The sequence below is a fragment of the Olivibacter sp. CPCC 100613 genome, from assembly GCF_036959255.1.
In the GTDB taxonomy this organism is placed as follows: domain Bacteria; phylum Bacteroidota; class Bacteroidia; order Sphingobacteriales; family Sphingobacteriaceae; genus Olivibacter.
Map to the genome: position 1 here is coordinate 173,015 of NZ_JAWMTI010000010.1, position 48,334 is coordinate 221,348.

The 48,334-nt window shown below is 39.0% G+C and carries 41 protein-coding genes and 1 pseudogene (1 of these 42 only partly in view); 8 read left to right on the forward strand and 34 right to left on the reverse strand.

Going from position 1 to position 48,334, the window contains the following annotated elements; translation table 11 throughout:
- Together RYH73_RS23505 and RYH73_RS23510 are read right to left on the reverse strand one after the other, a co-directional pair.
- Window positions 1–146: the 5' portion of a hypothetical protein gene (locus RYH73_RS23505; protein ID WP_335315938.1), read on the reverse strand. 163 nt of this gene lie to the left of the window's left edge; 146 of the gene's 309 nt are visible here — the first part of the coding sequence; the start codon lies at window positions 144–146; its stop codon lies off the left edge, out of view.
- Between the two features lie 125 nt (window positions 147–271).
- The gene (locus RYH73_RS23510; protein WP_335315939.1) at window positions 272–511 is read right to left on the reverse strand and encodes a hypothetical protein; all 240 of its coding nucleotides are present in this window, start codon (window positions 509–511) and stop codon (window positions 272–274) included.
- A 216-nt stretch (window positions 512–727) separates the two neighbouring features.
- Here RYH73_RS23510 and RYH73_RS23515 point away from each other — a divergent pair, with 216 nt between their 5' ends.
- On the forward strand, window positions 728–1,243 hold the full coding sequence (locus RYH73_RS23515) for a CinA family protein (protein WP_335315940.1): 516 nt from the start codon (window positions 728–730) through the stop codon (window positions 1,241–1,243).
- Window positions 1,244–1,292: 49 nt separating this feature from the next.
- Here the strand turns inward: RYH73_RS23515 and moaCB are convergent, their stop codons facing one another.
- From moaCB to nirB, 18 genes and pseudogenes are all read right to left on the reverse strand, one after another.
- Window positions 1,293–2,207 (reverse strand): bifunctional molybdenum cofactor biosynthesis protein MoaC/MoaB, encoded by a 915-nt coding sequence (gene moaCB, locus RYH73_RS23520; protein ID WP_335315941.1) that lies wholly within the window; start codon window positions 2,205–2,207, stop codon window positions 1,293–1,295.
- A gap of 39 nt (window positions 2,208–2,246) precedes the next feature.
- Entirely contained in the window at window positions 2,247–3,344 is a 1,098-nt protein-coding gene (locus RYH73_RS23525; RefSeq protein ID WP_335315942.1) for a HesA/MoeB/ThiF family protein, read from the reverse strand.
- 11 nt (window positions 3,345–3,355) lie between these two features.
- Entirely contained in the window at window positions 3,356–3,589 is a 234-nt protein-coding gene (locus RYH73_RS23530) for a MoaD/ThiS family protein (RefSeq protein ID WP_335315943.1), read from the reverse strand.
- A 70-nt stretch (window positions 3,590–3,659) separates the two neighbouring features.
- Window positions 3,660–4,859 carry a molybdopterin molybdotransferase MoeA gene (locus tag RYH73_RS23535; RefSeq protein ID WP_335315944.1) on the reverse strand — a complete coding sequence of 400 codons (1,200 nt, stop codon included), beginning with the start codon at window positions 4,857–4,859 and terminating at the stop codon, window positions 3,660–3,662.
- Window positions 4,860–4,878: 19 nt separating this feature from the next.
- A complete protein-coding gene (moaA, locus tag RYH73_RS23540; RefSeq protein WP_335315945.1) occupies window positions 4,879–5,871 on the reverse strand; it encodes a GTP 3',8-cyclase MoaA in 993 nt (330 codons plus the stop codon).
- Window positions 5,872–5,873: 2 nt separating this feature from the next.
- Window positions 5,874–6,485: a nucleotidyltransferase family protein gene (locus tag RYH73_RS23545; RefSeq protein ID WP_335315946.1), complete on the reverse strand. Its 612-nt coding sequence runs from the start codon at window positions 6,483–6,485 to the stop codon at window positions 5,874–5,876.
- Window positions 6,486–6,489: 4 nt separating this feature from the next.
- Window positions 6,490–7,101 (reverse strand): XdhC family protein, encoded by a 612-nt coding sequence (locus RYH73_RS26715; protein ID WP_442946141.1) that lies wholly within the window; start codon window positions 7,099–7,101, stop codon window positions 6,490–6,492.
- A 324-nt stretch (window positions 7,102–7,425) separates the two neighbouring features.
- Window positions 7,426–7,656 (reverse strand): annotated as a pseudogene (locus tag RYH73_RS26720) (XdhC family protein); the annotation flags it as partial.
- Window positions 7,656–8,837 (reverse strand): cysteine desulfurase family protein, encoded by a 1,182-nt coding sequence (locus RYH73_RS23555; RefSeq protein WP_335315948.1) that lies wholly within the window; start codon window positions 8,835–8,837, stop codon window positions 7,656–7,658. The gene RYH73_RS23555 and the pseudogene RYH73_RS26720, both read right to left, overlap by 1 nt.
- Window positions 8,834–10,966, reverse strand: coding sequence for a xanthine dehydrogenase family protein molybdopterin-binding subunit (locus RYH73_RS23560; protein ID WP_335315949.1), 2,133 nt, complete (start codon window positions 10,964–10,966; stop codon window positions 8,834–8,836). The genes RYH73_RS23555 and RYH73_RS23560 overlap by 4 nt, the downstream gene beginning before the upstream one ends.
- A gap of 40 nt (window positions 10,967–11,006) precedes the next feature.
- Complete coding sequence (locus RYH73_RS23565) at window positions 11,007–11,462, reverse strand: (2Fe-2S)-binding protein (RefSeq protein WP_335315950.1); 456 nt, start codon at window positions 11,460–11,462, stop codon at window positions 11,007–11,009.
- Window positions 11,463–11,647: 185 nt separating this feature from the next.
- Entirely contained in the window at window positions 11,648–12,895 is a 1,248-nt protein-coding gene (locus RYH73_RS23570) for a hypothetical protein (protein WP_335315951.1), read from the reverse strand.
- A gap of 9 nt (window positions 12,896–12,904) precedes the next feature.
- On the reverse strand, window positions 12,905–14,161 hold the full coding sequence (locus RYH73_RS23575; protein WP_335315952.1) for an alginate export family protein: 1,257 nt from the start codon (window positions 14,159–14,161) through the stop codon (window positions 12,905–12,907).
- A 56-nt stretch (window positions 14,162–14,217) separates the two neighbouring features.
- On the reverse strand, window positions 14,218–14,898 hold the full coding sequence (locus tag RYH73_RS23580) for a response regulator transcription factor (RefSeq protein ID WP_335315953.1): 681 nt from the start codon (window positions 14,896–14,898) through the stop codon (window positions 14,218–14,220).
- A complete protein-coding gene (locus tag RYH73_RS23585) occupies window positions 14,895–16,727 on the reverse strand; it encodes a sensor histidine kinase (RefSeq protein WP_335315954.1) in 1,833 nt (610 codons plus the stop codon). The genes RYH73_RS23580 and RYH73_RS23585 overlap by 4 nt, the downstream gene beginning before the upstream one ends.
- A gap of 70 nt (window positions 16,728–16,797) precedes the next feature.
- A complete protein-coding gene (locus RYH73_RS23590) occupies window positions 16,798–17,667 on the reverse strand; it encodes a formate/nitrite transporter family protein (RefSeq protein ID WP_335315955.1) in 870 nt (289 codons plus the stop codon).
- 17 nt (window positions 17,668–17,684) lie between these two features.
- Window positions 17,685–18,101: a nitrite reductase small subunit NirD gene (gene nirD, locus RYH73_RS23595; protein WP_335315956.1), complete on the reverse strand. Its 417-nt coding sequence runs from the start codon at window positions 18,099–18,101 to the stop codon at window positions 17,685–17,687.
- 17 nt (window positions 18,102–18,118) lie between these two features.
- Entirely contained in the window at window positions 18,119–20,620 is a 2,502-nt protein-coding gene (gene nirB, locus RYH73_RS23600; protein WP_335315957.1) for a nitrite reductase large subunit NirB, read from the reverse strand.
- Window positions 20,621–20,736: 116 nt separating this feature from the next.
- On the opposite strand from nirB, the gene RYH73_RS23605 reads away from it, so the two are divergent.
- Window positions 20,737–21,459, forward strand: a complete 723-nt coding sequence (locus tag RYH73_RS23605; RefSeq protein WP_335315958.1) for a hypothetical protein — start codon at window positions 20,737–20,739, stop codon at window positions 21,457–21,459.
- A 4-nt stretch (window positions 21,460–21,463) separates the two neighbouring features.
- On the opposite strand, the gene cobA is transcribed toward RYH73_RS23605, so the two are convergent.
- Window positions 21,464–22,177, reverse strand: a complete 714-nt coding sequence (gene cobA, locus RYH73_RS23610; protein WP_335315959.1) for a uroporphyrinogen-III C-methyltransferase — start codon at window positions 22,175–22,177, stop codon at window positions 21,464–21,466.
- A gap of 233 nt (window positions 22,178–22,410) precedes the next feature.
- On the opposite strand from cobA, the gene RYH73_RS23615 reads away from it, so the two are divergent.
- The 3 genes from RYH73_RS23615 to RYH73_RS23625 are packed head-to-tail and all read left to right on the forward strand — an operon-like array spanning window position 22,411 to window position 28,678.
- Window positions 22,411–23,712 (forward strand): MFS transporter, encoded by a 1,302-nt coding sequence (locus RYH73_RS23615; protein ID WP_335315960.1) that lies wholly within the window; start codon window positions 22,411–22,413, stop codon window positions 23,710–23,712.
- Between the two features lie 11 nt (window positions 23,713–23,723).
- Entirely contained in the window at window positions 23,724–27,233 is a 3,510-nt protein-coding gene (locus tag RYH73_RS23620) for a molybdopterin-dependent oxidoreductase (RefSeq protein ID WP_335315961.1), read from the forward strand.
- Window positions 27,234–27,238: 5 nt separating this feature from the next.
- Window positions 27,239–28,678, forward strand: coding sequence for a rubredoxin (locus RYH73_RS23625; RefSeq protein ID WP_335315962.1), 1,440 nt, complete (start codon window positions 27,239–27,241; stop codon window positions 28,676–28,678).
- Window positions 28,679–28,763: 85 nt separating this feature from the next.
- On the opposite strand, the gene RYH73_RS23630 is transcribed toward RYH73_RS23625, so the two are convergent.
- The 3 genes from RYH73_RS23630 to RYH73_RS23640 form a co-directional block, all read right to left on the reverse strand.
- Window positions 28,764–28,943 (reverse strand): histone H1, encoded by a 180-nt coding sequence (locus RYH73_RS23630; RefSeq protein ID WP_335315963.1) that lies wholly within the window; start codon window positions 28,941–28,943, stop codon window positions 28,764–28,766.
- A 169-nt stretch (window positions 28,944–29,112) separates the two neighbouring features.
- Entirely contained in the window at window positions 29,113–29,766 is a 654-nt protein-coding gene (locus RYH73_RS23635; RefSeq protein ID WP_335315964.1) for a TetR/AcrR family transcriptional regulator, read from the reverse strand.
- 99 nt (window positions 29,767–29,865) lie between these two features.
- Window positions 29,866–30,753, reverse strand: a complete 888-nt coding sequence (locus RYH73_RS23640) for an AraC family transcriptional regulator (protein WP_335315965.1) — start codon at window positions 30,751–30,753, stop codon at window positions 29,866–29,868.
- A gap of 207 nt (window positions 30,754–30,960) precedes the next feature.
- Here RYH73_RS23640 and RYH73_RS23645 point away from each other — a divergent pair, with 207 nt between their 5' ends.
- Window positions 30,961–31,455 carry a hypothetical protein gene (locus tag RYH73_RS23645; protein ID WP_335315966.1) on the forward strand — a complete coding sequence of 165 codons (495 nt, stop codon included), beginning with the start codon at window positions 30,961–30,963 and terminating at the stop codon, window positions 31,453–31,455.
- A gap of 19 nt (window positions 31,456–31,474) precedes the next feature.
- Here the strand turns inward: RYH73_RS23645 and RYH73_RS23650 are convergent, their stop codons facing one another.
- The 9 genes from RYH73_RS23650 to RYH73_RS23690 form a co-directional block, all read right to left on the reverse strand.
- Window positions 31,475–33,235: an ABC transporter ATP-binding protein gene (locus RYH73_RS23650; RefSeq protein WP_335315967.1), complete on the reverse strand. Its 1,761-nt coding sequence runs from the start codon at window positions 33,233–33,235 to the stop codon at window positions 31,475–31,477.
- Window positions 33,225–34,943 (reverse strand): ABC transporter ATP-binding protein, encoded by a 1,719-nt coding sequence (locus RYH73_RS23655; protein ID WP_335315968.1) that lies wholly within the window; start codon window positions 34,941–34,943, stop codon window positions 33,225–33,227. Before RYH73_RS23655 ends, RYH73_RS23650 begins: the two co-directional genes overlap by 11 nt.
- 35 nt (window positions 34,944–34,978) lie before the next feature.
- The gene (locus RYH73_RS23660) at window positions 34,979–36,550 is read right to left on the reverse strand and encodes a M61 family metallopeptidase (RefSeq protein ID WP_335315969.1); all 1,572 of its coding nucleotides are present in this window, start codon (window positions 36,548–36,550) and stop codon (window positions 34,979–34,981) included.
- Between the two features lie 89 nt (window positions 36,551–36,639).
- A complete protein-coding gene (locus RYH73_RS23665; RefSeq protein WP_335315970.1) occupies window positions 36,640–37,866 on the reverse strand; it encodes an MFS transporter in 1,227 nt (408 codons plus the stop codon).
- Between the two features lie 171 nt (window positions 37,867–38,037).
- On the reverse strand, window positions 38,038–38,694 hold the full coding sequence (locus RYH73_RS23670; RefSeq protein WP_335315971.1) for a hypothetical protein: 657 nt from the start codon (window positions 38,692–38,694) through the stop codon (window positions 38,038–38,040).
- Entirely contained in the window at window positions 38,691–39,521 is an 831-nt protein-coding gene (locus RYH73_RS23675; RefSeq protein ID WP_335315972.1) for an ABC transporter permease, read from the reverse strand. The genes RYH73_RS23670 and RYH73_RS23675 overlap by 4 nt, the downstream gene beginning before the upstream one ends.
- Window positions 39,518–40,369: an ABC transporter ATP-binding protein gene (locus RYH73_RS23680; protein WP_335315973.1), complete on the reverse strand. Its 852-nt coding sequence runs from the start codon at window positions 40,367–40,369 to the stop codon at window positions 39,518–39,520. Before RYH73_RS23680 ends, RYH73_RS23675 begins: the two co-directional genes overlap by 4 nt.
- Window positions 40,344–40,925: a hypothetical protein gene (locus RYH73_RS23685; protein WP_335315974.1), complete on the reverse strand. Its 582-nt coding sequence runs from the start codon at window positions 40,923–40,925 to the stop codon at window positions 40,344–40,346. Before RYH73_RS23685 ends, RYH73_RS23680 begins: the two co-directional genes overlap by 26 nt.
- Window positions 40,926–41,154: 229 nt before the next feature.
- Complete coding sequence (locus RYH73_RS23690) at window positions 41,155–42,459, reverse strand: anhydro-N-acetylmuramic acid kinase (RefSeq protein WP_335315975.1); 1,305 nt, start codon at window positions 42,457–42,459, stop codon at window positions 41,155–41,157.
- A 179-nt stretch (window positions 42,460–42,638) separates the two neighbouring features.
- Between RYH73_RS23690 and RYH73_RS23695 the strand changes: the two genes are divergently transcribed.
- Window positions 42,639–44,912: a S41 family peptidase gene (locus RYH73_RS23695; protein WP_335315976.1), complete on the forward strand. Its 2,274-nt coding sequence runs from the start codon at window positions 42,639–42,641 to the stop codon at window positions 44,910–44,912.
- A gap of 117 nt (window positions 44,913–45,029) precedes the next feature.
- Window positions 45,030–47,555 (forward strand): family 20 glycosylhydrolase, encoded by a 2,526-nt coding sequence (locus tag RYH73_RS23700; protein ID WP_335315977.1) that lies wholly within the window; start codon window positions 45,030–45,032, stop codon window positions 47,553–47,555.
- 89 nt (window positions 47,556–47,644) lie between these two features.
- On the opposite strand, the gene RYH73_RS23705 is transcribed toward RYH73_RS23700, so the two are convergent.
- The coding region (locus RYH73_RS23705) for an amino acid permease (protein WP_335315978.1) at window positions 47,645–48,334 on the reverse strand (690 nt) is incomplete at its 5' end.

Here is a 48,334-nt window from a genome sequence, read left to right on the forward strand (position 1 = left end):
GGGTAATGTTCTTCAATACCAATCCATGGTTTATCCTTGTGTATATAATATCGTATAACAATATAGTCCAAACTATCGCTCAACACAGGACCTTCCGAATCTTCAAAACCTAGTTTTAAAAGATCATTACGATTTATCGTTGCCATTACTTCTTGTTTAAATCAACTGCCTATCTCCTATTTTTTCAGATTGAGGCAACTATTAAACAAACAATATATCGCAACTTTTGTTCATTCTCCGAAGCAACCTAATAGACCGCTCCTTTTACGTTTTAAAGCTTTGTTGAGCGAAAATGAGCGCTTATTGCTCTTCCAATATTATCGATACTTTGTTGATCAGCGACGCCATTAACCAAATGCCAGGCCCCTTCGCTATTATTGGTGATAGATAGCTGTTTGCCCGCACCCCTATTAACCACAAAAATATCTCCTTGTCTTAGTACATCCACTGTTTCAATTTTCCCGGTTCCATCGATATCGATATTCATTTTACTGTTCTTGTTAGGTACCATAATGATTTTTTTTTATTCCTTTAATCAGTTCAATCAATAAGATACAATATCCCTGCCACAGACAAGTAGGTTTATACAAGAAATTTGGCCATATTTTTATGGTGTACTAAAATCTGCAATAGCGTGTCTTTAATCTTGGATAGGTTCATCTACCTTCAAAACGGCAAACGAACAAAATAAAACAATAATGGTTATTACATTAATAATGAAGTGATCATGATAAAAGCAGATTCAGTTTCAATAGAGCAATGTGCCAAATTGCTCAAGGATCGTCGATTGACGATTGCTTTTGCAGAAAGTGCAACCGGAGGTGTTTTAACATCAACGTATGCAAAACTACCAAATGCAGGAACATTTTTAAAGGGGGGCATCGTCTGTTACGATGCAAAACTTAAAGAAGAACTTTTAGGGGTGCCCAAAGGTTTAATAGATCAATATTCTCCCGAATCAAAAGAAGTAACACAAGAAATGGCTGTTCTATTAAAGAACTTGATCGATGCCGACGTGCTCGTTGCAGTTACCGGGTTACTTAGTGCAGGCGGTAGTGAAAGCGCAGAAAAACCAGTTGGAACGATGTTTTACAGCATCGCCCTCGGTGATAAAGTAATGAATTGCCGTGAATTGTTTAAGGGAACACCGGATGCCATTGTCAGCCAAACGATCGAACAAATAGGGAAAACAATTACAAAAACACTGATAAATCACCAGCCCTCAAAAAATATAGTGAATTAATTCTATCAAATTCGGCCATCGCAAACAAGCGTAATAAATTGATTACTAACTAACCGTGATCGAAGCCTTTCTTTATTTTAAAAACATGTAAAATAGCTGGAAATAAAGCATCCATACTTTCCTCCACTCCTTTGGTTGAGCCTGGCAATGTGATAACTAACATTGCTCCGATAAAGCCTGCTACCCCTCTAGACAACATTGATAAAGGGGTGCGTTGCTGCCCGTAGGCACGAGCGGCTTCCATAACGCCCGGAATCTCCTGATCCAACAAGGGCTTTATAGCATCCGGGGTTGTATCGCGAGGCGAAAGGCCCGTGCCACCGGTGTAAAGTAGCAGCTGATAATCGTTTTCTTTAAAATAGTTTGCTTTTTCCTGAATGATCTCTTTCTCATCGGGTACGACAACGTACTCACTCACTTGAATGCCATGTTTCTTTAACTTGTTAACTATAATTTTACCGGAACGATCTTCTTTTAAGCCTCGTGCAATACTATCTGAGCAAACCACCACCGCACATTTAAATGGTTTTTGCACCATTTCCTGTAATAGGTCAGATTTACCTCCCTTTTTGCTTTCCAACCTTATTCCTGTTATCTCAATGGCTTTATCAATTGGTTTAAGCATGTCATAAATCGTGAGTGCAACATTCATTGCTCCGTGCATTGCTTCTACTTCTACCCCAGTTTTGTAAATTGTATGTACTTCCACGTGGACAATGATCGATAAATCCTGTAGGTCAAAACTGATATGAGCATATTCGATGGGAACAGGATGGCAATCAGGAACAAAATCAGCTGTTTTTTTAATTGCCAATAAACCTGAAGCTCTCGAAAATTCAAAAACATCTCCTTTCGGAACTTCTTTATTAATGATGGCCTTTATCGTGTCTTCCGAAGAAACCTTTATAATAGCCACAGCAATTGCTTGTCGTAAGGTGTTAAATTTATAGGTGATGTCAACCATATCAATTATTTTATTTTTCCGTAATACGCTACAAAATTCTTAAATCGGACGTTCTAGTGAATTTATTCCACCTTTTAAGCTATACACCATTTTCTTTTGAGGCTGGATCATTTCTGTGTAACGTCTGGCCGCCAGTAAGCTTCGTTTTCCGCTTTGACAAACGAACACAACGATTTCCTTTTGAATCCATCTAATTTCTTTATCTAAGGTAGATAACGGAATTTCTATAGGACTGTATTTTTTTAACTTAGGTGTTTCAAAAGCTTCACGGACGTCTACGATATCAATATTATTGTGCGTGTATAATGACCTTAACTCTTCAGCACTAATTTCTTCTAAACTTGCCTGTTGTACGGCACATAAATATGCGTAATCAACCTCTTGAAAAGCCTGCTTGCTTTTTGGTCTTAACTGCTTGCTTAACTCCGTACGATCAATTTCTACTGTATAGGTTTGATTATTTAATGCGTTATAAGTCAATAATTTTCCTATTAAAGGCTCACCTATACCTGTTACCAATTTGATGCACTCATTGGCTTGAAAATTACCAATAATACCGGGTAAGATATTTAAAACACCTGCTTCACTGCAGTTCATAATCTCGCCATCCTTTGGGGGGTGGGGGAAAATATCCCGGTAATTTATGCCGTTTGCAAAAATAGCGACTTGACCTTCGTATTTAGAAACCGCCCCATAAATTAATGGTCTTTCTAAAATAGCGCAGGCATCATTGATCAAATATCGACTTTCAAAATTATCGGTACCGTCAATTACAATATCATAACCTGCTATAATATCGATAGCATTCGATGAAGTGAGGTGTACGTCGAACGTGTCTATTTCAACGTCTGAATTTACTTTTTGAAGTGCATCTTTAGCGCAGGAGACCTTCTTCTTCCCAATATCTTGTGTTCCATACAATATTTGTCGGTGCAGATTACTTAATTCAATCAAACCGTTATCGATTATACCAATTCTGCCGAAACCTGCAGCTGTTAAATAAAGTAAGGCAGGACATCCCAAGCCACCTGCTCCAACTACAAGCACCGATGTTTGCAACAGCTTCCGTTGCCCAATGACACCAAATTCCCTCAGTATCCTTTGTCGATGATAGCGTTCGCTTAAACTTCTTTCCATACCTCTTTATCTTATCCTCCTGAAAACGGTGGAAGTAAAGCGACTTCCACTTCTTGTGGTAACATTACGTTGGTTCTAATAATTTTCTTATCGATTGCTATCACATATTTTGTATGAGCAAGTAAAGGATAACGTTCCACAAGAGAATCCTTCAATTGATCGGTATCCCGAACATGCGCTATTTTCAATTGTGAACAACCTGTCACATCAGTTAATTGACCGAAGAATAATATTGAAATAGCCATTCTGTATCAAATTAGGCAAAAATAAATAAAGAATATAAAAACAATAACGAAGGTCTACCGTCGCAATAAATCAACCATAAGCAGGAAGTAAATGTATTTCAACCAACTCGCCTTCCAAATAGCTCTTCATTTCCCCTTTCAATGCAACAAGACAATTAGCCCTCGCAAATGAGTGTAGTCTGTAAGATTCTTGCGCATGAAGTATCATGACCTTATCCTGGTGGTAATATCCTTTCAAGAAATGTGTCAGTTGATGTTTTTTTGTATAAGCAGCTGCTAATGGCACATTGAGCGTTTTTAATTGGTTCTCTTGACCACCAAGAGCCCGTATAACCGGCCATACGTATTCATAAAAGCAAGTCAACACAGCAGAAGGGTTTCCGGGAAGTCCGAATATAACTTGCTCCGATTTTCGTCCAAAAAACAAGGGCTTCCCTGGACGTTGCTTAATCTTATGAAAAAGCTTCTCAATGCCGCAGGCTTCTGAAGCACGTATTACAAAATCATAATCCCCAACACTCACCCCGCCCGTAAGCATCACCAAGTCTGCGAATACCAGTGCATCTTGCAGTTGCTTAACTGTATCGGCCAAGCTGTCCTTTGCGTAAAATACCTTAATCTCACTTATTCCCATCTGCAAAAGAGCTGCAGTTAACATACCAGAAGACGCCTCATACACTTCACCATAGGCTAGCGGAATGCCCGGTTGTTGGAGTTCATCACCGGTAATCACGATTGCAACGCTAGGCGGAGCGAATACATTAACATTGGCCAAACCAATTCCACGTAAAAAACCAATACTAGCAGGGCTTAGCGTTGTGCCTGCAGATAAGGCTAGTTCTCCTCTTTTTATTTCCGATCCTTTCAGCCTTACATGATCACCCAAAGAAATATCAGGATCCTGTATGAAAATGTGGTTATCTTTTACTTCAACTACCTCCTGTTTAATCACGGTATCTGTACCGAGAGGAAGTGGCGCACCTGTAAAGATGCGTACCGCTCTTGAACCACTCACTTCAATTCTCGCTTTACTCCCGGCCGGTACTTCATGGACGATAGGCAATGACTGTCCCGGATTCCAATTTTGAAACGAAAAGGCGTAACCATCCATCGACGATTGATCAAATGCAGGTATGTCAGCAGGTGCATGTAAATCCGTTGCTAACACCCTTCCGAAAGCACCTTGAACAGGTACATCGACCGCCTTTTTCTTAAATTGTTGCTTGTTAATAATATGCCTTGCTTCGTCAACACTAATCGGCTGATCCATATCTATTATTTTTTGTTTATCAACCTCCGATACTTATCATACTCCTGTTTTCGAGGTTTTCTTGTTTAAGTTCATTAAAATCAACATTGAACTGTCCGCCTAATTTTTCTGCCTTGGTTGAAATATTTTGTAAAATCAACGGTTCAAGTGGCAGGCCATTCCTTAATGCTCCTAATAAATCACTCTCATTTTTTGAGAATAGGCAATTTTTCATTTTCCCGTCAGCCGTTAACCGCAAACGATTACAACCGGCACAGAATGGAGCACTCATCGTACTAATAACTGAAAATTCACCTTGATGCCCAAGGATTTTGTAATGCTTAGCGGTATCGTGTAACGTTCCTTCCACTGCTTGAATTTCATATCTTGACTCAACGAGACTTATTATTTCCTTTAAACTAAAGACCTGATTGCTCGTCCATTTATTACCCTCAAAAGGCATAAACTCAATAAAGCGCACATCTAACTTTTCGTTCTTTGTCCATGCCGCAAAATCTATTATTTCATCTTCGTTGAAATCTCTCATTACCACCATGTTGATTTTCACCTGAAAACCTCGTTCAAGCGCATCAGTAATATTTTGCAGCGTTATATCAAACTTATCCCTTCGCGTTAGTTTTTTAAATTTTTCCGGTGATAAGGTATCCAGGCTAATATTCAATGTGTCAATACCTGCTTCTCTCAATGTGTCGAAATAACGATCTAACAAGATAGCGTTCGTGGTAATGTGCAAACTCACCGGTAGTTTAGCCAGTCGCAAAATAATATCTCCAAAATCACTTCGAACCATCGGTTCACCACCCGTAAGTCTTATTTTATTGACGCCTAAACGAATAAAATGATTTGCGATAATTTCTATCTCTTCCGATGACATTAAGTGCTTCATCGGCGTAAAATCATAACTCTCTTCCGGCATACAGTAAAAGCAACGAAGGTTACACTTGTCCGTTAAAGATATCCGCAAATAATCATGGACTCTACCGAATCTATCAACTATTTTATTATTCACCATTCTTATTGCTGTTTATCATTCGTTGCGATAATCAGATTCGAATAAACCTCTTCTGTATCCACATCTATTTCACCTAAAGGGAATGAAATAGCCATTGTTTCTTTCCAATACTTTTGAATGAGCCCCTTGGCGCCTGTATCTCCTTTTAAGCAACTCAGTTCTTTAAAGAGAACGTTATTAAATAAAGCAGGTACCCCCAACTGGCGAGCATAGGAACTGGCTACAATTTTCACCTTTGTTCTTTGCTGCTCATTTATGAGTTTTCTTATATGCGTTTCATTTACGTAAGGTTGGTCGCATACCATAATGATTATATTCTCTATTTCTTCATAGTTCGTCAAAATAAAATCAACACCACATCGGATGGACGACGCAATTCCTTCTTGAAAATGAGGATTAAATACAATATCAATCTTTTGCTCGCTAATTTCTTTCGTCACAAGTTCCGCGATAGCTCCCACAACAACGACCAATGCGGCAGGATTCGTTCGCTCAGCAACCTGAACACTTCGACGAATCAACGTATTGCCCTGATAGGACAGTAACTGTTTTGGTCTTCCCAAACGACGAGAAGAACCAGCTGCCAGTAATATGATTCCGTTCCGTGTCGGCATTTATCTATAATCGCGAGTTGATAATCTGATTGTTCCTACTATGAATCTTTCCAGGGTAATCCCGTAAAAACCCGCTTTCTCTTTTGGCAAAAATAGCTTTAATTTCCGCAATAATAGACAAGGCTATTTCCTCGGGCGTCTCCGCACCTATATTCAATCCAATTGGACTAAATAAGCGAATTAAAGCCTCGTCCTGCCAGAGGACGCCCGCTTCATCTAACTCTGCTAAAATTCTGTCTTTTTTCTTTTTGGGACCTAACATACCAATGTATGGTACGTAGTTTTCAGACAATAATACTTTTAATAAGCTTTTGTCATAATGATAATTATGGCTCATTAAAACGACAGCAGTTCGGTCATCCAATAGAACATTATCGAAGGCCTTATCCGCATCGGAAACAACTATTTGACAGGACGGGAAACGTGAGGTTGTTGCATAAGCAGGTCGCCCGTCAACTAGGGTAATTTGCCAACCCAATATTTCCGCCATATTTACCAACGGAAAGACATCATTCCCTGCCCCTGCAATTACCAACGAGACGTTCGGTTCTAAATATTCAAAAATTGCCGTGAGCGTCGTATTTTCAGCAGATATGCCTGATGTTTCATACTTCACAAAGCATGTATATTGCTGTTCGAAAGTTTTATGAATGTCCTTTAAAAAGATGTCGACCGGTAACGCAAATATGCCCGACTTAAAAACCGCGCTGTCATTTTTAATCAGTAAATGGGTTCCCTGTAACTGGCTCCATTTATCGCGTAAAGAAAAGAAAGTAACAATTACACTTGCCTTTCTAGTACGCATCGCTTCCCTTAACAGTTCAATTGGGTTCGCATTATCTTTGTGATTAATGGGTTCTATCAATACGCGGATAATACCATTACACCCCAACCCCATCCCGAAAATAGCATCGTCATCATCACTGGTATCATAGGTCGTAAGCAGTGTTTTGTTTTCGACAATGGCCATCAATGCTTTTCGTAAAGCATCTCCCTCAAGACAACCACCACTGATCGCACCGGTAAGCGTACCATCTTCGTTCACTAGCATTCTCGCTCCCGGCCCCCTGTAAGACGACCCTTCCACGTGTACGACTGTAGCCAATGCTACACGCTGCCCTTTCTGACGGGCTATTTCATAGGCCTTTAAGATTTGCTTTATTTCCTTCATCAACTCGATTTAACTATGTTTAATCTCTTTTCCGATAACATTTCCTTTATTGCATCACTTAATATAGTAATGGCATAGAGCATATCTTCCATCTTTGTAAATCTACCTAGACTGATTCGTACCGTCTGATGCGCTTCTTCTTTCGTTAGTCCCATGGCCGTTAACACATGCGATACCTGCTGCGTTAGTCCGGAACAGGCACTGCCACGGCTTAATGCTAAATATTTGGAAACCTTCAACAGCAATCCTTCTGCATCTATTCCTGACAATAGTATATTGCTAACATGTGGCAACCTATTTGTTCCTCCATTAACAACGAGTCCGGTCACATTTTTCAACAACGAGGCCTCAAAACGATTTCGAAGCGTTTGTAGACGAGCCCCCTCCATCTCCATTTCTTCGCTACATATGGTGGCTGCCCGGCCAAAACCTACAATACCGGCCGTGTTTAGCGTACCGCCTCTATATCCCCCTTCATGAGCCCCTCCATGTTGTTGTTTAAAAACAAGTGTCCTTCGTAATTTCTTGCTTATAAAAAGTGCTCCAACTCCCTTTGGACCATATATTTTGTGAGCCGAAAAACATAACAGATCGATTCCATCGATCTGAACATCAACGGGAATTTTCCCAACAGCCTGCGTTGCATCGCACATAAACAATACTTGATATTTCTTTGCAATTGCACCTATTTCTTTTACCGGATTAATAACACCTGTTTCATTATTTGCATACATAATAGCAATTGCAAGTGTATCAGGCCTAATAGCACGTTCTAAGGCTTCCAACGAAAAATCCCCTTCCTTATTGACTTCCAGATACGTAATGGTATTTCCTTGCTGCTCGAGGTATCGACAAGAATCCAATACAGCTTCATGTTCCACTTTTGTTGTAATAATATGATTGCCTTTTCGACCACTCCCTTCTACAAGTCCCTTCAATGCCAGATTAATAGATTCTGTCGCGCCTGAAGTGAAAATCACTTGCTGTGGTCTCGCACCGATCAATTCTGCCACTTGCTCTCTCGCAAATTCAATCGCTTCTTTCGCCATCCACCCATAATGGTGATCTTTACTGGCTGCATTGCCGAAATAGTTGCCAAAATAAGGTAACATCTGCTCCACAACGCGCGGATCACAGGGTGTAGTTGCACAATAATCCAAGTATAAAGGCAATTCGTTCATATAAAAAGACCGCTTTTAACAAATGGCTGTGTTTTGAGTCGAATTCCCGTTGCAGCAAAGACAGCATTGGCAAGAGCAGGTGCCGCTGGTGGTAAACCAGGTTCCCCCAAACCCGTTGGCCGTTCATTGCTTCTTATAAAATGAACCTCCACTTCGGGTGATTCAGCCATACGAATCATCCGATAATTATTGAAGTTGCTTTGATCAGGTTTGCCCTTTGTGAGACTTAGCTCTGCATACATTGCATGTCCGATACCATCTATAATGGCCCCCTCTAGTTGTGTCTCAGCTCCACTGAGATTAACAACCGTTCCACAATCTGCAACGCAATAAATCTTTTTAAGCTTGAGTTTTCCATCTGCTTGCTTCACTAATTCCGCTACCTCTGCGACATAGGTTTCAAATGAAAAATGAGCTGCAAAACCCTGAAATATATTATGATCTTTCGATTTTCCCCAACCGGAAACTTCCGCAGCTTTTTGAATAACAGCGGCGAACCGTAAAGGATCATACTTTATTTTACCGACAGCATTTGTTCTGACCTGTTCCAGTAATTCCAAACGGAACCTGACAGGATCCTTATTTGTCTGATGCGCAATCTCGTCAATAAATGATTGCTCACTGAAGGCAAGAAAGTTATGGGTTGGCCCGCGCCATGGAGCGGTTGGTACAGGTGAGGGATAAATATCCGAATCTACTTGATAATGCGGAATTGCTCCCGCGGGGAAACTGTCTGCACTTGCCGCTCCCGCCCCTACCCCAATGGAACGATGATGCCATGCAACCAATTTATTATTTGCATCGACACCAGCTGTGTATTTATAGCTATACATAGGCCTGTAAAAACCACCGGTCATGTCACTTTCCCTAGACCATATCACATTTACAGGTATTTCACCACCCAATTTAGATACCCAGGCAGCATCTTCAACAAAATCAGACATTAACCTTCTTCCAAAGCCCCCTCCCATTCTCGTCATCATCACAGATACATTTTCTTCGGGAAATTTCAATAATTCAGCAATTCGTGTACGCGTACGCTCTGGTGTTTGTATAGGGCCATGGAGTTCTACACCATTTTTCTTCACGTGCGCAAAGAAATTCATTGGTTCCATCGTATTATGGGCTAAAAACGGGGCTTCAAACGTCAGTTCGACAATTTTTGAGGCGGCAGATAATGCCGCAATGACATTTCCGTCTTTTCGCTTTGAATCTTCTTTCGGACTTTTTGATAAGGCCATTTTTAGCTTTTCCCGATAATCCATTGTACCTTCCAAAATCCCTTCATCTGCCCACTCGGCTTTTATCTTTTTCGCTCCTTGAAAAACCTCCCAAGTCGACAGGCCGATTATCGCGATTTTATTATCAAAACGAAGCACTTGTTCTATACCCTTTGACTTAAGGGCTTCTCCATCATCCAGGGATTTTAGTACTTGTCCGAAAGCGGGAGGTCTGATAACGGTTGCATAGCGCATCCCCTCTCTCTTCGTGTCAATACCATATCGATATCGGCCTGTAATAATTGCCTCATTGTCAACATTGGCTATACGTTTACCAATAAGTTTAAAAGATTCGGGGGATTTTATTACAACATTTTGAGGTACTTCCAAAGTAGCAGCTAGTTCTACCAACTTGCCATACGGAATTTTTTCGCCATTTTGTTTGTTAACAACCATCCCATCTTTGGTTGTCAGCATTTCTTCCTTTAATGCCCACTTCGTCGCCGCTGCACTAATTAACATGGCTCTTGCAGTAGCACCTATTTGTCGAAATGAATCCCAGCTCTCCCGTACTGAACCACTGCCTCCTGCTACTTGCCGTTTATATTTTTGGGTATCTAAACCTGCCTGTTCCACTTTTATTGTCGTCCAATCTACATCCAGTTCTTCTGCTACCAACATAGGCAAAGCGGTTTTCACCCCCTGTCCTATTTCCGGATTAGGATTTATAATAATAACCTGACCGCTTGTATCGATCTTGATGAACGCATTCAAGTCTACCAACTTACCGCTTTTGTCCTCATCTGAACAGGATAATAACGAATTAAAACCTAAAAATAATCCACCTCCCGCCAAAGCTCCTACACGGATAAAATCTCTTCTATTCAATTTCTTAATCCCTTCCTTCATAATTGAGTCAATTATTTGTTAATGGTTTTTTTAACACGAGCTAGGACTGCTGTGATGCTTGTTTTATAGCTTTTTTAATACGGTTATAGGTTCCGCAACGACATATATTCGTCATTGTTCGGTGAATCTCTTCCTCGGTCGGATTGGGGTTTTTCTTCAGCAAAGCTACCGCCGTCATAATCTGGCCGCTTTGACAATAGCCACATTGAGGTACATCTATCTCCTTCCAAGCCTTCTGAACCGGGTGATCGCCCTTCTCAGAGAGCCCTTCAATCGTTGTTATGGGGTCATCACCAACACTTTGTACTGGAAACATACAAGAACGTACTGCCAGATCCCCTATGTGTACTGTGCAAGCGCCGCATTGCGCAATGCCACAGCCATATTTTGTTCCGGTTAAACCGACTATATCCCGTATTACCCAAAGCAAGGGCATCTGCGGATCCGCATCTACTTGATGTTTTTTGCCGTTAATTATAATATTGAATGCTGCCATATTGTTTATTGTGGTTAAAAAAAGCGATAAACCAGCAGACTCTGTATTTAGAATACGCTTACTACAAAGATCTGCAAAGACCTCTACCAAAAATATCTTTTTTTAGCTTAAATTCCTATTGCCGGCCAAGAATGTTACATAAGTGGCAATTGAATACAATAAATAAGTCTCAAATACCCGATCCTTTATATTTTGAATCTTTTATAATAGAGCTTACTTAATTCAATCAGTAAAGCAGGCAGGATTTCTTTACCAACTTGCTTTGCGTAACTGTAATAAACGGTATTATTCGGATTAAATTCTTTGGCATACAACACATTGTACCCTGCCAGATGGTGACTACTTAAGATATTGTCTTTTTGTATGACAATGCTGGTAAACCACCGCTTATCTTCAGCCGTATCAATTGTGAACGTAAGACCATGCGTGCAAATATCTTGTTGATCCAATTCCTGAACCAGGTACCTTTTTAAAAGTAAGGCCTCGTCATCCAATACGGGAATATGCCAATTAAGCTCTAAACTGGAATGTCTCATATTAATTCCCATTTGGCCCATCAACTTTTCCCATTTTAATTGCTGTGTAGATTTTATCCCTTTAATCACAAAAGATTTCCAGGGACTGACGTAAATAAAGGGAATGTGGTTTTCAATGCATAAGGCACAGGATTTTTTTAAGAATTCAATATCAAACCTGTTATTGCGCCAATATAATCCCAGCCATAGATTATTTTCGTCAATATTATTAAGTCCCTCGTAATAAGGGAAAAAAGTATCCGGCAATTTTAATTCATCATTGCTTACAATGCTGTTCAGTTTTAGGTGCTCTGCCAGACCGACAATTAAATCTGCCAGCAATAATTTAGGATTCTTTTGCCATTTCCTTTCTATGAACTTACTAAGTTTCGGTAGGTCCAATGAATGAATTAGTGTTGGCCATTTCTCCAGCTCGTATTTGTTTTGTTCACTACGTAAATACAAATGCCAATAATCGCTATTTTCGGAAGCAACAAAATTCAAATGTCCGGTAAAGAGGGGAACCATCGCCTGTTTAGGGTCGGACAAGTTAATTTTTAATCGAGGTACAAAATTGAAACTCTGTAATACAGCACGGTATTTTTCGAGATCCAGCCAAGTTGTGCTCGTCGTTATATCCAAAGCAATGGCACTACTCACAATATTCTGAAAGGCATCTCGCTTTCCATATTCAAAGTCAATTTGATGCGCTGTTAAATGCTGTTCTATCAGAGGCAATCTGTTTTGTTCAACGGGAAACAGGATGTCTTCCCTTGACCCAAAATGGATAAAATCATTATTAGCCAACTCACTTGCACGAAGTGCATACATTAAATAAGCAGGGGTTATCATTCCCCCTTTTACAAATATTCGAACTAAATGTGCCCGATCATATGCGGATAATAACTCGTCGACCATGTGTTATCTTTAAGGATGTTCACTTTGAAAAAGTGTTGGTTTGAAGCTAAGCATTAACCAAGCCCAGGATGATTGTCCACTTTGATTTCCAGTTTGCTTAATAAGTGCCATACTCGATGTATAAAATAGATGTGAATACCCGCCCTTTAAATTGACAGCTTCTGCCAGATTGTATGAAAAAGTCCAATCCAATTCGGTACCTAAATAGCGTGTCTCAGCAGTTCCTTCTTCATTCAATATAGCCGCTGCAGCTGAAAAACGATGCCCGTCCACGGATAGCGTCCAATTTTTTTGGCTCCAGTTTATTTTCAAAAATAAATCATTTAAACCTTTATTTCCGTGCCCGTTACCAACATAAAAGTAATCCATATAACCATAAAATTTATGATGGGTACCGTAAAGAGGATCAAAAGCCTCATCCCTACTTGATCCTTGTTTATCACCGCTAAGATAGTCGTTTCCAAGTTCAATTTTATAAGCGGGCCTTGGTGTAAAGGCAATTTGCAAAGAAGCTAAAAAAGCACGCTTCGCTCTACCATTGCTATTGTTACCGGTTTGATAATACCCTTCTCCATAAAATGAGAAGGGAGGGAGCGCAGCCTGCGTGTAGAATCCGGCAGTTTGCATAAAATAACTCGTGTCAGGTGCATATTGCCTTCCTTCATTTAAAGCGATAAGGGAGGTGCTTAGCTGTTTGAAATCATGATGAAACCAAACAAATTGAAGCGATTTATAGTTATTTAGACCTTGATAATACGTTTCGCTTAATTTCCGGGGCTCGGGCGTATTCGCATCTTGATTAAAGGCCAATCCTAGGTGGATACGATTTCTAGTCGCATTATATTCATATTTAAACAAATCATGGCTCCTCCCTTGCTGCGCCCAATCAAGGTTCCCTAAGATACGCGCATTATCATAATCCAACTCCATTCGTCCAACTAAAAAGCGATGTGATGCATTTAATTTAAACCCCGCCCATGCTTGTTGAAAATTTGTTAGTGATGCATCTGTTTTACCTGCCTGATCCGTATTACCCCAGATGCGTATATCTTGTGGAACAAGCACTAAATCCATCTTCTCATTACGATAACTCAAGTAAATCCTGGACCGTTGCTCAATAAAAAAAGCGGGATTTTCGGATTGAAGTAATGGTCTTTTAAAGCCATCTCGAAACTCTGCTCTCGGGCGAATTTCTGCGCTCAGTTTGGTTTGCGCTTGCGTTTCAAAAAGTAGAAATAGAAAAAGAATTAAAGAGAATATACGCATATTTATTTCATTTTACACGTAAATAAACGTATAAAATGAAATAAAAACAAGTAAAATTACGTATTTTGCAATAAATTTTCTCGCATTGCTTTGTTAATCATGTCAACGGCGTTGTTGACCCCTAACTTTTTCATGATATTAAAACGGTGTGTTTCGATCGTTCGTATACTTTTTTCCAGAACGTCTGCAATCTCTTTGTTATGCTTGCCATTGATAACCAGACCAAGTATCTGCTTTTCTCGTTTAGACAATCCATAAACATCGGTACCGCCGCTGTCCACGATTTCATTCACGCGCACGCCATTTGCTCCCTTTCCTAGCAGCTGCTTCGCTAATATATTCGATACCGCACCGCTATAATATCGAATCCCATTGTTTATTTGTTTCAATGCTTTTATAAACTCGACTCTATCTGTATCTTTAAGTAGATAGCCCCAGGCACCAACTCGTAAAGATTCAAGCACATAGTCTTCAGTATCATGCATTGACAACATAACGACCTTCGTATTTTCATTTTTTTTCCTAATGGTTTCACAAGCCTCTAGACCATTCATTTCAGGCATACGAATATCCATGATCGTCAAATCGGGTTGAAGCTCATGAACACGTTGAACTGCCTGCACACCATTATCTGCTTCACCCACGACTATGATGTCCTCATCCGCTTCTAACATTGCTTTGATACCATTACGCACTAAAATATGATCGTCTGCCAAAAGCACAGTAATTTTACTCATATGGTTATATTCCCTGGTTTACTTTTCAAAGGTACAAAAAGCTTTATAATTGTCCCTAACCCAGGTTTTGATTCAATGAGTAACTTGCCATTAATATAGGTGGCGCGCTCCTGCATATTTAAAAAACCATGTCCATAATCAGCATGGAATAGATCCGTAGATTTACTCTCAAAACCTACCCCTGCGTCTTCTACGGTAAGGATAAGCTCATCAATGCGATGTTCTAAAGAAACGGCCACTGTTGGCGAGTGGGCATACTTGATGGCGTTATTTACCGCTTCTTGTACAATTCTGTAAATGTTATTCTCTACTTTGGGTGGCAGTCTTTGTTGAAAATCAGTCACATTCTCAAAAATAAGTCGATTATCACTTAGTTTATCGATTTCCTGAACCAGATTTTTTAAACCGGCGACCAAACCATAATCACTTAATACAGGTGGTTTCAAATTGAAGGTAACAATACGTACCTCTTGAATAATATCTTTGATAAGCTTATTTAACTCATTTAATTTTCGTTCGGCTTCTTTTATTCGGGAAAGATCAATAGAGGCTGTTTGAAATTTTAGCGAGGTAAGCATCTGTCCAATACCGTCGTGTATATTCATAGCGATACGTTTTCGCTCTTCTTCCTGCCCCTCTAGAACGAGAATAGATCTGAATTTTTGTTCGTTAACTTTACGTTCTATTTCAGCTCTGTCTTTTTTATACATATCTTGTTCCGCCAATCGTCTTGGTGTCAAATCAGCAGCGAAAACCTGTAAAATATCTATTTCATTTTCTTGATTATATATGGGTACAATGTGCACATCCATATGCCTTTTTTCACCATATTTATCGCTATAGGCTAACTCTTTACGCCAATTTTTTAAATTCGACACCACATCAATCAATTGCTCATTGAAGTCATCGGCCGCTTCCCCCGTCAAGCCGAACAAATTAGCGATGGTGTTCTGCTTCAGATCTTCAAGATTGAAATTGCGTAAATAATGCTCGCTTATATAGTAGAGATTTCCACCTTTATCTGATTTAGCAATTAACCGAGGCGGCGCTACCGGTAACGTAATACCAGATATACGTTCATAAGACTCCTCTAGAGACGAGTAAAGCGCACCTATTTCCTTGCTCATTTGTTGGGCATCGCGCTCTGATTTGATTAGTTTGACCAGCGTTTCATTGACTCGTCGCGTTGTGGGTATAAAAATTAATAAAATCTCCAATAGAATGATGAACAAAGAAGTACCGAAGAGCACATATTCTGTACGCTTCAACCTCACAATCTTTCCTGCAGCGAGTTTTTCAAAGCGATACACAATCGAATCCATATGCTGAAGAAAAGTAGGTTCATGTCTCAAAACGGTTTGAATATCGTTTTGAAGCAACGGATAGCTTTCCTTATGCTTTGTTTTTAGTTGTAAGCAGATACGCGTACTTGCAAAATAGATACTATCAAAAATAGGTTGATTTTCGAAAAAGAGTTTATTAATATCTTTACTCTCGCTGATCGGTATAGCCAATGCTTCATTACCGTAACGTAAATTCGTATTATTTTTTGCCCACTCGCCATTCGCGGAAGCTAATTCGTCCAAAAGGTTGAGCCGCTCCTTTGAACCAGACACTGTATTTATTTGCAACGCCAGTTTACTTATTTTTTGACTCAACATACGTTGCCTGCCAGCCATATTGACAACGTGCGCATCGCTTTCTTGCTCCCGCAGATGTCGTTGCACTAGAAATTGCCCGATGATAATGCTGAGGGCAATAATACTAAGGGCAAGTAGATAATAAGCTCTTAGTCTGTTAAACTGAGTATACTGAGTATGTATTCGCACAGTGTTTGGCGTCCATTTATATTACCCAAAGCTACGAATATTGCTTTTATTATCGGGTACGGTTCCACGTTTATGAGAACTGTTCTTCTTTTACATCTATTGACACCTGTTTCGTTGGGATCGGATATCCTTTTTCAATACGACTGATCTTTTTCGTTTTTTTATAGAATGAATAATAAAGAGGCATGGCCGTAAACAGGATACCTCCCACCAAATTTCCGAGTGTAACGGGCAGTTGATTACATAACCACCAATCTGCAAAGGACACGTTAGCACCAAGCATCATACCGGCGGGAATCAAGAACATATTGACAACCGCATGTTCAAAACCTTGTCCGAAGAAGATAAAAATCGGTAGCCAAGACGCGAGGATCTTTCCGGTAGAGGACGTTGAGCTCATGCCCAACACAACACCCGTTGTAACCATCCAATTACAAAGAATACCTTTGGTAAATGCGCTGAGGAGACCATCAAAACCATAAGAAGCATATCCCAAGGTTTTGGCTTCCGCAATCTTTACGATGAGCAATGCGATCGCATTTTTCTCCTCATGACCAAACTGAGTCGTTGATACGCAGAATAAGGAAGCATAGAGAATCCCTCCTATCAAGTTGCCCAGAAAAACCAGCAGTAAATTTTTTGATAACGATCGTGCGTCAACCTGTTTGTCTAAATACAACATCGGCAACACGGCAAAGCTACCCGTAACAAGTTCCAAACCCAACAAAACAACGATAATAAAACAGGCGGGAAATAATGCTGCACCAATTATAGCTAATCCTGTTTGCACCGTGGCGGTTAGCGCCAACGTTGTTCCAAAGCCTAAGATAGCACCTGACAGTATCCCTCTAATCAGTAAATCGGTATTCGTCAATGCCATTTTATCGACACCTGCCTGCACCATGTTTGCAGCAATCTGTGAAGGTTTATTATAATCCATAAATTGATTTTATGTCTTTATACAACTAAATCCTGTGGAGTAATATCTTCTATGTGCTCCATTAATCCTACGTACACCTCTCCATCGATCTCTTTAACGGGAAAAGTGGTTATACGACATTCATCACCATTAAGGCATTCACCCGTTTTCAACGAAAATGTTTTCTTATGGAAAGGACAGGCCACTTTAGGCTCTCCTTGTTGCGAGCCAATCATACCTCTTGATAGAATCATTTGCATTTTATGTGGACAAAGATTTTGACATGCAAACCATTCGTTTCGATTGGTGAAATTAAATACCGCTATCTGAAGTTCTCTGTGTTTAAAGCACAATCCGCCATCTTCCGGAAACTCCTCGGCAGTTCCAACCTTTATCCAATTGTCTACATTTTGTTCGTCCAAAGGTTTATAATTCGAATAATCAATCTTTTGCATTCTTATTCATTTAAAAATTACACAATAACATTCCAGTTAGCAGGCGTCTTTTGTCCGCGAAGCTCTTCAAATTGTATATAAGGATCTCCCTCATCGCTGTTAGCAAAATGCTTGAATCTCTTCCTTACCGATTCGTCTTCAATGGCATGTTTCCATTCACATTCGTAATTTACTATTAAGCTTTCCATTTCAGCCTCCAATTCAGCACCTATGCCCAACGCATCGTTCACGACCACCTCATACAAATAGGATAATCCACCTTCCAGCTTGTTCAACCAGGTAGCTGTCCGTGTAAGTGGTTCAGCTGTTTTGATATAGTACATCAGAAAACGGTCTAGATAACGTATACAACTTTCTTTGTCTATATCGCCAATCAACAACTGTGCATGTTGCGGCCTTGCCCCACCATTGCCACATACATATAGGTTCCACCCCTTTTCCGTTGCAATAATTCCAAAATCTTTAGATTGAGCTTCTGCACATTCTCGAATACAACCCGAAACAGCACCTTTTAGCTTGTGAGGTGCCCGCAAACCTTTATAACGATTTTCAATTTCTATAGCAAAGCCAACAGAATCTTGCACACCGAATCGGCACCAGGTTGAGCCCACGCAGCTTTTTATCGTTCGAAGCGATTTTCCATAAGCATGCCCACTTTCGAAACCTGCAGCAATAAGCTCTTCCCAAATGGCAGGGAGCTCATGCAATTGGGCACCAAATAAATCGATGCGTTGTCCTCCCGTAATTTTGGTATAAAGCTTGTATTTTTTTGCTACCTGGGCAATCACCAACAATTTGTCGGGCGTAATCTCACCGGCAGGTATTCTAGGCACTACCGAATACGATCCCCCCTTTTGAATATTTGCCAGGAAACGATCATTTGTATCTTGTATAGTACTTTGTTTAAGAATGGCCTCATTCCATATACTGGCGAGCAATGAGGCCACTGCCGGCTTGCAAACCTCACATCCATCCCCTTCCCCATAGCGTCCTAAAAGCTCACTATAACTCTTTATATTTTGAATTTTAATTAGGTCGTATAATTCTTGTCTAGTATAAGCAAAATGCTCGCATAATGTCTTTTTTACAACCTTACCCGCTGATTCTAAAACAGATTTTAAAAGATCAGCTACCAATGGTGTACATCCACCGCATCCCGTACAAGCTTTTGTCACTTTCTTTATCCCCGACAAGTCCGTCAACTCTCCTTCTGCAATTGCCAAACAGATATCTCCTTTCGTTATCCCCTCACAAGAACAAATCTGAGCCGTATCAGGCAAAGCATCAACGCCCTGTCCGCCTCGCTGACCGACACTACGGCTTCCCAGAATTAAGTCGGCAGGATCTTCGGGCAGTGCCAAAGCATTTTGTGTTATCTGCAAAAGCATATTGTAAGACTCCGCATCTCCTACCAAAATGCCCCCCTTTAAATATTTACCGTCTCTCGTTATATTGATTCGCTTATAGATTCCTTTTGCTTTATTCTCATAAACGATAGGAACGCACTCCTCTTCAAGATCCAAGGCGTCTCCAAAACTCGCCACATCAACACCTATCAGCTTCAACTTAGTCGACATATCAAAGCCCGTAAACGATTTCCCATTGTCACCACATAACCTGGAGGCTACCACTTCAGCCATTTCATAACCTGGAGCTACTAAACCGTAAATCATATCGTTGTGCAATGCCACTTCACCGATCGCATAAATATCCGGAAAATTCGTCTGTAAGTGATTATCCACTAAAATCCCACCTCTACTACCGATCTGTATCCCACTTTTCACTGCCAGCTCATCTCTTGGTCTTATCCCCGCTGAAATAACCAGCATATCACAGTCCAATAGACCACCATCGGCAAAAGAAAGTCCTGAAATTCTTTCATTACCCAGAATTTCCTTCGTACTCTTTGAAGTATGTATATGCAAGCCAAGAGTTGACAATTTATTGCGTAATACATGAGACCCGCTTATATCTAACTGACGCGGCATCAAACGGTCTGCAAATTCAACAACATGAGTTTCTAACCCCATGTCCAGCAGGGCTTTCGCTGCTTCCAACCCCAGTAAACCGCCACCGATTACCACTGCCTTTTTCGCAGACTTGCCATAGGCTTCCATTTGCTGCAAATCTTCAATAGTCCGATAGGCAAAAACTCCCGTTTTGTCCATTCCATGTAGAGGAGGCATAAATGGAGATGAACCTGTAGCCAATACGAGTTTATCATACGGTTCAACTGTTCCTTTATGCGTGGTTATTCTTTTTTTTATGGGGTCGATTTCAGTCACCAGCTCTCCCGTTACTAATTTTATATGATGTTCGTGGTACCATTCCGCAGAAGCCAACAGTAAATCATCAGCAGATTTTCCTGAAAAATATTCACTCAAATGAACTCTATCGTACGCAGGTCGATGTTCTTCTCCATAAACAGTAATTTCAAAGTGATCATTATTGGGTTTTTTACGTATTTTTTCGCAAAATTTAAACCCAACCATGCCGTTTCCAACGATAATAATTTTCATATCAGAATTTTTTACGTATAAAAACTTAATTTTTCTTCAAAAGAAGGAATATATTTTTAAAAAAACAAGCGTAACTCAAAATATTTTACGTATTTTTACTTAAAAAAATAACTGAAATGAAATACACACTTATAAAAGAGGCAGAAGAGTTGCGTTTTCTTACTGTAAAAGCGGTAAAATGTATTGCAAAGGCCGAGCTTCTGATAATTGATTCTACGATCACGGACGAAATCTTCAATTTTGCGTCTATCAACTGCCACATAGTACACCTAGATGTATTTTTTGATTATTTATCAACCTGTAAGGGAAGTTTTCCCGGGAATATTGTAAGACTTTGCAATAATGAAACAAGCATAGTAACACAAGATGAAATGGTGATTCGCTATTTAAAGCAGATTGGCTATCAGCTATTGATTATTCCCGGAATAAATATGGTAAACAGAATTGCCGGGCAAAATCATTTTCCGTTAACTATTCGCAACAGAAATGAGAGTTTTTGGGTATGTGACGCACGGTTCTTTTGCCAATCGGGAAAAGAACCCATAGAAAAGCTTCATTCCGTTGCTGCATCAAATGCTACCATCGCGATTAAATTCGTAAGTATCGATACATTAAAATTTATGTTAACAACAATCAATATCTATCGACACAAAGAAACCCCCGTCCTAATAACTGATTTCAATAACGATGTATATTGTCATACCTTAATGGACATAAATAACGGTAAATTAAAAGAAGATCAGTACAAGTTGATCATTGTCAACCCTTGCACCAAGATGATCAATACTTCCGCATTTTCAGTGGAAGAAGTTTTAGAGAAACGATCAGCAATAGGTTAACTGCTCAAGTGTTTAGCGTTTTACCAACAACAATAATAGCAGGCGTAAGCAGTCCTTTTTCAGCAATCTCATGTTGAATGGTATCTATCGTAGCAAATAACGTTCTTTGCGTACGCAAAGACCCATTTTGGACAATAGCTATCGGCATCTTGCCTTTGCTTTCTTTTTTATAGAGGTCAACAATCTTTTCTATATGTTGGGTTCCCATCAATATCACAACAGTTTGGTCTAATTTGGCGGCAAGATAAAGATCTCTTGACATATCACCTTCTTTGGTTGAACCGGTAATAACCCAAAAATCTGCCGACAGATTTTTATCTATCAGTGAAATCCCCGCTAATTCGGCGACTGCCATTGAACTGGAAACACCTGGAACAACAACAGTTTCAATATTTTTAGATTTGGCGTATTGCAACTCCTCACTTCCTCGTCCAAAAATATATGGATCACCACCCTTTAAACGTACAACATGGCCGTAGCTATGGGCGAAATGGACCAGCATTTTATTAATACTTTCTTGACCATAAGCATGGCACCCGGCTCTTTTACCTACAAATATTTTTTCACTACCTTTTTTTGCATAGACTAGTATGGCAGGATCAACTAATGCGTCATATAAAACAACATCGGCATTTCCAAGCGCCTCAACACCTGCTAAACTCAATAATTCCGGATCTCCCGGCCCGGCGCCAACTAATGTGATCTTTGGTTCTTTCATCGCATTTCCTTTCTTAAAATAACCCCTGTACAGGATCTTGTCTATTTACTTATTAAGTCCAAAACTAGGTATTTTTACTTAAAAAATAACAATATTTTACGTAAATAGTTGTGTATATCATTTATTTTACGTTAAATTTGACAATTTACCATCAAAATCTACGTATATAATCGTAAAAATGATTATAGAGCAGGTAATTTTATGTTTTTTAATAAAAAATCAATATTATTCTTATGAAAACATCGAATTCGCAGTTACTAAAAACACTTCCCTTGTTGACATGTAAAGGGATACAGATGCGTACGTTCCACATAACCTGGTTTATGTTCTTCATTTGTTTTTTCGGATGGTTTGGGTTAGCACCATTAATGCCCACTATCAGAGATGAAATGGGACTTACAAAAGAACAGGTCGGAAACATCATGATCGCTTCTGTATCGTCTACAATCATTGCTCGCTTAATCATTGGTCGACTGTGCGATGTATTTGGACCTCGAAAAACAGCTGTTTGGCTTCTTACCCTAGGGTCTCTACCTGTATTTTTGGTAGGCTTAGCACATACTTATGAAACCTTTCTGCTCTTCCGTTTAGCTATTGGCGTTATTGGTGCTTCTTTTGTTATAACACAGTATCATACCAGTATGATGTTTGCTGCCAATGTAAAGGGAACGGCTAATGCTGTTGCTGGTGGTTGGGGAAATTTGGGAGGTGGTGTAACCAATATGCTCATGCCGCTGATATTTGCCGGTATTATTGGATTTGGTTATAGTCCAGAGCGTGCGTGGCGTTATGCTATGGTAATACCTGGCCTACTAATGCTATTTGTAGCCGTTTTATATTGGCGATATACCAAAGATACCCCTTCCGGTAATTTTGATGAAATTGAGCAAAGCAAAAAACAACGTGATAAAATTGACTGGAAAACACTCCGTGATTGGCGTATTTGGGCTTTGACACTTGCTTACGCCATGTGTTTTGGAATGGAGATAACCTTTGATAATGTAGCTGCCCTTCATTTTGTTGATACTTTTTCTCTCTCTCAGTCCAGTGCCGGTTTCTGGGCAGGCATCTTTGGATTCATGAATCTATTTGCACGTGCTTTAGGTGGTTTAGCAGCTGATAAAATAGGTTTGTCCTATGGAATTAAAGGTAAAGGGATATTATTAGGCAGCGTGCTTCTATTAGAAGGCTTTGGCGTTTTACTATTTTCTCATGCAGGGTCATTGACCTTTGCGATCGTATCGATGCTGATCTTTGCTTTATTTTTAAAAATGGCAAATGGCGTCACCTACGCCATCGCACCTTTTGTGAATAAGAAAAATGTCGGGCTTGTCAGTGGCATTGTCGGTGCAGGAGGAAATGTAGGGGGAATGTTCTTCGGTTTTCTTTTTAAATCAAATGACATCACCTATACAGAGGCCTTCCAGTATATTGGTTTTATTATTTTGGCTGTTGCTTGCTTAATTTTCATTACACCTTTCAAAAAATCAAAACCAAATCTCGTTGAGGAGAAAGAATTAGTTATACAGGCTTAATCAACCTTCGTATGCAAGATATTACAAACCGTTCGAAACAAGTGAAAAGTACTTGCTGTTATTGTGGTGTGGGATGTGGCGTTGTTATTGAAAGACAACAGGATGGAAACATTCACGTAAAGGGTGATGAAAGCCATCCCTCAAATAAAGGTTTACTCTGCAGTAAGGGCATGAACCTTCACCATACTGTAAATGACCAGAGCGATCGTTTATTGTTCCCACAAATGCGGTATCATAAAGATATGCCTCTGGAGCGTGTCGATTGGGATACGGCACTGGGACGTACCGCGGCGGTATTTAAAACTTTCATAGAAAAGTATGGTCCAAATAGTGTAGCATTCTACGGCTCCGGCCAGTTTTTAACGGAAGAATACTATGTCCTGAACAAGCTTGTAAAAGGCTTTATTGGAACAAACAATATTGATACTAACTCGCGTTTATGTATGAGCAGTGCGGTTGCGGCTTATAAAATGGCGTTGGGTGAAGACAGTGTACCCGTTTGCTATGACGATATCGAGTTAGCGGACTGCATTCTTGTTGCCGGGGCAAATCCTGCTTGGTGCCATCCTATTATTTGGCGGAGAGTTGAAAAACACAAAACAAATAACCCGGCTCTTAAAATTATTATAATCGACCCGCGCGTTACCGATAGTTGTGCTATAGCAGATTTACACCTACAGATACGGCCTGGTACGGACATTACTTTATTCCATGCAATTTCAAAACTTCTCATCGAGCAGGGAAAAATAGATTGGCATTTTATTAAGTCGCATACAGACGGTTTTGAACAGTTGAGGGATCTCGTTTCGACTGTATCTATTCGCGATGCTGCCCATATTTGTGATATCAGGGAAGAACATATTTATAGGGCCGCTGACTATATCGGTTCTGCAGATGCCTTTTTAAGTATGTGGACAATGGGATTGAATCAAAGTGTCGTGGGGGTGGACAAAAATGTCAGCCTGCTTAATCTGCATCTACTCACCGGTAAAATTGGTAAGCCCGGTTCCGGTCCGCTATCACTTACCGGCCAGCCCAATGCCATGGGCGGGCGTGAAGTTGGCGGCCTTGCCAACTTACTTCCTGCACACCGAGATCTAAACAACCCACAGCACAGAGCAGATTTACAAGTTTTTTGGGGCGGAAAGCCAATTGCGGAAAAACAAGGGCTTACAGCTACGCAAATGTTTGATGCGCTTGGCGATGGTACGTTAAAAGCAATTTGGATTAGTTGTACCAACCCGCTGATCAGTTTACCCGATGTACGAAAAGCTGAAAAAGCGCTTAAAAACGCGAAATTTGTGGTGGTACAAGAAGTAAGCAATAAACCGGAGACACTTGCTTATGCTGACGTTATTCTACCAGCCGCCGCATGGAGCGAAAAGGAAGGGACAATGACTAACTCAGAGAGACGCATCACCTATCTACCCAAAGTAAACACACCACCTGGTGAAGCACTTGCCGACCAAGAGATATTTTGTCGATTTGCTAAAAAAATGGAATTCCAGGGGTTTGATTTTCCTGATGCGGAAGCTGTTTATCGCGAACATGCGTTGCTTACAAAGGGTACTCATATTGATATAAGTGAGTTGAATTACGACATTCTCAAAAAGAACAGAAGCATTCAATGGCCTTACGTTGAGCAGCGTTCAACCCCTCGACTTTTTACGGATTTTATTTTTTATACGACAAATAAAAGAGCGAAAATTCATGCACCGACTCCATATTCTACAAGTGAAGAGCCGGACAAAGATTACCCCTTTATCCTTACGACCGGCAGAATTCGCGACCAATGGCATACAAGAAGTAAAACAGGAAAAGTAAATAAGTTAAACCAACATATAAGTCGTACTTATCTCAGTATACACCCTGATGATGCGCAGCAATTGGGATTAAAGGAGTACGATATCGTGAATGTAAAGTCGCGAAGAGGCGAAACAAGCATGCCCTGTAAAATCGATAAAACAATAAGGACCGGTGTCGTGTTTTTGCCGATGCATTGGGGAAAGATACTGAATAGCGATCTTAATCGAACAAATAATTTAACAAATAATCTCCTGGATCCCATTTCGAAAGAGCCGGATTTTAAATTTTGTGCCGTTCAGATTGAAAAATTCATTAAACCAAAGCAACGTATTGTTATTGTTGGAGCTGGAGCCGGAGCCTTTGGTTTCATTAAGAATTATCGTAAAAAAAATCAGGATGATGAAATTATTGTTTTCAGCAAAGAAAACACCCCTTTTTATAATAGAGTAATGTTACCTGATTATGTCAGCGGGGAACAGTCATGGAAGCAATTAGTGAAAATGAGTGAAAAAGAGGAGGAAGATTACAAAGTAACCCTTTATAAAGGGGTAACAATTACTGAAATAGAGCGTAAATCGAAAAACGTAATTGATTCGAGGGGTATAAAAACATCGTATGACATTCTTATTCTAGCTACCGGCAGCAGACCAACACTCCCCAAGGGGGTTCCGCTTCTACAGGGAATATTCACCATGCGTAACCGCTCCGACGCGGATGAGCTTAAAAACTATTTAGCGCCCAACGCGCATATTGTCATTGTGGGCGGAGGCTTATTAGGACTTGAAATGGCTGCGTCATTACGTAGCCTACATTTAAATGTCACCATTGTTCAGCGTGTATCACGTTTTTTAAACAGACAGCTCGACACCTTAGCAAGTCAATTATTACATGAAGAAATGCTTGATCAAGGTTGCGATATTTATTATGAAGACGAAGTTCAATTGTATTATGGAAGCAAACAGCTAACGGGTGTAGGCTTAAAAAGTGGACGAAAGATCGACTGCAATGCACTTATATTCGCCATTGGTACCACACCAAATATCGAATTTGCGAAAGATAGCGGTTTAGCTTATAAACGAGGGATCACGGTAAACGGTCGCTTGGAAACAAGTGATCCTGCCATATTCGCAATTGGAGAGATTGCGGAATACGAAGGCACCTTATATGGCATCACTGCGGCAGCAGAACAACAGGCGAGTGTTGTAGCGGATTATTTAAATGGCGATATCGCCAGCGTCTATCAAGGTAGTTTATTCATGAATATTATTAAAATTCATGGTTTTGATTTATGCAGTATTGGTTTACCGGCGGCCCCAAGCGGGCAAACCGGTTATGAAGAGGTAACCTTTACGGACAGAGCACAACGCTATTATAAAAAGTGTGTTATCCATCAAGACCGCTTAGTTGGTACGATATTAATAGGCGATAAGGCAGAGTTTTTAGAGTATAAAGATTTAATTGAGAAAAAAATAGAGTTAGGTGAAAAAAGATTAAAATTATTACGGAGTGGAAAGACCGTAGAGCCGGTAATAGGTAAGTTGATTTGCAGCTGCAATAATGTGGGCGAAGGTAATTTAAAAAAGAAAATCAACGACGGAAACAGAGACTTAAATTCACTTTGCGCTAGTTCCGGAGCAGGATCCGGTTGTGGGTCTTGTAAACCCGAGGTAAAAAGAATTCTTTCGGAGACGCTTGAAATGGATGCAATTATATAAACGGAATGAAAAAGATGCAACAATGTACTGTAAAGATCAATTTGCCGGGAGGAATTATTTCTGCGGGAAACCTATTGAAAATCCTTAACATCCTTCAGGAACTTCGTATTGAAAACGTAAGTTTCGGCAACCGACAACAATTGCTTTTCAGCACCCCGGCAGAACACATACATCATCTCAGGCTTAACATTGCTAATGTGGTTATGGAAATCGATGGAGATGATTATCCGAACATTGTTAGTTCTTATGTTACAGACGAAGTTTTTACTTCTTCTAGTTGGTTGCGTGAGGGTGTTTATAAAGATATATTGGATTCATTCCATCATGATCCTAGATTGAAAATCAACCTAGTAGATCGCCATCAAAATCTCGTCCCCTTTTTCACAGGGAATTTCAACTTTGTTTCTTCCGATGTCAGCAATCATTGGTATTTGCATGTGCGTTTCCCAAAAACCAATACGATTTACCATTGGCCTTCCCTTATTTATTCGGCAGATATCGCCGAGATAAGCCGATTATTGGAATTAATTATTATGGATAATGATCATCTTTTCTTTAATAAGCCAAATGCTGATGGTGATCAGTTAGTTCAGTTATTAAATAAAACAGCTAATTTCCATACACAGCGTTATGACCTTCCTATGATACATACTGACTTTCATCTCCCCTTTTATGAAGGAATTAATCATTATGGTGAACACAAACTTTGGTTAGGCATATACAGAAGGTGGGAGAATTTTTCGGTGGATTTTTTAAACGAAGTTTGTAGTTTGTGTATGGATAGTCGGATTGGACAATTGTATACAACGCCCTGGAAAACAATTTTGATAAAGAATATACTACCCTCCGATCGAATACGCTGGAGTGTGCTATTAAATAAATATCGTATCAACGTACGACATGCATCTAATGAATTGAACTGGCAATTGGAAGATCGCTCAGAGGAAGCTAAAGACCTAAAGTGGTTGTTAGTAAAAGCCTTCGAAGAAGCCGATCTCCGAACATCTAAACTTTGCTTTGCCATTAAGGTCAGTAAACAGACGGGGCTCTTTGGTTCAATCGTTATACAAAAAGAAACCTTGGGAGAAACACGATACCAAGTCATGCATACCCGTAATTTTAATCCAAATTCCAAAGAGTTTATCTCCTATGGCAGTGCAAATGACGTTGCGTGTTTAGCGGATCTCTTAATACAGTTGTGTCATGTATATTATGAAATGCACAGTATATTAAGGCTTTCTTATTATCGAAGAAAAGAAGAAAATACTAAAAAAAACGAAACTTCAGTACCAATCTACCAGTGCACTCATTGTTTTACCCGCTACGATCCTTCCTATGGCGATTCATTACAATCGATTAACCCCGGAACACCTTTTGAAATACTAGTAGATTATCATTGCTCCACCTGTGATGCCCCAAAAACCGCATTTGAACAAATTTCTTAGCATAAACCAAAAACCTATACGAAAGAAAATCGGCTAAATGGAAGCCCAATCACAGCAAGTGATCAGGCTTAATGCTTAATAGCACTTATTTACCTTCATTTTTCTTAGCAGTAACTTCATTACGAATGTCTTGTGCCAAGTTTTTTGTTTGTTGTAATGCCCCGCGCAATCTAGTGCCTGCGGCTTTGTTCCCTTTTTCGTAAAAGGCCACAGCATCCTGTTCTGCTGCAGCAACCAGTTCCTTTAATTCATTAAATTTTTGCATTATTGCTTCTTATTTAAAGCAGAAGCAACCATTTGCCTCTGCAAGGCAGCGAAAGTAGGTAAAAAAAGCATATTCTCTAAATATTGCTTAAAGAAGTTTAAATTAAATCAAAAAAACCTAAAACGTGCTTTCAAACGATTAAGCTACTGTTTGACCCCGTTTCAGCTGATTAAAAAGTGTCCAATACCGGAGAAGCAAGCAGTATGTTTTCATGATTTAACGGATGACGTAACCCGTTAATGAAAATCTTACTGATTTCCTTTTGTTTTTCTACGATTTCTTCCGGATTGTAACAGTCGCTCAACGTCATTCTACAGACCCTCGCGTTGGCACCCAAATTTAATCCATACAATAGTTCAGCATAGAGTGCCGCAACAGACGGTAATGGGAAATCTTTCAATTCGCCACTTCTAAGTCCTCTACGCAAAATAAGCGTAAGTTGTTTTACATCAGCCGATTTAATCATTGCCAAAACCGACTCAGGTAAGCCAGAATAAACCCCATCGTAGCCATAGATTAATTGTGTGTGATTATATTTTCCTCTCGTTCTTTCCCTTATCTCTAAAAGCTTATAAACAGAGGGCAAAACACGCATACCCTTGGGTATAAGACGATTGATATAATCACGTTCTTCTTGTAATGTATGCTTTACAATTTCAGCAATCAGCTCGATCTTATTTGAGAAATAAAGTGTCATCGTTGCACTGGAAATCCCAACTGTCTGTATAATTTCAGCCATTGTTGTCTTGGCAACTCCATAATGATTAAAACGTTCAACAGCTGTATCGATAATTCGTTCCCGAATGTTCTTATTATAAATCATATTGCTAACCTCCTTAAAGTTTTACCCAAAGATCCTACAGTTTGAACAAACATTAAAGGCTCTTTTGGCGCTATTTTTAGTCTAAAAGACGCTTATTGTTTATATTCTAAATGCTGTTGGCGCTAACCCGACTTGCTTTTTAAAGAATTTACCGAATGTAGATTGATCAGCAAAATTCAATGATTGCGCTATTTCGTTAATACTTAGCTTTGGATCAGCCAGCAGTATTTTGGCTTCTCTTATAACAGCCTCATCAATAAAAAAGCCAGGTGTCTTTCCTGTAACTTGCTTTACTGTTTTACTGAGATATTTACGTGTAATGAACAACAGGTTTGCATAAAACTGGACGCCTCTTTCTTTCTTGTAATATTTTGACACTTCCTTAAAAAAAAGAAGCACCAAATTTTCCTTGCGGCGAAGCTTTAACTGTCTACCGATCTTATGCTGATGATAGATATTTCCTAATTCATAAATAAATTGAGAAAATGTGCTTGTTAAAATTTCTGTTTCGAATAAATGACCGCATTTTGGACGATTAAGTTGCTTCAAGCGCTTTAATAGCCAATCTAGTGTAGCCAGTTCTTCTTCTCCTATTGCTGTAATCAAAGATGATTCGGGCGCAAAGATTTCAAGAATTTGAGGATAGCTGTAATGAAGGCCCAACCCAAGGAAAAAATCGGGGCAAAATATGATGCCAGTAGCTTCACACTTGGATAGAATAGTTGATACTTCAATTAAAGCTGAGGGGGGAATAACACATAGCTCACCTGCCTTTACGTGATATTCCTTTCGATTTAGCTTAAAATAAATCTCACCTGCTTTTACGATAAAAACATAGAAAAATTCACTTCTTATGGGGCTATTAAGTACAATAGCCTCTTGTAAGTTCCTTATTTCGTGTACTGAGAAACGATGAAGCTTAAAAGCCTCTTGTTCATCAAGAATTGCATGCGAAGAGCTGCTTGGTGGTAACAATCCCTTTTCCATAATCGGTAACCTGATAAATAACGACGCAATTTAACTATTTGACTTTTTAAATAAAATAGTCAGATCAAAAAAAATACAATACGTTAACAATATTAATAGCTCCAACCTATTCGGTCAGTTCATTGTCAGACATTGATCATCAAAAATGATTTTTGCTGATTATAAAAACTTGTTACCTAATATTGTATAGGTTAAACTAAAAACCGTATGGAAGCAATTCTAGATTATTACCAAACCGTGCTTGATACAGGAACCAAACTTCTTCTATTGAACTTAGTTGTTTTAGTGCTTGGTGTTTTTTTCCTAGCGGTAAAGAAAACTCCTTTTTCAGTTGGTTTTATAGTTATCATTATCCTTTTTTCCTTTTTGTTTGCTGTTATTGGAATAAGATTTTATAAAGATGCATTAAAAGGTGTTGGCCAAGAAACAAATAGTACGGTATATTATGATATAGAAATCAAGAAATCTGACGCATTCCGCAAGGAAAGTAGAACAAGAATAGCTATTGAAATGTGCGTTGTAGTATTGGCGCTGTTCTTATTATTAAAAGCCCAACCAGAATCCCGAAAACAGGGGGTAGCGATTGCGTTAATTCTATGTGGATCCCTCATGTTCGTTTTTGACATCTATGTCTCCTCACGTTTAACTGACCATGTTGCTGAGTTGAAAATTCTTAAACACAATGCAGAAATTAATAAGTAAAAATGATACTTATATTTGACTAACTGGTTTTCCTATCATTCAATAAGCGATTTACAGCTTCCTCAAAAGAACCGGCCAGGTCTACTTTTCCTAAATTAACGAAGAAGATCTCATCCGCATTCTGGATCGTATTGAGTCGGTGGGCAATAATAACCAAGGTAGTATTGGCTGGTAACTTTCGAAGAATTTTCTCGAGTAATCGTTCGGTAACGGTATCAATATTTGCCGTCGCTTCGTCTAGTATAAGTATGTCAGGATCCCGAAGCACTGCTCGAATAAAAGCAATTACCTGCTTTTGTCCCAAACTAATACCTTCTTCGTTAGAAGTAATGGCTGTCTCTAAACCCTGTTCAAATACGGCAATTAAATCTTCTAATCCTCTTTCTTTTATCAGTTTGTGTAATTCAGTATTGCTATAGGCAACATATCCTTCATTTCCATAAAGGATATTCTCACCTACTGAGCCCGTAAACAAAAATGGCTCCTGCAAGATAAAGCCGATTTTTTTCGAGCGCTCCAAAGAAGTATAGGTACGCAGATCTTTTCCATCAAGAAAAACACATCCTGCAGTAGGATCATATAAACGCGCCATTAAAGATGCCGTTGTTGTTTTTCCTCCGCCGGTTGGCCCTACTAGGGCGTAGGTTTTACCTCTCTGTAGTTCAAAATTGATGTCATGCAGTATTTCCTTACTATTTGGATAAGAAAAGTGAACATTTTTAAACTCCAATAAACATTCAGCCGAGCTTTCATGAAGATCGGCAACTACATTTAAATTACTATCTAGTGATAATATTCGGGCTATCCGATCCCAACCTGCCATTGCAACTTGAAAGCTCGACCACAGGGACGCCAATTGGCGCAAAGGGTTATAAAAATTAACAACATAGGCAAGATAGCTCACTAATAACCCAATTGTTAATTCATCAATACTAATTAAGTAGATTCCATAAGTAAGAACGATCAGCTGTGCAATGCTGGAAAACAGACTATAAACCGGAAGGAATATATTATTAGCTAAACCGGCGCGGAAGGCAGCCTGATAATTTTTTTTATTAACCTCTTGAAATCGTTCCTTGTAGTAATCTCGACGATTAAAAGCAACGATAATTTTAAAATTCCCTAAACTTTCCTGTATTTCAGCACTCATCTCCCCTGCACTTCTTAAACTTTCTGTATTCCGCCTTTTTACCCACGGAGATACTGCGCTGGTGAAAACAAGAATAAACAATCCCGGCGCCAAGGCAGCTAAACCTAATTTAATATTAATAATCAGTAAAAAGACACCCGCACCTGCCATAATAACCATACTGCTGACAAACTGTGTGAGTGCTTGCGAAAAGAATTGATTAAGTTTATCTGTATCGCTATTAACACGCGAGATAAGGTCTCCGGCTTTATTTTGGTTAAAGAAAGCTATTGGTAATTCTAATAGCTTGTTGAAGACAGCGTTTCGTAAGGTAAACAGGAGTCGTTGCCCTACTCCCCCCATAAGTTTTGTTTGAAGATAGCTGGTTAGAAGTAAAACAAGGTACATGATCAATAAGATGCCTGAAAACAACAATACACCTTGGTATTGCTTCGTGATTACATAATGGTCTATTGTGTAACCTATTAAAAAAGGGCTTAGTAAATTCAAAAACGAATTTACCAATATTGCCGATAAAGCAAGCGTCAGTTTCCATCTTTCATGTGAAATGAGGCCAAAGATCCCTTTCAAAGCCACCAAGGGCGATTCCCGCTTTGCTAGTTCGTCTTCCTCATTTAGATTATACTTCATAATCGCTCGTACTTTGCTGTGAATTAACTATTTGTACATATTCAGGGCTTGAGCGCATTAACTCTTGATGTTTTCCGAAGGCAATGATTTCACCTTCCATTAATAATATAATCTGATCATACTCTTCAGCCGTTGCGATTTTCTGTGTAACAGAAATCAACGTTAGGTTTGGATAATTTTTTTTGAGATTCTGTAATATATTTTTCTCTGTTCGATTATCCACGCGAGCTGTAAAATCATCTAAAAGTAATATGCTAGGATTAAGTGATAATGCTCTTGCGAGCATAATGCGTTGCTTCTGTCCACCTGATAAGTCTGAACCTCTTTCCGAAATCATTGTATCAAGTTTATTTGGCAAGTTATCAACGAATGTATCCAGTTCGGCCGTTTTAATGGCCATTTGCAAATATTCATCTGTTACCGTTTTACTAAAAGCAATATTTTCACGAATGCTCATATTAAACAGGATACTATCTTGAAAAACAAAACCTACTTCATTGTGAAAATACACCTCATCAAACGCGTCTATCGTGTGACCATTGAATGTGATTGTACCACTATCTTGCTTTGAGAGTCCCATCAATAAATAGAGCAATTGGGTTTTCCCCGCTGCAGTTGGTCCAATAATAGCAGTTCTCGACCCTGCACTCAAGGAAAATGAAATATCCTTTAATATAGGTTTTTGGCCGATATTCATGTCGACCGATTGAAGACGAATCGCCCCACCTACTCCCTCCCGCAACACCCCGCTTTTCTCCTTCGTAGGTGCTTCCAAAACTGCCTTTATACGATCATAAGAAGCCGTTGCCTGTGCAATCACATTGCTCATGAAGCCAATTACTAAAATTGGAAAAATAAGAAGTGCTAAATAACTATTAAAGGCAGCGAAATCACCTACACTCATGCTCGTAGTTATAACAAAATGACCACCTAATAATAAAATGATTAAAGCCGCCATATTAGCTGTAAAAACAATAACAGGAATAAGACCGGCAAAAAGCCTCAAAATAGAAAGTCCGTAACCTTTAGCCTGTACATTGCTTTCCAGAAACTTGTCATATTCAAGTTGCTGTGAATTGACGACTCTTATAATAGCCGCTCCCAAAATGCTTTCGTTGATGGTTTTATTAAGTCGATCAATTACCGCCCTACTTTGAACAAAAAGTACCCGTACCTTTCGAAGTACAAAGAAAAAAGTTCCACCAATAATCGGTATAATACCAATAACCGCCAGTGCCAATCGCCAATTGATGGTTATTAACAGAATGCTTACACCTATTATAATAAAAATGGATGATGCAATTGAAACAACGGCCTGTGCAACAAACTGTTTGATTGAATCAACATCAGCCGTTAGGTTTGTGAGCAACTTTGATGGATTAGCAGTTTTAATATAAGTAAAATCCTGTACAGCAATTTTTTCCGTTAGCTTTCTCCTTAAATCACGTGCTACACATTCTGATGCATAGGTCTGTATGATGGTTTGTAAATAGGTAAAAATAAAAACAATAAAAACAACCAAGCCAAAACGTAAAAAGGTATGACCATAGGAAAAATTTTGATTTCTATAGGCGTCAATACCCTCTCCTATTATTTTCGGAATCCATAGATTTAACCCATTACTTATTAAAGCAAAAAGCAGGAGTAAGAAGAGCAAAAACCGATAAGGCCCAAGCAAGCTTAGAAGGTTCGTTTTTCCTGTTTTCATTAATCTTATCTCTGAACAAATTGATTCCCGTTATACTATTTTATAGCAGAAGTCAGCCATATTTTCTGTATGTGACGCGCATGCGCATCAGCATGTTCATTAGGTATTAAAACGCCGGTATTACCAGCATTATATTGTATACCGGCTAATCCAAAATAGTAATCGTAAGGAATGGGTTCCGTGCCTTGAACATATTTAATGAGAAATTGTTTGATTTCCGGATAGCTTAACTTTTCAATTTCATCAAATAGAAGATCATCATCAAAATAGTGATCCTTCCCAAAACGTACTCCAAGATCGTGTGTCAGATTCTTTAATCCATACCCACCATCCGATAGATGTAAAAGATAAATATCTAAACAAGCCGCTATCAGTGCTCCTTTTTGATAAACGTTGCCATACTGATCTGCATAGGTACTCGCAGCATACTTGCTCAATTCCGTGAAAGACAGGGTATCGTTATAGTTTTTTTGGGAATCAATTATTTTTTTTGCTAACTTATCTAAAAATTGCTGCTTCGTATTAAGGCCATACTTAACTTGCACATGATGTGCTGTATATTCTGTGGTACCTTCATATAGCCACAAATGTTTCGATAGGGCAACATCATCGTAATTAAATTCTTTAACTTCCTTTGAAGCAATTGTCAAAGGTGTTATTATATGAAAAAACTCGTGGGAAGAAACATCAACTACGAATTTCTTTAATTGATCAGCAGGTAATTCCGGCAGGTAATAAAATGACGAAGTGGTATGTTCCAAGGCTCCTGCAAGTCCTGGTCTAAAGGATTGTTTAATCGCCGGATCTTTGAAATAATATAAAAACGCATAACGATCCGCGGGTAACTTTCCTCCCAAATAGCTTTTTGATGCCTTTAGCAAATCCGCAAGCCAAACAATGATCTCTTGGGCATGAACTTGTTTATTGGGTGAATAAACCGAAACCAGCACCTCACAATTACCTATTTTCAAAGACGCTGTATCTGCTATTCCATACATAATGGGTGTATCGTAAAGCTCATCGATATTTTTCAATTTAAATAGATCCGTGTGAGCACCTTGAGATTGTGGTGAATTACTCGATGATCCATAGAAATTATTGGGTTTATCAATGGTTATTTGAACGGGTATGTTTCTTTGATGTGCTAGGTAACCAAAAAAACCGGGTGCGTTGATTACTATATTTTTACCTTCTTCAATATTTGTTGCTGCCATTGGATAAATTTCGTGCGGAATATCCGCATCAAAAATATCATCGACCGTATATTTTATAGTATGCAAACGCTTGGCCTTTTTTATTTTCCATTGGTTATCATTAAGTCGTATCACTTGGAGCATTTTACCTTTGTCGTCATAGGCAGCAAGGTTTGAGATAAACTTGCCGTAGTCACTAATCGAATAGGTTCCGGGAATGATTTTCGGAAAAGAGAATATAACCTCTTTAATTTTTTGTTTAGGGGGAATAAGAGAAACTTCGACTCGATCATCCTTCACTTGATTAAAATTAACCGAATATTGGTAATTCTGCGCAACCAACTGTTTTATAGGATTGAGAAATAAAAAACAACAGAGAAAAAATACTTTAAAGATTACATGTATTCCGGCCATTTGAATGAAACGTTAATTTTCTTTTTGAGCAATATTGTTTGTAATTGTTACATCTGCGGGTGTAATATGGTATAGCGAAAAGCAAATGTTTAGCGATTATCAGTTGACAAATCCATCGTTGTATTCATTTCCCGATCCGTGTTTTCCTTCAATACCACACAGAGTACCAAACCAACTAATACCATCGCCATACTGAAAGGAAAAATATAATTCATTCCTAAACCCTTTGCTACCAAACCTACCAAAGGCCCCGTAATTCCCAAAGAAATATCAATAAATAGACCATACGCTCCCAGTGCCGATCCTTTGTTGGACGCAGAGGCTCGACTCACAGCTTCAACACCTAGGGCAGGAAAGATCAAAGAAAACCCTAATCCGGTAAACGAAGCTCCCAACACGGCTATAGAAGGCTCTGTTGCTAACCAAAGTATCAGCAGTCCTACACTTTCGACAGCCATGCTTACAATAGCTACCCGAAGGCCGCCGAAGCGATTTATGCTTTTTGCGAATAGCAATCGACCTAAAACAAAAAACAAGCTAAATGCAGTGATGCAGATAGCTGCCTGGTTCCATCGATTAAAAGCATAATAAAGTGTAATAAATGTCGATAATGTACCAAATCCCATTCCAGCCAAAGCCAATCCGCTTCCGTAGGGACTGACAGTTCGCAATACCTTCATAAATGGCTTTCTTGGCGTATCTTGATCCCCTTTAAGCGCCGGTTTTCTAAACGCTGTAAGGAGCCCCATCAATCCAGTTGCAATGGTTAAGGCACCCAAAGTCCAATTCCCAACATAACTGGAGATCCAAACTCCCAAAGGAGCGCCAATTGCCATGGAGCTATAATTGGCAATACCATTATATGATATTGCGGTTGCGGTATGTTCCTCACCCGTTCTCAGCATCGCCCAATTTACGGGGCTGGCACCTATCATTCCTTCACCACATCCGGTTATTAATCGGGACAGGATAAGTACCGATAAACTCAGAAGAGGCTTATCTACTGTAGCAAAAGAAATTATCAGAAGAATACCCGTAACCAAAAAACAGATCATGCTTACTATAACAGCAGGCTTCGGCCCTTTATTATCAACAATATGTCCAGCATAAGCACGCATGATAAAGGTCATAATGTATTGTATACTGATGACCGCTCCCGCAATAATGGTATTGAAACCAAGTGCTTGATTAATAAATATCGGTAGTACGGCCAAGGTTAATCCGATTGAGAAGTAGCCATAGAAAGTCAGCAGTACATAATTTGCAATAATAAAAGAGGGTTTTTGAGACAAACTTTTAAAGGAGGAATTCTTCATAACAGAAATAGTCGATAGCTCAAACTAGGTGCAAAAGTAAAAGTTTTTCAATCAAAGCAGACTTGTCGGTATTAAAACGAACAATTATGACATCCATATGTGAAAGACATTCTTGCTTTTTCACCTACATTTTTTTAGTAAGCAGGCAATGGTGCCAATTCGTTGTAGAAATCAACTTTGTTTCACAGTGTAATCTTTTATTTGCATTTTTATTTTTCCTGTTTTCGTCTCCATTGCTCTCATTTTCTTTCGATCAATCTTTGTATCCTTTCCCATAAAATTGAATGGTATTTTGAGTCGTTCAATAGCAAAAGTGGTTTCGACATAATTAGGAAGTATATCTTTGGTATTTGCATACTGCATTAACAACACATAAGAACCATCTTTACGTGTATTTATTTCCGACTCTACGATGCGTTTGGCCTGAAGATCCATATAAAGAGTAGCCATCGCCAAGTCTGACCTTTTATCTGTCGGAATAACATTAACAACTTTTACAAGCAAAGCCCCCCTTTTTTCCATCCCCCGATCGACGGTTATAAAGGGGTATTTAAAGATTTCAGACATCGAAAAATCAAGTCCACGCTTGGGCAACATAACAAAATCTGACGAGGAAAACCCCATCTTCTCTCCCTTTGAATACGTTATCCGTGCAGACTTGGTAGGCATACGAATGAATGAGACATCTAAATCAAATACAACAGTTGCAGCGAACTGTTGAACGGCATCCATCCTTTTCTTGATGGCTAATAGATCTGCATCTATCTCTTGACCAAATATTGGCCTGATGGTCCCTAAGAAAAACAAAATAAAAGCAAGCCGGATCATCCTATATCTTTTTTATTAAAAATGTAAGTACCAATTAAGATCATCAATATGCTATATAGCATAAGCAATATATTATTACCAACGATACGTTGCCAGTCAAGTTCATATACAAATAGTTGCTGCCAAGTATCAATCAGTTTTGGAAAGAACAAATTACTGAAACTTGAATCTCCGAGGTCTACTTTTAAAAGTAAATTCGTGATGACAAGAAATAGTGCAGATACAATCCATGTTTTCGAAGATTCCTTTATGAGAATAGCAAGAGTCATACTGGTTACATTATAGAAAATCATCGCCATTGCACCCGAAATAAAAGAAAAACATATTCGCTGGAAAGCATCTTCAGACTCAAAAAAATTCAATGTGCCGATATAAACGATTAAATCTCCTTTCCCAAAAATGGCATAGGCAAGACTAAATGTTGTTAGCATCATGAACATAATCACCAAGATTGTAAATAGGATGGCCATTCCATACTTTACACATATGAATTGTTTTTTTTTAACCGCCTGTAGCATAACGGACTGCAATGTACCCTCTTTATATTCATCTGTAAGAAAGCCCGATGTGATTATCATAAGAATTAGAGGAACATTGAACCAAAGCGAATTCAGAACGATGTACATAATGAGGTTACCATTCAATAAAGTCCCCTCAAAATAAAACGACTGCTTTAAGGATTCTAGAAGTAAATCCAAAACGGTACTTCCCTGGTAGTAGGCAATGAGTAAAATAAGAACTTCTATTAAAGCAATAGCTCCCAACGCATAATAAGTTTTGCTTTGCTTCACCATTTTCAACAATTCGGCACGCAGAAGTGATTTCATGATGTTCCTTTTATTAACTGCTCCAATGTCAAATCCGGAATGCAAGCCGTAACTTGAATTCCTTCAACCAGCAATTCATTTAGCAAATCAGTAATTTCCGAACTGTTGCAGGTAACTTTCACTTCATTAACGCCAACAAGGGTATTATATTTGGAAAGAATTTTGGAAGATTCTATATTATTTGCTACGATTGAGTAGCTGGAAATATGCTGATTGATTAAATATTGTGTAGCGCCTGAATTAACGATTCGACCTTCATCCATTACATATAATGAACGACAACATTTACTTAATTCACCCATAAGATGCGAAGAAAGAAGAATAGCAATTCCTTGCCTTGATGCTAAATTTAGAATAAGATCGATCAAGGATGCTACACCGATCGGATCTAATCCTGAAAACGGCTCATCCAAAATCAGGCAGCTTGGATTGTTTAACAGGGCAATCGCAATACCCAACCGCTGTTTCATACCTAAGGAAAAATTCCTTACAGGATCTTTTCGGTCGACAGGCAGTCCTACTTTTAAAAGATAACCCCGAATGCTATCACGGTCATGCTTAGCATCCTGTATTCCCGCAAATATTTTCAAGTTATCATATGCATTCAAGTAGTTATATAGCCCCGGTCTTTCGATAATAGCACCAATAGGTTTCGGTCTGGAGGATTGAATGATTACCTCGCCATGATCAGCCTTAATCAGACCAGTCAATATTTTGAAAAGTGTAGTCTTCCCTGCCCCATTGCGTCCCAGTAAGCCACAAATCTCTCCCGGTGCCACTTCAATACTAACATTGTCTAAGGCAACTTTTGAAAGATATGATTTAGACAGATTCTTCCCTATAAGCATTATAGACGATGTTTTTATCGAATGTATGACCTAAGTTTCGGAAATTAAAACGTGGTTCATAATATTTTTCCATAAACGTACGCGACCAAAAATACCTTTTAAACAAGAATAATGGATCACGTATCATAAATTGAGGTATAAAATGAAACCACTTGATCCCTAATTTATTATAATAATTTTTCACTTGCTTTTGAAGCCCTAGTTCATTCGCTGCAACCAACACGGCATTTCGCTGACATTTCGACCCACTGTAATGTCGTGCTAACTTCGGCGTAAAACCATGTAGGTAAAGATGATCCTTTATTCTTTTGTAATTTTGAAATCTCGACCAGGCATCCATAATAACTAAGAAAATATGGCTAAATGCAAACAATACACATCCTAGCCAAAACAACGTTTCAATGATACTTTCCTCGATATAGGCACTTTTTAATTTTAACCAATAGAAATACGATTCTAGCATAAAAAGTAAAACAGCACAATGCAACAAAACACCAACATTCCAATAAGAAAGCAGCCAACTAGGCTGTTTAGGTAATGAATTTCGATCTAACATGTTACATCATTTAACGCTCTACACAATCTTTCTTGGCCAGGATTGAACTATAAGCACTACGCATTGCAATATACTCCACGGGTATCAAGATCACACAAACCTCTTTGTTCTACTTTCTGTTAAGTTTTTCAAACATAGATAAATTTGTATTTTTTCACAAGTGTTCACTTTTTTTTAGGTCAGACCGCCTCGCTAATCAATGTGTTAGCAATGTTTCAGTTTATAGCGATCAATAGGGAAAACTAACTTTCCCCATCGATACAGTGGGTAAATTATGCATCCCTCCAAAGTGAATTTGCCCTCCTGCAACGGCCTCGTTCGCTAATAATGCAAATAACACAGCTTCTTTTGCATCTGGATTAACACCTAATTCTTTCGTTGTCTTTATTTTTTTTCCGAGAAGATGTTCAATCTGGCAAATTAACAAAGGATTATGCATACCGCCGCCACTAAGATATAATTCGCACTGTTTGATATTTATTTGTGAAATAATCGCTTCCGCTATACTTTTTGCCGAAAATTGTGCAAGGGTTGCCATGATATCAGCGTCGTTTAAATTGGTTTGTCCAGAACGTTCAATAGCATGATCTAGAAAAGACAAACTAAAAAGTTCAGGTCCGGTCGTTTTTGGGAAGGGAGCATAAAAAAAATCATTATCCAACAAAGCTTTTAAGAGTTCTTCGTTAACGATACCCGCGGAAGCTATCAATGCATCTTTATCATAGTACATTCCAGGAAATTTGAGCTGAACGTACTGATCCATCAATGTATTTCCAGGGCCTACATCGGTAGNTTCGTTAACGATACCCGCGGAAGCTATCAATGCATCTTTATCATAGTACATTCCAGGAAATTTGAGCTGAACGTACTGATCCATCAATGTATTTCCAGGGCCTACATCGGTAGAAAATCCTCCCGCCAAGGAGCCTGCCGGTAAGTAGGTAAAGTTTGCAATCCCACCGATGTTAAGCATAATCCTATTCTCTTTGGGATGGGCAAAAATCAAATAGTCTCCATATACTGCTAAAGGTGCACCTTCTCCACCTCCTGCGATATGCTTTTGTCGAAAATCGCTAATTGTAATCGTTCCTGTTTTAACAGCTAAATGATCTCCATCTCCTATCTGCATCGTGGCATTACCGTATTCCGGCCTTCCATGTAAGTGTTTTGGGGCGTGAAAAATCGTTTGCCCATGACTTGCAATTAGATCAATGTCCTCTACTTTAACTTGCCATTCTTTCAAACAGGCCAAAACCAGAGATGCGTATTGATCAGCAATGTAGGCGTTCAGTAGGGTAATTTTCTCTAAGTCCGCGTTTCTTTTTGCAAAAACTGATTTTAAGTCTTCTTTGAAAACAGCATCGTAATCTTTCGTAACAAAATGCAATACTTCCACTTGGGTCCTCAATCCACTCCCTTTGAACCGACATAGTGCGATATCAAGACCGTCAAAAGAGGTGCCAGACATAAGTCCAATGATGTTTCTTTCTTCTTTCCTAGCGATCTCACAGAGTTTTTCAATATTCTTATTCATAAAGATATAGCTTGATCCACACGAACGAATATAGAATTTTCAAAACAAATATTGAACGTACAATAAAAAGCATCGGATCGAAATGTTATAAAATGTTAATTCTACTGCTCATTTTTGTATTAGTTATCAATTGGTTATAAACTTGTCATAAAATCATCTTTTGCTAAAAACAAGGACCCATGAATAGGTTTGTAATCCTTTTTATCCTTAGCCTACAATTTTATCCGTCTGCTTACGCTCAACCTAGTAAGCAACAAACACGAAATTTGACAGCCTTTAGCAAACTAGTTGGTTATGTTAGGTATTTTTATCCCGCTGATGAACTGCAAAATGATTCCTGCTGGAATGCAATTTCAATGTATGGCATACAACGGATGTTTATTGCCAGAAACGACAAAGAATTAATAGCAGAACTGCGGGCTTTATTTTGTCCACTCGTACCTCAAATTAGGATCGATTTCGCAGACAAGATCGATGAATCCCTTCCACTTGACGCACGTAGTAATCATAAAAAGGATCAACTAGTTTATTGGCAACATCAAGGTTTCGGCATCAATTCAGATGAAACATCTCCTTATAAAAGTGTACGCGTAAATAGCAGAGTAGAATACGAAAAAAAAGCGCATCGGCTAAACTACTTTTCACTTACAAAAATACTCCAATTGGAACAGTTCAAAGGAAGACCGTTTGTATTCACCTTGGATATAGCAGCCCAGCGAAAAAAGGATAATCAAAATGACAATCTATTCGCAGGTCCTTACCCTCTAATACCCAATCAAGGGCTATTGAATACGGAAAGAAAGGCAATTGTTGAGGTAAAAGAGAGTTTTGTATTTCGTGGGACGATTGATATAGACCTACCCCTTATACAATTTGGGTGTTTCATCGATCCTTTAATAGAAAATGTTCAAATAGATAATCCACAATTATTTATACAAAATAACGATAATAAGCTGATTCCGATTGACCTCAGTTTGGTGGAATTAATCGACTTTTCACGAGATCCAACTGTTCAACGTACCGAATACGCATTTATGATAGGAAAAATACGCCAAGAGCCGCTTTTTAATGGAGCGATAAAGGCGGGTGAGGTTATAAAAAAAGAGTTAGTATCCGGTATAAGTGTATCTGTTCCGCTTTCTTTATATAGTGATGGGAGACACACCTATCCAACCGCTGACAGCATCCTACTTACTACTTTTCAGAATAGTACAAACGAGATGCCTTCAGATACCTCCAAAGAGACAATTGAAACCCGATTAGCGAGTTTTATCAAAGCTTGGAATGTGCTCAGACATTTCTACCCATATTGGGGGGATGCCGCTACCTCTCCCGATTCCATATTTGAACAAACGGTCCAAAAAGTCTTTTCAGACGTCAGTAAGCATGATTTCATAGAGACACTTCAATTATTAACCGTCCCATTAAATGACGGTCAGAGTCGTGTTGATTTTTACAATGGAACAAAAGAGTCGGTTATAGCGAGCATACCATTATTTGCCGCAGCGATAGAAAATAGGATTTTTGTTAAAGGGGTAATCGACAACGACCTTTCAAAACGTATACATCCAGGTGATGAAATTCTAAGTATCAATGGACTATCTGCGTCGGAGTATCTTACAAAAAAGGAAGCGTTAATATCCGGATCACAGCAATGGAAACGATCAAAAGGACTTGCTGTATTATTCAATGGTCCAAATCACAGTTCGGTAAAACTGAAGTTAAGAACGGCAGCAGGTGAAAGAAAAATTCAAGTTCCAAGAAGTGTGCTATTACCTGGTCCTCAAAACGAGTTCTTCTTGGAGCGACGACAGGCAGCTCGTTGGATCAACGAGGCCTTCTACTATGTCGATCTTACTGCTAAAAACGTTGGAGCAAATCCTCATATTCTGCAAGAAATGGATCGTGCAAAAGCGATCATTTTTGACTTAAGGGGAACCCCACCCGCTACTATTTCATCAGCTCAGCTACTTAATCAAATACTAGAGCAGCTCGCTACTGCTTCAAATGTCAACTATCATCTTTACATCCCGGAAATCAGGTATCCTGATTTCCAAAATGTTAGCTACAAGATATTGACACAGCAAATTCATCCTAGACAAAAAAAAATAAAGGCAAACGTGTATTTTTTAACCGATGCCCGTACAATTGGCTCCTTAGAAACCTATCTTGAAATTGTAAAGGACTATAAACTTGGGACACTTGTCGGTCAGCCTACCGCTGGTGCAAATGGAATTGTTAATACATTGCTTTTGCCCGGCGGATATCGGTTATATTTTTCCGGGATCTTAGTAAAAAATAATGCAGGCAATAAACTCCATCTCGCTGGAGTAGTGCCTGACATCAAGGTTGAACTTACATACAAAGCCTTGAAAGAAGGACGTGACGAGATATTAGAACGAGCAATAAAACAAGCGGAACAAGAGACCTCTCCTACGACAGCAGACAATTGAATTACGCCTAATATCATGTTATTCCCAGAATTCCAGATTAAAAACAGTTGAAAATGTCTGAATAATATCCTATTATTGAAGATTAATCCGATCTTTAAAAGACAAATAACTTATTACATGAAGATTAGCCATCTATTCCTTCCGGCCTACTTTGTTCTCTTTTTAGCATGCTCTAACAATGAAAGCATTACAGATAAAAGTGAGCCATTGATCCTTAAATGGAAATTACTTGAAAGCTCTTCAACACATAATACAGCTAGTGAATCAGCGTTTACCATTGTCAATAACAGCGATCATTCGTTAACAAAAGGAAACTGGAAACTCTATTTTAACATAGGATCTTTGCATGCGAATGACCTGGACAGCAGCCATATCAAAATAGAACAAGTTAATGGTGATCTTTTTTCAATGGCACCCGATTCTTCCTTCAAGGAGGTTGATCCGGGAGATTCAATCCTTGTACAAGTGGTTTCACGTAAAATTCGTAACATCACCGATTTCCCAAACGGCTTTTATGTTGTATTTAATCAGGACTCTACAAAAGGAATAGGCTTGCCCATCGCGTTAGATACCCCCCAATACATTAAGAAGCAGGAAATTGCATTAAATGCTAAAATTTATGACCAAAATTCAAAAATTTTAGCTGTCGACGGTATGGCGATTCCACCAATATTTCCGACACCTAAAAACTATTCCCTTGCGACGGGAAGCTTTAAACTTGATAAAGAGGTTAAAATTTACGCAGACTCAAGCCTGTTGAAGGAAGCCAATCATTTTATCGAACTGTGTAACCAACTAAACTGCAAAGCAATATTGACTAACCATCAGCAAGGAGCCACAGTCCGATTCGAAAGAAGGGGTTATACAACACCGGAAACATACGAGCTGGTAATAACCCCCGTAGATATCAAGATCTATGCGGGTGATCCTGCAGGTGCATTTTATGCTATACAATCGGTTAAAACTCTTATGAAACCTGACTACTATAAAGGTAGCCAAACTAATATCACCTTGCCTTGTCTTCGTATACAGGATCAACCTAGATTTGAACATCGAGCCTTCCAACTGGATGTGGGAAGAAACTTTCAACCAAAAGAGCAAATTTTTAAACTTTTGGATTTAATGGCCCTGTACAAATTAAACGTTTTTCATTTTCATTTAGTTGAAGACGAAGGCTGGCGTTTAGAAATTCCCGGTTTACCTGAACTTACAGAAGTTGGCGCATTCCGAGGACATACCGTAAAGGAACTAGATCATTTGCTTCCTTCCTATGGATCGGGTCCTGATAAAGCGAATAAGGCAGGTGGTGGATATTATAGTCGAAAGGATTACATAGAAATCTTACGCTATGCTAAATCGAGACACATTCGCGTAATACCTGAGATCGAAACACCTGGACATGCTCGCGCAGCAATTAAGGCAATGAATGCACGATATCAACGATTGAAAGCGCAGGGTAAAGAAAACGAAGGACGTCAATATTTACTACATGATTTAGCAGATCAGTCCGATTATCGTTCGGTTCAAGGCTTCAATGACAATGTGATGAATGTTGCTTTGCCATCCACCTATACATTTCTGGAGAAAGTAAGCGACGAATTGATCAATATGCATAAAGAAGCTGAAATGCCACTTCAAACTATTCATTTTGGTGGTGACGAAGTACCCGCAGGGGTTTGGGAGAAATCTCCGGCGGTTCAGGAATTAATGACTAATAATCCGACAATAAAATCGGTCGACGATTTGTGGTATTACTATTTTGATAAATTACAAAAATTTCTATCCGCCAAAAAGTTATATCTTTCAGCTTGGGAAGAGGCGGGATTACGTAAAGTAACCGATAAAAAAGGGAATAAAAAAATGATTGTAGAGCAACGCTTCGCTAAAAGCAACTTTCATTTGGACGTTTGGAATAACCTAGGAGGGAATGAAGATTTGGCTTATAAATTGGCAAATGCGGGATACCAGGTTATACTTACAAATGTGACTAACATGTATCTTGATTTAGCGTATAATCCCAGCTTTTTTGAAATCGGGCAATATTGGGGTGGATATGTTGATATAGAAAAACCTTTTCGATTCATTCCTTTTAATTATTATAAGAATCAGGTTGAAGACGAAAAGGGAAATATTCTTCCTGCAAATCATTTTGTAAAGAAGGAACAACTCACCGAATTTGGCAAGGAACATATCGTAGGAATTCAAGCGCCTTTATGGAGTGAAAAAATAATCAATAAAGATCGTTTGGAATATTTACTCCTACCCAAATTGCTAGGTTTAGCAGAACGCGCTTGGGCTCCCGATCCAAGCTGGGCCAATGAGGTTGGATCAAAAGGTGCTGAAGCATCTTATCTACAGGCTTGGTCCGTATTTTTAAACACGGTAGGTAAAAGGGAATTACCACGACTTGATTTTTACAATGGGGGATTTTTATACAGAATACCGACACCTGGACTTAAAAAAATCGAAAATACAGTGCATGCAAACATTCAACTTCCGGGTTTAACGATTCGTTATACAACCGATGGTAGTGAACCTAATATGAAAAGTAATCTATATTCGTCACCTATTTCTTTTCAAAGTGGACTTAAATTCAGAGCCTTTAACAGTTTAGGGAGAGGTGGAAGAACGGTCTCTATGTAAGAAAAAAGGCACACTTTCTAAAATTTGTGCCTTTTTTATCTGCTTAACTTTCATTGAAGGCTTTTTGTCTCCAACGAGTAGACATTATTTTATTTAGTGTTTCTTTTCACCATCAGATAACTTACATACAAAACAAGTAACCAAATGGGAATTAACTCAACAGGTGTTTTCATCCCTGTAAGCCACATAATCACCAGAACGCCAATTAAAAACAATAAACATACATAGTTTGTAAAAGGATACAGGAAAGTCGGAAACTTTGTTTTTATCCGCGAAACATTTTTTGCTTTGCGAAAAAACAGGTGAGTAATGCTAATCATGATCCAGTTAATGATCAAAGAAGATACAACTAAGGACATGAGAATTCCCAAGGCCTGCTCAGGCATTAATTTATTGATAACAATACAGATGGCTGCAAAAATGGCCGAAACCAAAATGGCCATTATCGGAACATGGTTTTTATTTAACTTCGATAAAAATCTAGGTGCGTTGCCTTGCTTTGCTAATCCGAAAAGCATCCTGCTGTTGCTATACACGCTACTGTTATAAACTGATAGGGCCGCTGTTAATACGATTACATTTAATACGTTTGCTATTATACCCGTGAAAGAGAACGCTTTTCCTAGAATGGTGAATTCGAAACCTTTCAATGTATCAAAGACGGCAACGAAGGGACTGCTCCCTGTAGTAATTTCTCGCCATGGAGATAATGAAAACAAGATAATTAATGCACCGACATAGAAAATAAGAATACGATAAATAACCTGATTGGTAGCTTT

Coding starts and splice junctions, on each gene's coding strand:
- RYH73_RS23640 (WP_335315965.1), bottom strand. CDS start 30,753: ATGGAAAAGGGATTGTTACCACCAAGCAGCTCTTCGCATGCAATTCTT.
- RYH73_RS23510 (WP_335315939.1), bottom strand. CDS start 511: ATGGTACCTAACAAGAACAGTAAAATGAATATCGATATCGATGGAACC.
- RYH73_RS23535 (WP_335315944.1), bottom strand. CDS start 4,859: ATGGATCAGCCGATTAGTGTTGACGAAGCAAGGCATATTATTAACAAG.
- RYH73_RS23515 (WP_335315940.1), top strand. CDS start 728: ATGATAAAAGCAGATTCAGTTTCAATAGAGCAATGTGCCAAATTGCTC.
- RYH73_RS23650 (WP_335315967.1), bottom strand. CDS start 33,235: ATGAAGTATAATCTAAATGAGGAAGACGAACTAGCAAAGCGGGAATCG.
- RYH73_RS23545 (WP_335315946.1), bottom strand. CDS start 6,485: ATGCCGACACGGAACGGAATCATATTACTGGCAGCTGGTTCTTCTCGT.
- RYH73_RS23555 (WP_335315948.1), bottom strand. CDS start 8,837: ATGAACGAATTGCCTTTATACTTGGATTATTGTGCAACTACACCCTGT.
- RYH73_RS23620 (WP_335315961.1), top strand. CDS start 23,724: ATGCAAGATATTACAAACCGTTCGAAACAAGTGAAAAGTACTTGCTGT.
- RYH73_RS23575 (WP_335315952.1), bottom strand. CDS start 14,161: ATGCGTATATTCTCTTTAATTCTTTTTCTATTTCTACTTTTTGAAACG.
- RYH73_RS23680 (WP_335315973.1), bottom strand. CDS start 40,369: ATGCTTATAGGGAAGAATCTGTCTAAATCATATCTTTCAAAAGTTGCC.
- RYH73_RS23570 (WP_335315951.1), bottom strand. CDS start 12,895: ATGGTCGACGAGTTATTATCCGCATATGATCGGGCACATTTAGTTCGA.
- RYH73_RS23645 (WP_335315966.1), top strand. CDS start 30,961: ATGGAAGCAATTCTAGATTATTACCAAACCGTGCTTGATACAGGAACC.
- nirD (WP_335315956.1), bottom strand. CDS start 18,101: ATGCAAAAGATTGATTATTCGAATTATAAACCTTTGGACGAACAAAAT.
- moaA (WP_335315945.1), bottom strand. CDS start 5,871: ATGGTGAATAATAAAATAGTTGATAGATTCGGTAGAGTCCATGATTAT.
- RYH73_RS23525 (WP_335315942.1), bottom strand. CDS start 3,344: ATGGAAAGAAGTTTAAGCGAACGCTATCATCGACAAAGGATACTGAGG.
- RYH73_RS23560 (WP_335315949.1), bottom strand. CDS start 10,966: ATGAAGGAAGGGATTAAGAAATTGAATAGAAGAGATTTTATCCGTGTA.
- cobA (WP_335315959.1), bottom strand. CDS start 22,177: ATGAAAGAACCAAAGATCACATTAGTTGGCGCCGGGCCGGGAGATCCG.
- RYH73_RS23660 (WP_335315969.1), bottom strand. CDS start 36,550: ATGGCCGGAATACATGTAATCTTTAAAGTATTTTTTCTCTGTTGTTTT.
- RYH73_RS23685 (WP_335315974.1), bottom strand. CDS start 40,925: ATGTTAGATCGAAATTCATTACCTAAACAGCCTAGTTGGCTGCTTTCT.
- RYH73_RS23565 (WP_335315950.1), bottom strand. CDS start 11,462: ATGGCAGCATTCAATATTATAATTAACGGCAAAAAACATCAAGTAGAT.
- RYH73_RS23700 (WP_335315977.1), top strand. CDS start 45,030: ATGAAGATTAGCCATCTATTCCTTCCGGCCTACTTTGTTCTCTTTTTA.
- RYH73_RS23530 (WP_335315943.1), bottom strand. CDS start 3,589: ATGGCTATTTCAATATTATTCTTCGGTCAATTAACTGATGTGACAGGT.
- RYH73_RS23630 (WP_335315963.1), bottom strand. CDS start 28,943: ATGCAAAAATTTAATGAATTAAAGGAACTGGTTGCTGCAGCAGAACAG.
- RYH73_RS23675 (WP_335315972.1), bottom strand. CDS start 39,521: ATGAAATCACTTCTGCGTGCCGAATTGTTGAAAATGGTGAAGCAAAGC.
- RYH73_RS23665 (WP_335315970.1), bottom strand. CDS start 37,866: ATGAAGAATTCCTCCTTTAAAAGTTTGTCTCAAAAACCCTCTTTTATT.
- moaCB (WP_335315941.1), bottom strand. CDS start 2,207: ATGGTTGACATCACCTATAAATTTAACACCTTACGACAAGCAATTGCT.
- RYH73_RS23580 (WP_335315953.1), bottom strand. CDS start 14,898: ATGAGTAAAATTACTGTGCTTTTGGCAGACGATCATATTTTAGTGCGT.
- RYH73_RS23625 (WP_335315962.1), top strand. CDS start 27,239: ATGAAAAAGATGCAACAATGTACTGTAAAGATCAATTTGCCGGGAGGA.
- RYH73_RS23590 (WP_335315955.1), bottom strand. CDS start 17,667: ATGGATTATAATAAACCTTCACAGATTGCTGCAAACATGGTGCAGGCA.
- RYH73_RS23605 (WP_335315958.1), top strand. CDS start 20,737: ATGAAATACACACTTATAAAAGAGGCAGAAGAGTTGCGTTTTCTTACT.
- RYH73_RS23670 (WP_335315971.1), bottom strand. CDS start 38,694: ATGATCCGGCTTGCTTTTATTTTGTTTTTCTTAGGGACCATCAGGCCA.
- RYH73_RS23655 (WP_335315968.1), bottom strand. CDS start 34,943: ATGAAAACAGGAAAAACGAACCTTCTAAGCTTGCTTGGGCCTTATCGG.
- RYH73_RS23635 (WP_335315964.1), bottom strand. CDS start 29,766: ATGATTTATAATAAGAACATTCGGGAACGAATTATCGATACAGCTGTT.
- RYH73_RS23695 (WP_335315976.1), top strand. CDS start 42,639: ATGAATAGGTTTGTAATCCTTTTTATCCTTAGCCTACAATTTTATCCG.
- nirB (WP_335315957.1), bottom strand. CDS start 20,620: ATGAAAATTATTATCGTTGGAAACGGCATGGTTGGGTTTAAATTTTGC.
- RYH73_RS23615 (WP_335315960.1), top strand. CDS start 22,411: ATGAAAACATCGAATTCGCAGTTACTAAAAACACTTCCCTTGTTGACA.